The 57671-nt window shown below is 54.8% G+C and carries 36 protein-coding genes, 1 other RNA gene and 1 pseudogene (2 of these 38 only partly in view); 25 read left to right on the top strand and 13 right to left on the bottom strand.

Annotation, left to right across the window (positions count from 1 at the left end; genetic code table 11):
- Positions 1–2886, top strand: partial view of a PSD1 and planctomycete cytochrome C domain-containing protein gene (locus ACR3ZL_RS03955; protein WP_486173223.1) — the 3' portion only. It extends 297 nt beyond the left edge of the window; 2886 of the gene's 3183 nt are visible here — the last part of the coding sequence; the start codon falls outside the window, past its left edge; it ends in the stop codon at positions 2884–2886.
- Between the two features lie 9 nt (positions 2887–2895).
- Positions 2896–4401, top strand: coding sequence for a DUF1501 domain-containing protein (locus ACR3ZL_RS03950; protein ID WP_473649193.1), 1506 nt, complete (start codon positions 2896–2898; stop codon positions 4399–4401).
- Between the two features lie 138 nt (positions 4402–4539).
- Here ACR3ZL_RS03950 and ACR3ZL_RS03945 read toward each other — a convergent pair whose 3' ends face one another.
- The 3 genes from ACR3ZL_RS03945 to ACR3ZL_RS03935 form a co-directional block, all read right to left on the bottom strand.
- Positions 4540–5739 carry a L,D-transpeptidase family protein gene (locus tag ACR3ZL_RS03945; RefSeq protein ID WP_473653406.1) on the bottom strand — a complete coding sequence of 400 codons (1200 nt, stop codon included), beginning with the start codon at positions 5737–5739 and terminating at the stop codon, positions 4540–4542.
- Positions 5740–6085: 346 nt separating this feature from the next.
- Positions 6086–7540, bottom strand: a complete 1455-nt coding sequence (locus tag ACR3ZL_RS03940) for a sulfatase-like hydrolase/transferase (RefSeq protein WP_473649194.1) — start codon at positions 7538–7540, stop codon at positions 6086–6088.
- The gene (locus ACR3ZL_RS03935; RefSeq protein ID WP_486173222.1) at positions 7537–9057 is read right to left on the bottom strand and encodes a sulfatase; all 1521 of its coding nucleotides are present in this window, start codon (positions 9055–9057) and stop codon (positions 7537–7539) included. The genes ACR3ZL_RS03940 and ACR3ZL_RS03935 overlap by 4 nt, the downstream gene beginning before the upstream one ends.
- A 597-nt stretch (positions 9058–9654) precedes the next feature.
- Between ACR3ZL_RS03935 and ACR3ZL_RS03930 the strand changes: the two genes are divergently transcribed.
- From ACR3ZL_RS03930 to ACR3ZL_RS03920, 3 genes are all read left to right on the top strand, one after another.
- Entirely contained in the window at positions 9655–10188 is a 534-nt protein-coding gene (locus tag ACR3ZL_RS03930) for a sigma-70 family RNA polymerase sigma factor (protein ID WP_473649197.1), read from the top strand.
- Complete coding sequence (locus ACR3ZL_RS03925) at positions 10185–11774, top strand: FecR family protein (protein WP_486173221.1); 1590 nt, start codon at positions 10185–10187, stop codon at positions 11772–11774. Before ACR3ZL_RS03930 ends, ACR3ZL_RS03925 begins: the two co-directional genes overlap by 4 nt.
- Positions 11775–12078: 304 nt before the next feature.
- On the top strand, positions 12079–13443 hold the full coding sequence (locus tag ACR3ZL_RS03920; protein WP_473649200.1) for a hypothetical protein: 1365 nt from the start codon (positions 12079–12081) through the stop codon (positions 13441–13443).
- A 19-nt stretch (positions 13444–13462) separates the two neighbouring features.
- Here ACR3ZL_RS03920 and ACR3ZL_RS03915 read toward each other — a convergent pair whose 3' ends face one another.
- Positions 13463–17059: an ATP-binding protein gene (locus ACR3ZL_RS03915; protein WP_473649201.1), complete on the bottom strand. Its 3597-nt coding sequence runs from the start codon at positions 17057–17059 to the stop codon at positions 13463–13465.
- Between the two features lie 263 nt (positions 17060–17322).
- On the opposite strand from ACR3ZL_RS03915, the gene ACR3ZL_RS03910 reads away from it, so the two are divergent.
- From ACR3ZL_RS03910 to panB, 7 genes are all read left to right on the top strand, one after another.
- Positions 17323–18693 (top strand): PQQ-binding-like beta-propeller repeat protein, encoded by a 1371-nt coding sequence (locus ACR3ZL_RS03910; RefSeq protein WP_473649202.1) that lies wholly within the window; start codon positions 17323–17325, stop codon positions 18691–18693.
- 172 nt (positions 18694–18865) lie between these two features.
- Entirely contained in the window at positions 18866–20464 is a 1599-nt protein-coding gene (locus ACR3ZL_RS03905; RefSeq protein ID WP_486173220.1) for a sulfatase family protein, read from the top strand.
- A gap of 412 nt (positions 20465–20876) precedes the next feature.
- Positions 20877–21785: a ThuA domain-containing protein gene (locus ACR3ZL_RS03900; RefSeq protein ID WP_473649204.1), complete on the top strand. Its 909-nt coding sequence runs from the start codon at positions 20877–20879 to the stop codon at positions 21783–21785.
- 1 nt (position 21786) lies between these two features.
- On the top strand, positions 21787–23031 hold the full coding sequence (locus ACR3ZL_RS03895) for an SGNH/GDSL hydrolase family protein (protein ID WP_473649205.1): 1245 nt from the start codon (positions 21787–21789) through the stop codon (positions 23029–23031).
- 131 nt (positions 23032–23162) lie between these two features.
- Positions 23163–26591 carry a PVC-type heme-binding CxxCH protein gene (locus ACR3ZL_RS03890; protein ID WP_473649206.1) on the top strand — a complete coding sequence of 1143 codons (3429 nt, stop codon included), beginning with the start codon at positions 23163–23165 and terminating at the stop codon, positions 26589–26591.
- A 99-nt stretch (positions 26592–26690) separates the two neighbouring features.
- The gene (locus ACR3ZL_RS03885; RefSeq protein WP_473649207.1) at positions 26691–27287 is read left to right on the top strand and encodes a hypothetical protein; all 597 of its coding nucleotides are present in this window, start codon (positions 26691–26693) and stop codon (positions 27285–27287) included.
- A 259-nt stretch (positions 27288–27546) separates the two neighbouring features.
- Complete coding sequence (gene panB / locus ACR3ZL_RS03880) at positions 27547–28359, top strand: 3-methyl-2-oxobutanoate hydroxymethyltransferase (protein WP_473649208.1); 813 nt, start codon at positions 27547–27549, stop codon at positions 28357–28359.
- Positions 28360–28365: 6 nt separating this feature from the next.
- Here the strand turns inward: panB and ACR3ZL_RS03875 are convergent, their stop codons facing one another.
- Both ACR3ZL_RS03875 and rnpB read right to left on the bottom strand, forming a co-directional pair.
- Positions 28366–29421, bottom strand: a complete 1056-nt coding sequence (locus ACR3ZL_RS03875) for a ThiF family adenylyltransferase (RefSeq protein WP_486173219.1) — start codon at positions 29419–29421, stop codon at positions 28366–28368.
- A 139-nt stretch (positions 29422–29560) separates the two neighbouring features.
- Positions 29561–29976, bottom strand: an RNA gene (gene rnpB, locus ACR3ZL_RS03870) — RNase P RNA component class A.
- 376 nt (positions 29977–30352) lie between these two features.
- Between rnpB and pyk the strand changes: the two genes are divergently transcribed.
- Positions 30353–31837, top strand: a complete 1485-nt coding sequence (gene pyk / locus ACR3ZL_RS03865) for a pyruvate kinase (protein ID WP_473649210.1) — start codon at positions 30353–30355, stop codon at positions 31835–31837.
- A gap of 80 nt (positions 31838–31917) precedes the next feature.
- Here the strand turns inward: pyk and ACR3ZL_RS03860 are convergent, their stop codons facing one another.
- Positions 31918–33177 carry an ATP-grasp domain-containing protein gene (locus ACR3ZL_RS03860; protein ID WP_473649211.1) on the bottom strand — a complete coding sequence of 420 codons (1260 nt, stop codon included), beginning with the start codon at positions 33175–33177 and terminating at the stop codon, positions 31918–31920.
- Between the two features lie 164 nt (positions 33178–33341).
- On the opposite strand from ACR3ZL_RS03860, the gene fae reads away from it, so the two are divergent.
- Together fae and ACR3ZL_RS03850 are read left to right on the top strand one after the other, a co-directional pair.
- Positions 33342–33839 carry a formaldehyde-activating enzyme gene (gene fae / locus ACR3ZL_RS03855; RefSeq protein WP_473649212.1) on the top strand — a complete coding sequence of 166 codons (498 nt, stop codon included), beginning with the start codon at positions 33342–33344 and terminating at the stop codon, positions 33837–33839.
- 288 nt (positions 33840–34127) lie between these two features.
- The gene (locus ACR3ZL_RS03850) at positions 34128–35009 is read left to right on the top strand and encodes an NADP-dependent methylenetetrahydromethanopterin/methylenetetrahydrofolate dehydrogenase (protein ID WP_473649213.1); all 882 of its coding nucleotides are present in this window, start codon (positions 34128–34130) and stop codon (positions 35007–35009) included.
- Between the two features lie 15 nt (positions 35010–35024).
- On the opposite strand, the gene larC is transcribed toward ACR3ZL_RS03850, so the two are convergent.
- On the bottom strand, positions 35025–36233 hold the full coding sequence (gene larC, locus ACR3ZL_RS03845; RefSeq protein WP_473649214.1) for a nickel pincer cofactor biosynthesis protein LarC: 1209 nt from the start codon (positions 36231–36233) through the stop codon (positions 35025–35027).
- Positions 36234–36518: 285 nt separating this feature from the next.
- On the opposite strand from larC, the gene ACR3ZL_RS03840 reads away from it, so the two are divergent.
- Both ACR3ZL_RS03840 and ACR3ZL_RS03835 read left to right on the top strand, forming a co-directional pair.
- The gene (locus ACR3ZL_RS03840) at positions 36519–37571 is read left to right on the top strand and encodes a potassium channel protein (RefSeq protein WP_473649215.1); all 1053 of its coding nucleotides are present in this window, start codon (positions 36519–36521) and stop codon (positions 37569–37571) included.
- Positions 37572–37772: 201 nt separating this feature from the next.
- Complete coding sequence (locus tag ACR3ZL_RS03835) at positions 37773–39491, top strand: hypothetical protein (RefSeq protein WP_486173218.1); 1719 nt, start codon at positions 37773–37775, stop codon at positions 39489–39491.
- Positions 39492–39620: 129 nt separating this feature from the next.
- On the opposite strand, the gene ACR3ZL_RS03830 is transcribed toward ACR3ZL_RS03835, so the two are convergent.
- Complete coding sequence (locus ACR3ZL_RS03830) at positions 39621–41333, bottom strand: alpha-keto acid decarboxylase family protein (RefSeq protein WP_473649217.1); 1713 nt, start codon at positions 41331–41333, stop codon at positions 39621–39623.
- 65 nt (positions 41334–41398) lie between these two features.
- On the opposite strand from ACR3ZL_RS03830, the gene ACR3ZL_RS03825 reads away from it, so the two are divergent.
- Positions 41399–42859 carry a hypothetical protein gene (locus tag ACR3ZL_RS03825; RefSeq protein ID WP_473649218.1) on the top strand — a complete coding sequence of 487 codons (1461 nt, stop codon included), beginning with the start codon at positions 41399–41401 and terminating at the stop codon, positions 42857–42859.
- On the opposite strand, the gene ACR3ZL_RS03820 is transcribed toward ACR3ZL_RS03825, so the two are convergent.
- Positions 42856–44406, bottom strand: a complete 1551-nt coding sequence (locus ACR3ZL_RS03820) for an FMN-binding glutamate synthase family protein (protein WP_486173217.1) — start codon at positions 44404–44406, stop codon at positions 42856–42858. The genes ACR3ZL_RS03825 and ACR3ZL_RS03820 overlap by 4 nt on opposite strands.
- A gap of 39 nt (positions 44407–44445) precedes the next feature.
- Entirely contained in the window at positions 44446–44637 is a 192-nt protein-coding gene (locus ACR3ZL_RS03815) for a hypothetical protein (protein WP_473649221.1), read from the bottom strand.
- Positions 44638–44669: 32 nt separating this feature from the next.
- Between ACR3ZL_RS03815 and dapB the strand changes: the two genes are divergently transcribed.
- From dapB to ACR3ZL_RS03790, 5 genes are all read left to right on the top strand, one after another.
- The gene (dapB, locus tag ACR3ZL_RS03810; RefSeq protein WP_473653407.1) at positions 44670–45497 is read left to right on the top strand and encodes a 4-hydroxy-tetrahydrodipicolinate reductase; all 828 of its coding nucleotides are present in this window, start codon (positions 44670–44672) and stop codon (positions 45495–45497) included.
- Entirely contained in the window at positions 45494–46369 is an 876-nt protein-coding gene (locus ACR3ZL_RS03805; protein ID WP_473649222.1) for a 1,4-dihydroxy-6-naphtoate synthase, read from the top strand. The genes dapB and ACR3ZL_RS03805 overlap by 4 nt, the downstream gene beginning before the upstream one ends.
- A gap of 138 nt (positions 46370–46507) precedes the next feature.
- Positions 46508–50098 (top strand): protein kinase domain-containing protein, encoded by a 3591-nt coding sequence (locus ACR3ZL_RS03800; RefSeq protein WP_486173216.1) that lies wholly within the window; start codon positions 46508–46510, stop codon positions 50096–50098.
- 87 nt (positions 50099–50185) lie between these two features.
- Entirely contained in the window at positions 50186–50578 is a 393-nt protein-coding gene (locus tag ACR3ZL_RS03795) for a hypothetical protein (RefSeq protein ID WP_473649224.1), read from the top strand.
- A 171-nt stretch (positions 50579–50749) separates the two neighbouring features.
- Positions 50750–51703, top strand: a complete 954-nt coding sequence (locus ACR3ZL_RS03790) for an RluA family pseudouridine synthase (RefSeq protein ID WP_473649225.1) — start codon at positions 50750–50752, stop codon at positions 51701–51703.
- Between the two features lie 58 nt (positions 51704–51761).
- Here ACR3ZL_RS03790 and ACR3ZL_RS03785 read toward each other — a convergent pair.
- A pseudogene (locus ACR3ZL_RS03785) lies at positions 51762–54599 on the bottom strand (hypothetical protein); the annotation flags it as partial.
- A gap of 316 nt (positions 54600–54915) precedes the next feature.
- Here ACR3ZL_RS03785 and ACR3ZL_RS03780 point away from each other — a divergent pair.
- Entirely contained in the window at positions 54916–56715 is a 1800-nt protein-coding gene (locus tag ACR3ZL_RS03780; RefSeq protein WP_473649226.1) for an ABC-F family ATP-binding cassette domain-containing protein, read from the top strand.
- 112 nt (positions 56716–56827) lie between these two features.
- Positions 56828–57535: a 6-phosphogluconolactonase gene (gene pgl / locus ACR3ZL_RS03775; RefSeq protein WP_473649227.1), complete on the top strand. Its 708-nt coding sequence runs from the start codon at positions 56828–56830 to the stop codon at positions 57533–57535.
- A gap of 50 nt (positions 57536–57585) precedes the next feature.
- On the opposite strand, the gene ACR3ZL_RS03770 is transcribed toward pgl, so the two are convergent.
- Positions 57586–57671: the end of a DUF4112 domain-containing protein gene (locus ACR3ZL_RS03770; RefSeq protein WP_473649228.1), read on the bottom strand. It continues 421 nt past the right edge of the window; the window shows 86 of its 507 coding nt (coding positions 422–507); the start codon falls outside the window, past its right edge; the stop codon is at positions 57586–57588.

Genomic DNA, 57671 nt, shown 5'->3' with positions numbered 1-57671 from the left:
GAACTGATCACGCGAATTCGAAGCACGGACGAGTCCGACATGATGCCGCCACCGGACAGCAACCGATCGCTGACCGACGAAGAAAAGCGAATTCTAGAACGGTGGGTCGCCCAAGGAGCTGCCTATGAAGGACACTGGGCATTCCAACGTCCCAATCCAATCGACGTTCCCTCGGAAGTACTGTCAAATTCGGACTGGTCACCCGAAACGGTCGAACGCTGGACCAAGAATCCAATCGATGCATTCATCGCTAGGAAACTTGTTGATCACCAATTGGCTCCTTCTCCGCCAGCGGAACCAGCGACCCGACTTCGCCGCGTCGCACTGACGCTGACCGGACGACTTCCCAGCGAGGACATCCAACGTCGGTTCTTGGCCAACCCTACCGATATCGCGTTCGCCGAAGCGGTGGACGAATTGATGTCAACGATGCATTACGCCGAACGACAAACGCTGCTTTGGCTGGACGCTGCTCGCTACGCTGACACCGATGGATATCAAAACGATTCCGGACGTACGAACTGGCCTTGGCGGGACTGGGTGATCCAAGCCTTCCACAACAACATGCCGTTCGACCAATTCACGATTCAACAACTTGCCGGTGACATGCTCCCGGACGCCACCGACAGCCAGCGTCTCGCGACCGCATTCAATCGCAATCACCGCCAAAACGCAGAAGGCGGCGCGTTGGCCGACGAGTTTTTTGTCGAGAATGTAATCGATCGCGTTGAAACGACTGGCACCGTTTGGCTAGGGTTAACCTTGGGTTGCACCCGCTGCCACGACCACAAGTATGACCCGATTTCGCAGCGTGAGTTCTATCAGTTCTACGGCTACTTCAACAACATCGGCGAACGCGGCATAGGCAAAGGTGTTGACGCGAAACCAACGCTTCAATCGGTCTCGCCGATGATCGAAATTGAAACCGGCGTCTTAGATAAAATCGCCCAGGTGGAACAGGCCGAACGAGCGTTCAAAGCTGCCGAAAAAGACATCGAACAACGTATGAACCAGTGGGTTGAAACAACCCGACAAGAACTTCAAGCGGCCACCGAACTCCATTGGCAACCAGCAACAATTCGCGATGCCGCATTAAACCGTGACGAACTCAAAGGTGAAGGGCAACTCAATTTGGACGACGACGGAACGGTTGTGTTCAGGGGCAAAAAAGCCACCAACGTCACCTATGTCGTCACGCTCGACGGAAACCTATCTGGCATGTCTGCCATCCGGCTCAACGCAATGCCAGCGGAGCATTTCGGAAAGCCCCAAAAACTCGCCCCCAGCACGAATGGAAACTTCGTACTGACGGATTGCCAAATCCGGGTAGGTGACCTGATCGTGCCGACCGCCGGTATATCCGCCACCTACGAACAGGACGGCTATCCTGCCGCAAATGTCATCGATTCCAATCCAAAATCCGGATGGGCTGTCGCGGGCACCGACGCGAATGAGGGAATCGCTGCCGCCACGCTGAGGTTTGAAAAGCCGATCGAAATGAACGACGATGAGTCGGTCACGGTGACCCTTCAGTTCCGTAGCCCGTTCGCAAATCATGTGATTGGTAAGTTAGGGATCCAGTGGTCCAACACACCAATCCATTTGCAATCGAAGCCTGACTCCTTAAACGATCAAATCGAGGCCTTGGTTAGAAAGCCAACGAAGAAGTGGTCCAACCGCGATCGAAACAAAGTGCGATCGCATTACCGCAAGATTGACGAACCAATTAAGCAAGCTCAACTCGCACTGAATACTGCGAATCGCGAATTGATATCGCTTGCCGGACCACGGGTTTCCGTAATGGTGATGAACGAAAGAGAGGGAACGCCACAACCGGCTTACCTGCTTGATCGTGGACAATACGACCAGCCCGTCAAAGACGATCCATTGCCGCGTGGTGTTCCCGCTGCGTTACTAGCGTCACCCGACGCTCCCCAACCGAGCGACCGCCTGGAACTGGCTCGCTGGATCGCCTCCGCCGACAATCCACTGACTGCCCGTGTGACCGTCAATCGAATTTGGCAGTCGCATTTCGGAGTCGGACTGGTCAAGACATCCGAGGACTTCGGACTGCAAGGCGAAATGCCAAGCCATCCGGAATTGCTGGATTGGCTGGCGGTTCGATTTGTCGATTCCGGATGGGATGTTCAAGCAATGCATCGATTGATCGTAACCAGCGCTGCGTTTGGACAAACCTCCAAACAGAACGATCAACTCCAAGAAGTGGATCCGTCCAATCGATTGGTATGCCGTGGACCACGCTACCGTGCCGACGGTTTTGTGATTCGCGACATTGCGTTACAAGTCGCTGGAATCGCCAATGATAAAGTCGGTGGCCCATCGGTCAAACCTTATCAACCTAGCGGTTTGTGGGAGAGCGTGGCGGCAAATGCTGGCACACGTTACACACCGGACAAAGGCGATAACCTCTATCGCAAAAGTATGTACTCGTACTGGAAACGAGCGGTCAATCCGCCTCGCCAAACGATCTTCGACGCCAGTGGCCGCGAGGTTTGTAACGTGCGTGTCCGTCGCACCAACACACCGCTTCAAGCACTGGTTTTGATGAACGATCCCACATTCATCGAAGCCGCTCGCAATCTAGCCGAGCGGGTGCTGAAGCTAGGTACATCCCAAGACGAGCAACTCGAACAGATGGCCCACCTTGCCATCGCTAAAAAGCCTGTACCTAGCACGCTAAAAATCATGGCAAACAGCTTGGAATACTACCGTCAGTATTACGCCGATGATCCGGATGCGGCGAAAGCTCTCCTCGCGATTGGCGACTCCAAGCCGGCCGCTGATATCGCCCCAGACCATCTCGCCGCGATGACCGCGGTCGCACACTTAATCCTGAACACCGACGAATTTGTAACTGTTGAATAAAGGGACGCTATGAAATCTCTAGACCTTGCCAACGAGCATCGCATGATGCTGACGCGTCGCCACTTTTTCGGTCGGTCCGCTTCAGGAGTCGGCGTTGCGGCACTCGCATCGATGATGGACCAATCCGCGATGGCGGAACCCGCCGCTTCCTCCCTGACGCCCGGAATCGGCGATACTGACTTCCCAGCCCCCAGCGGGGTCATGAAGCAGTATCACAAACCGCCGAAGGCTAAACGGGTCATTTATCTGTTTCAAAGCGGTGCACCGTCGCAACAAGAAATGTTTGACTACAAGCCAGCGCTGCAACAATACGAGGGCAAGGAACTCAGTGACTTCGTTGAGATGAATCAACGCGTCACGGGCATGACCGCCGGCCAAAAGTCGTTCCCTATTGCGGGTTCGCGATACAAATTTGCCAAGCATGGTGAATGCGGGATGGAACTAGGAAGTGACTTGATCCCCAAGATCTCCACACTGGCCGATGACATGTGCTTGATTCGATCGATGCACACCGAGGCAATCAACCACGACCCCGCGATGACATTCTTCCAGAGCGGCCATCAGTTGCCTGGCCGTCCCAGCGTCGGCTCATGGTTGCACTACGGGCTGGGAACGCTCAACGAGAACCTGCCAACCTTCATTTCGATGGTGTCGCGAGGAACCGGGCGTCCGAATTGCCAACCGCTGTACGACCGATTATGGGGCAGCGGATTCCTTCCATCAACCTACGCGGGCGTCAAATTGATGAGCGTGGGCGATCCAGTGCTCTACTTAAGCAACCCCGACGGCTTTGACTCGAAAGCCCGCCGGCGGATGCTCGATGATCTACAACAACTCAACCAAAACAAGCTCGAAGAGTTCGGTGACCCTGAAATTCACTCGCGGATTCAGCAATACGAACTGGCCTATCGAATGCAAACATCGGTGCCAGATCTGATTGACTTTTCCGACGAACCGCAACACGTGCTGGACGCCTACGGACCCGATGTCAAGAAACGCGGGACCTACGCCTACAATTGTTTGCTTGCCCGGCGTTTGGCTGAGCGGGACGTACGATTCATCCAGCTATTCCACATGGGATGGGACCAACACTTCACGCTTCCCAAGCAACTACCCGGCCAGTGTCGCGATGTCGATCAAGCCACTACCGCGTTGGTCAACGATCTGAAGCAACGCGGCCTGATGGACGACACGCTCGTTGTGTGGGGTGGCGAGTTTGGCCGCACGTCCTATTGCCAGGGAACGCTGAATGCTGAAACCTACGGACGCGACCACCACCCACGATGCTTCTCTTTGTGGATGGCCGGTGCTGGCGTCAAACCCGGTATGACTTACGGGGCAACTGATGAGGTTTGTTACAACATCACCGAGAATCCGGTCCACGTTCACGACCTGCATGCAACGATGCTTCACCTATTGGGCATCGATCACGAACGGCTGACGTACCGTTTCCAAGGACGCTATTTCCGACTGACCGATGTGCACGGCCACGTTATCAAAGACATCCTCACTTAAGCGATCCCAACGGGACGGCAGCATTGCCGTTACCTCGAGGCGACGGCTAACTAGGAACCGAAGCTGGATAACCGACTCGCCTAAACGCTCGCGTCGCGTTTAGTACCAACTTCCGATAGCGAATTCAGGCAACCTGATCTAGCGAATCGTGACCGAAGAGCCTTCCGACAGGATGCCGAAGACGTCACGAGAGTAGTTGCCCGCAATGCTAATACAACCTTGATCGGTTGGCTGGTTCGCACTGGGGCTACCATGCAAGCTAAGTCCGCCACCGAGATCGATCCACATTGAACCGTATGGATTCCTCGCGTTGCCCGGCGGGACCGGATTGCCAGACATATCGTAATAGGTCTTTGCGGAATTCTTTTCCTGGATCGTGTAGGCACCTGCTCGCGGAACTGGGTCACTACCCACACCCACGGGGAAACGGCCTGCGTACAGATCACCCAAAAACAACGTTAGCTCTTGGTTGGCCAGATCAACGTCCGCACGAAACGGACCGCGAAGCACCTTCAAATCAGTCCCCGGCAAGACGGTCACGGGATCCGAGACGCCGTTGATGTTAGCAAGCAATTGCCAAGGCACGTCATACTTTTGGGCGATGTCCATTAGCGTTTCGTTCGGGCCGACACGATGAGGCGACTCCAGCAAGTGTTCTGGCGAGTAGATCACTTCTCGGGCCAACGGGTCCAAGCGAATCAAAAGTTGCTCACGCTGCTCGCTGGTCAGGTTCGGAGTTTCGTAAAACAGGCTCAACGTCGCCAGAGCTTCGCGGCGACGGTCCGATTGATACTGACGGTCAGCGGTCGAGATCGCATTCGCCAAACCGGCCGCAGCAACTTCGCTCGAACTGCGGATCGATGCAGACGAATTCGTTTGTTGGCTTGAAAGACCGGCAGTAGCAGGATCGGGGAGTTCGAACTGCGAGCCGGTCGATTGATAGTTTTGATTTGGATCGGGAGTGACCGTTGCTCCGCTGGTCATGCCTACGTCCGGCAAACGAGATGCTTGGCCAGCAAATCGTGCCGAGTCTTGATCGCTCATTTGGAACGTATGAGACGGGTCGTTGGCCATCGCGTTGCCCTCGCTGGACTGCACGTCGGCGAAGGTCTGGTCAACGGCGGCGAAGTTCACATCGCCTGAATTTTCCAGTGCGGCCATGGGATCCACCAGGGCGGTTTCCGCTTCGGAACCCATATCAACCGCGACGCTTTGCAGGCTTTCAGGGACACCGGAATCAATTCCGAAGTCAGCGAAATCGTCTGGGAAATCATCGACACCGGATTCAACCAACATCGACTGCACGCTAGGTGGCAACGGATCCGGTGGTGTCGTCATCGACACATACGCTCCGTAGATCACGGTCATCAGTAGGACAACAATGGCGGCTGTCTTGAGCGTTTGCACAGCGGTCTCTCCCTGCCGGTGGCGATCCGGAACCCTGGCTCTCACGACGGTTGCCGCGAATAGTGTCCCGAATCGTTGTGCTTTTCTTGATAATAAGTAGTGATCCCATCCTGGAACTCACCTTCGAACGTCCTGCATAGCTGATTTTCGCTCCAAAACGCCAGTGCAATTCTGGAATTTACCATCTAAACAGCACATGACAGCATCGTCGCAATTGAGCTCCCCCCACGACCAGCGGATCGCCCCAAGACAGCTCAACGGCAACAATATTGGCCCGCTAATAACGGTAGTCTGCACCATCTCGACTGCGTTGGCAGCTCGCTTCAATCTCCTCCAGTTTCTGACTCAAAACGGCTGCTCGCTCAGGAAATTCCTTGGACAAATCGTTTTCTTCGTAGGGATCCTTGCTGAGATCAAACAGATAACGCTTGGCACTTTTCTTGGCTTCCTGCAACAACTTCCAGTTGCCCGAAATAATCGCCTTCCCATCGGTTCCCTGATAAAGACGGCGGTATCCAAAGAACAACTCGCGATCGAGTTCGTTCGTCTCACCGGTCAAAAGCGGCATCAAATTGACTCCGTCGATAGGAAGCGACTTCTTGATGCCCGATTCAACGGCACAAGCATTCGCGATCGTCGGCAGAAAATCCACCGTCGAGCAGCGTTCACTGCTGGACGTGCCCGCCGGGATCGTCCCAGGCCATTCGACACAAGCGGGAACCAACACGCCGCCTTCGTACATCGTGTGCTTGTGGCCGCGGAAAGGTCCTGGTGAAGCAACTCCCTTTTTCGCCAAACCGTCCGATGGGCCGTTGTCGCTACAAAAGAATACGATCGTGTTCTTTTCCAGTCCCAGCTCACGAAGCTTGGCTCGAAGACGACCAATTTGTTCGTCCATCGCGGTGATGCAGCCGTAGTAGTTTTGGTGTGCTTGTCCAAACTTTGAATAGCGTTTCTTGTATTCCTCACCAGCGACCACCGGTTCATGTGGCGTATGGAACCACACGGTCGCCAAGAATGGTTCGTCCCGGTTCTCTTCGATAAACGGAATCACGCGATCCATGATGACACGGCTATCGTCACCGGCCATGTTCTCAGTCACCTCGACGCCGTTTTCGACATAGGGAGCGCCGCCTTTCCATGGCTCACCGGCTCCGTTCCCCCAACTATCCCAGCTTTCCGGCGTAACGGTGGGATCCCAGGTGGGAACCGCGCTGGTCGTGGCGAAGTGATAGTCATATCCGTGGTGCGAAGGTGGCGAAAAGAAACCGCGAGTCCCCACTTCATCTGGCTTGACCCAGCCCACATGCCATTTGCCAAAGAAGCCGGTTTGGTAATCACGTTTCTTCAGCAGTTCTGGAATCGTCTTTTCGCCAACCCGCATCCCGCCCGTGTGAGCGGCTAGGATTCCGAAACGGAACGGATAACGCCCCGTCAAACAACTGCCTCGAGTCGGCGAGCAAAGCGGCGCAGCGGCATAAAAGCGATCCAGCCGCATTCCACCGGCCGCCATCGCATCCAGGTTCGGCGTATGGATGTCATCGTTCCCGTTGAAGCCGACATCGCCCCAACCTTGATCGTCGCTCATCAACATGATCACGTTGGGACGTGACACTTCTTCAGCCGGCGCGGCGGCACTTGATACCGATGTGCCGGCACCAACCCAAACGGCAGCCCCGATCAGTAGCCCGGCCAGGATGCCAACTCGTATGTTTGTTGTGTGATACTTCATTTAATTACTTCACCTGCGGTCAGGGTGTCGATCCATTTAGCGTGTTGTACTTTGACTTCATGTAACTCAGGATGACCGGCAAGGTTCGTCCATTCGTTTGGATCCTTGGAATGGTCATAGAGTTCTTCGGAACCGTCGCGGTACCGAATGTACCGCCATCGGTCGGAGCGCACGGTGTGGTTACCGGCCTTCGTTGATGTTAGCGCCGGCCGATTCCAATCCCCTTGAGGATCAATCAATAGATGCCGAAAACTTTCACCTTCAAGTTGATCAGGAGCTTCGAGATCACATAATTCGGCGAGGGTTGGAAAGATATCAATCAACCCTACGGTTCGATCACATACTCCGCCATCGGTCGTCAATCCAGGCACTCGCACAGCTAAAAAACTACGCGTGGATTCTTCCCACGGCATCCATTTTCGCCAATGGCCCTTTTCGCCTAAGTGCCATCCGTGATCAGACCACAACACAACAATCGTGTCGTTCTGGTAACGGCTGGTTTTCAAGTGCGAAAGCACCTGGCCGATGCAGTCATCCGTCAAGGCAACACAGGCGTGATAGGCATGCACCAATTCTCGGCGATAGGTGGGACTGTACAAATCGACTGCCTTGTCGGCGATGATCTCGCTGCGATCAAGAACCCAACGACGCCCGATTTCCGGAACATCGTCTAAGTCATTCTCGAGCACCTTGGGCATCGTCAACTTGTCACGATCGAATAAATCGAAGTACCGCTTAGGAGCCGTCATAGGCGTGTGCGGTTTGTAGAACCCCAGGGCCAAGAAAAAGGGCTGATCGTAATCTTGGTCGAGTTGCTGCTTCGCCCAAGTGGCAATTTGTTCGTCGGGCATTTCTCCGCGTTCGATGTCCAGAGCCGCCCAGGCCAATGAGTCCTGGACGCGGTCGCCAAAGCGTTCGGTAAACTGCCGCCCATTGGGAGGCTCCGGCCCCCAGCGAAGTGTCTTCGGCCCCACCTCATCCCAATAAGCCTTCTTACCATGGTCGTTGTGATAGATCTTACCCATGCACATCGTCCGGTATCCGTTTTCACGAAACCAAAGCGGCATCTGCTGGGCCGATCGATAAACCGGCCCGGCATGTTTCAAGCTGTTGGCGTAAATCCCTGTGGTCGAGGCGTACATGCCGGTCATGACCGATACTCGCGAAGCATTGCACAAAGCAACCTGACAGTGTGCATTGCGAAAGAGCACGCTCTGGCTAGCAAACGCGTCCAAGTTGGGAGTCTTCGCATCTGGGTTCCCTCCCAGGCACCCCACCCAATCGTTCAAATCATCGACCGCGATGAACAACACGTTGGGCTGCGTTTTGACGGCCCCGTTGGTTGGCTGGGACTCGACCGCAGACTCATTTGCAACGGCAGGCTCGATCGCACAGGAATGCGAGCCCCACACGCCAAGCCCCAACATTACGAATGCGAAACTGGCGATGCACCGCAATCGACCGCGTACTGAATCAACCGTATAGCGACCATCTGAAACGTGGGAATCGTGGCACATGAATTTCGAAACTCGCTTGAAAAGGACCTAAGGAAAGAAATTTGTGCCGAACTGGGGACACGGTGATCAACCAGAGCACGCGGTTACAGTGATGCACACCGGAACCAGCGGACGCCGTATGCCCGTGCTAAAGAGAAAAGGGCCTCCCTCTGCCAGCTTTGGACAGAAAAAGACTAATGGTTGCGAAAAATGAGCAAAGTAGGCGGATCAATTCAAACCAATATCCAGAATCCTGTCCAATTCGCCGCCGTAGTGCCCTAGTACTGTGCTCGCCGCCCTTCCAACACGGATTACGGCCGAGTGATTGATTCGCCCAGAATGAAAGATGAGGTTGAGTACCGAACGGCTCGTCTCATTTTGCTAGCCTTTTAGCAATAGGACACAAGCAATTCGAGTTTGACCGATCTGGATTTTGGGCTTGGTCGTAGTAGACGAGGTCACAAGTCCCGTGGCTTTCCCAACAGACTCTCAACCTCGTCGGCTGCCCGACAATTTGATTTTATTGGAGCACTAGGCCGGTTTTCGGACCTAGCTGCAACACACCTTTCCCGTTCTTGTCCCCATTGCGAATTTCCGCCGTCGCTGCCTGGCCGCCCCATGTCACTGGATTCCGAACACTCCGAATTTGCCCGCCTGATCGCACAGCACCAACGAGCCGTTCAGGGTTACATCCTTGCCAACGTCCCAAGTTGGTCCGATGCCGATGAAATTTGGCAGGAAGCTAGCGTGAGGCTTTGGCTTGAATTTGACAAATTTGAGCCTGGGTCGAATTTCGCCGCATGGGCGATTCGCGTCGCCCACTTTGAAATTTTGACATGGCGCAAAAAGGTCAGCCGTAGCCGACTGGTCTTTGGCAACGACCTGGTTGAATGTCTAGAAAAAGAGCAAGCTAGTTTCGCGTCCCAGCAATCGCAGGAACATCTCAGTGCGCTCGACCAGTGCCTTGAAAATTGCCCTGAGCGGCAACGCGACTTGCTATCGCGATTCTATGAACCGGGCCGTCAAATCGAACAAGTTGCCGAAGCGATGCACTGCAGTGTCGACGCCGTCTACAAATCAGCGCAGCGTATTCGGAAAGCATTACGCCAATGTATCGAACAACGACTTCAACACGCGGGGGTGATCTCATGATGAACCACTCACAACGATTCGATCTCATTCACACACTGGTCACCAAACAGCTTGAAGGCTCCGCGACCGAAGCCGAACAACGACAGTTGCAAGATGCAATTACCAACGATAGCGAAAGCCGTCGAGAGTACATTCGCTACATGCAAGAAGTCGCACATATCTCTTCGCGATTGGTTCACCACCAAACTTCCGACGTGTTGCCGAAATCTCATATTCTAGAAGTTTGCGATCCGATGGACGCAGCGCCGACCGTGCCGTTCAAACAGCCGTCGCAAGTTCCGGCACATACCTCGCCGGTTTCGCCCCTGCCTGCGATAGGCTCACGTCCCCCACGAACGCTCGGCCGGATGATCGCTGGATCTGCGATCGCCGCTGCGATTCTGTTGACTCTGTCACTTTCAGTGTGGAATGCGATTCGCCAAAACCAAGGCTTACGCAACTCTGCCATCGTTGCAAACCTTACCCCCAACCGCAGCCCCGCTCGAAAGAATTCAAAATACGGCGACAATGTGGCGACGCTGGTCCAAAGCACCAACGTGACCTGGGATAGCCAACATAAAACGGTGAATGAACTCAGTCGCATTGCCATTGGCCAGAAACTTTGCATCCACCAAGGAACATTGAAACTGGTGTTTGACTCGGGTGTCGAAGCACTAGTCTTGGCTCCTTGCTTGATAGAAATTCAAGAGCGGGATCGAGTCTATTGCAGCTATGGGCGTATCACCGCCAAAGCCGCCAACGGCGGAAAAGGATTCGTGATTGACACTCCCGTTGCCCGTGTTACTGATCTTGGCACCGAATTCGGTATCGCGATTAGCGACTCCGGTGAAACGGAAGTAGCCGTATTCGAAGGCGAAGTGGACGTGGAACTAGGATCGGCCAGTCAGCGTGGCAACCAAAGCTCGGACGCAAAACGCGAACACTTGATTCAGGGACAAGCCACACTGGTTGGCAGCGATGGATTGTCTCGCCGCGTCTTTTCGATCGATAACCAACGACTTCCCGGCGTCCGCGATTTGGCACCACTGCATCGCAATAGCCCCGTTATCGCGGCGGTGCGTGACAACCTTAGCGACCAACTTCCTGAGAGTCGCATGTTCTACCGAATTATCCAAGCTGGGCTTCGCGAAGACAGCCAAGCTTTCGTTGACCGCGATCACCAATGGAATGGCTTAACCGAAGCAGGTATGCCAGCGGAACTGATCGGCGCGGACTACGTCATGCCCTTCAACGACGACAAATTCGCCGAAGACCTGCAAGTCCACGTCGAGATCTCACAGCCATCAACGGTCTACGTCTTCTTTAGCGACAATGCGACGGTACCTCCGTGGCTGTCGGAGAGCTTCGAGGACTCCGGATTGGACATTGGCCTTGATGAAGCGGCCAACCGGTATAAGCCCAAAATTAAACTTGCCGTAGGTGCCGCCCGCAGTATCGACAACACGTTTTCAATTTGGAAACGCGATGTTGACGAGCCACAAGAGATCCAACTGGGTTCCTTTGAACGGCCCGTGGACGTGCAACTTGGCTACAACATGTACGGCATTGCAGCAGTCGCAAAACCCAGCCTTGGTAAATCAAAGTAGGCACGAGAAGTTCGTGTCATCATCGCTACACATCGTCGAATATCTCTGTTTGCGTTCTCCGCTCGTCTCGTCGGTATTCCACCCAAAACCCAAACCTAAGTCACGATATAGCCGCCTCGCATATTCGACTTCTTAAATCGATCGACAGTTCAAATGCACTGACGATGGGATGTTGAACCGAGGGTGATTTGAAGTGCGACTAGCTCTCCACTCCGGTCATGACGGCGGCCGACTTCTTGAACCACTCGTCTGAAAAACGATGCGTCACAGCAACAAGACCGCCCTGCGGAAACACGGTACAACCATGAAATATTCCCCGTTGCCTCTATTCGCAATTTGGTTCGCGATCTCCATCCCGGCAATTGCCGGCGATAATCCAATTTCGGTCAAGGCAAAGCCAAAGCCGCACCAACCGTGGCGTGAGCACGCGACCCGCACAGTAGCATCCTTGGACGGCTATCAAACGAACTCGATTCCGCATAACAAGTACGGAAGTCGGCTGGACCATCGCGAAAAACCGACCGGTTTTTTCTACACGACCAAGATCGCCGATCGTTGGTGGCTGATTGATCCGGAAGGCTACCGCCACATCAATCGCGGCGTCGTTTCGGTCGGCATCGGTACTGGGCCCGCCCAGAAAGCTGCGTTCGATCGCGACTTTGGCAGCGAACATCAGTGGGCCGAACAAACCGTCGACCTTTTGCGTTCGCATGGATTCAGCGGAACGGGATCATGGACGCATGATGCTCCCATCCAACGAGCCAGTGATGGCATCAGCTACTGCGTCAACTGGAACTTCATGACGACGTTTAGCAAAGGCCGGACCCGCCGAGGTTCAGGACACGTGGACTATCCGGAAGACTGTATTCTTGTTTTTGAACCCGGATGGCAGAAGTTTTGCGAAACACATGCTCGCCAAAAACTTACCCAATACCGTAACGATCCCAATCTTCTGGGCCACTTTTTTGACAATGAACTGCCCCTGAAGCCGGATATGATTTCGCGTTTCTTAAAACTCAAAAAGAGTAGCCACGGTCACCAAGCGGCAATTTCTTTTTTGCAAAAACGACACGGCGCAAACGCTTCTGAAAAAGACCTTACCCAAACAGACCGAGATGACTTCGACGACCTCGTGATGGAAAAATACGTTGGCACCGTCGCCCGAGCTATCCGGCAGGTGGATCCCAACCACATGTTGCTTGGTCCGCGACTCTATTCACGGAATACTTCGTATCACGTAATTGGTAAACACGTGGATGCGTTTTGCTACAACCTGTACGGCGTATGGTCGCCCGGACAAAAGGCAAGCACATTGGCAAATGCGATCGGTAAACCGTTAATCGTGACGGAATATTACGCCAAAGGAATGGATGCCCCGGGGCTAACGAATCAAAGTGGAGCTGGGTGGTGTGTCCCAACCCAGGCCGATCGGGGATTGTTCTACCAGAACTTCTGTCTCGATTTGATCGAATCCAAAATCTGCGTCGGCTGGCACTGGTTCAAGTATCAAGACAACGACCCTACCGACACCACCAAAGACCCATCGAACCTCAATTCGAATAAGGGGATTCTGAATAACCGATACGAACCGTATTCGCCTTTGCTGGACCGGATGAAGGAACTCAACACGCAAGTGTATTCACTAGCCGACTATTTCGATCATCGATAGCCGAGAGCTCACATCTTCCTTAGGATCGAATCGTCTTGACCCAGTCACGGGCAAGGGTTTGAAGGTCACGCAATTGCTTAACTTCGACCGGCACGGCATCACCTTGGGCCAACCAACCTGTTTTGACCTGCTGGACCCAGTCGGCGTCATCGGTGTTCTTTTCAACTTCACGAGCCAAATTGATTTCGTCCTCCGCAGCCACATATCGCAAGCACGATTTCAATGTATGAGCCGCCGTCTTCAGCGCTTTTTGGTCGCCATTTTTTCCTGCACGTTCTAGACGTCTTACCAAGTCGGGAACCTCGATCACAATCGCTTCGCACACCGACTTCATTGTTGACTCATCGCCGCCACACAACTTGGTCAAACGCGAACGCCAATCGCCGCTATCGACACTTTTTGAATCGGCCTCCGGAGCCGCTTCGGAGACCATATCGGAACGGGACTCGGTTGTTGAAGCTGAACCCGGCTTTGATTCCGTTTGCGGACTCTCGTTGAGCTGAACTTCTGTGGGTGCGTCAGAAACTTGGGCATTGGAATTACCCACATCACCTTGTGCCGAGATCACAATTTCAGAAGACACCGGCTTGCCGCTTCGATCCGCAGCAACAACTCGTTGCATTTCCTGCAACAACAAGTCCAATTCGATAGGTTTGGTAATGTAGCCGACCATCCCCGCATCCCGGCACATCTGGCGATGTTGGTCGGTCACGTGAGCGGTCAAAGCGATCACCGGCGGCATGGACCGTTTGTGTTGCGTTGCCCGTTTTCTGATCTCGGTGGTCACTTCGGTACCGTCCATCGTCGGCATCTGCAAATCCATCAAGATGCAATCGAACGTGGATGCAGGGATCGTTGAGGAATCATCGGGGAAATACGTCAGTGCCGTTTCGCCGCCTTCAGCCACGCTGACCAGATGCCCGGCCGACACTAATTGATCGTGAATGACCAGACGATTCGTGGGGCTGTCATCAACGACCAACACGCGGTATTGCGCACCGCCTTGATCCGTTTGCGATGAAGTTTGCGAACCGTTGCGCCGAGACGCCAAGGTAAAGCTTCGAGGCGGATTGAGTGACGACGGAGAATCATGGCGAAGCGAATGAGCTTTTTCCCCTGCCCGAGTTAGTGCTGCCGAGGAGATTGACTTACTCACGCCGGGGACACCGCGGCTTCCGCGAGCTGAGAAAAGTCCACGACCGGTCTGCTGAACCGCTTCACCAGCGAGCCAACGCCGTAACTCGTCGGGATGGACCGGTTCGATCGTGACCGCGTCTTCTTTCTTGGCTCGCCGAGGTGCCGCTTCACTGGCACGCATTAACCACAACACTCGATCGTCGGACTTGCGAGCCCGGATACGGAAGGCCGCGTCTGCGGTCGCATCGGTCAAAATCCACCACACGGCCGACTTCGGCTGCCCGCCTTCGAGATCCGACGGTTTGTACACTCGACACTTCTGATCGACAATTGTCTCAGCCAAATCAGTTTCGATGGTGGCGTTCCCGACCGACACCACAATGCATTGCGATCGAGCTTCGGCAGACGCCTCAGCAGCGGGCGTTGGATTCCCTGCAACGTCTTTGGCAAGTGGCAATTGGAATTGAACGTGAAAGCGACTGCCCTTGTCTACTTCACTTTCTAAGGTAATGCCGCCACCCATCCGCTGCGCCAACCCTCGAGCGATCGCCAGTCCGAGTCCGGTGCCTCCGAACCGCTTATTAGTGCCCCGATCAGCCTGCTCAAACGCATCAAAAATACGACCTTGATTCTCCGGTGCGATTCCGATTCCGGTGTCTGCGATGGTGAGCTGAAACATTGTTTGCTCGGGACTCATCTTTTTCGGCTGCGGGTCGACCACCGTCATCCTTAGACTGACTTGTCCCGAAGCGGTGAACTTGATCGCATTCCCAGCCAGATTAACGATGATTTGACGAATGCGTTTCGCATCGGCAACCACCCATCGCGGTACACGAGGATCAATCGACAAACTCAACCGGACGGGTTTGTCGGCTGCGCGAATAGCGAGGCACCCGAACGCGTCACCCACGATCGTATGCAGATCGATCGGTACGGGATCGATCGCAACCCGGCCTGCGTCAATGGCCGAAAAGTCAAGAATGTCTTCAATCGCATCATGCAGCAATTCTGAGTTCTGCGAGATCAAGTTGACGTATCGTCGAGCCGGCCCCGGCAAAGTCTGACGCGACAACAATTCCGTCAGGCCACCGATTCCGCCCAACGGCGTTCGTAATTCGTGAGAAATCCCCGCCATGAACTGCGTCTTGGTGCGGTTGGCTTGTTCGGCAGCCGCTTTTGCGTCACGCATCGCTTCAAAGGCTTGCTGCTGTAGCGTCACGTCGCGAATGATAATCGCTCGCCCCTCACGCTCTTCATCTTCCAAACTTGCCGTTGGTGAAGAGTTTCCCAGCGGAATGATGTGAACAGAAACCTCACTATCAAACGTGACGCCATCGCCACGTCGCAATTGCAATTGGTGACGATCTGACAACGGAAGTGTTCCCCAGCTCAAATCTTCTTCCACGTCGTTTGGATCGGTCACATCGTCGCCAGTCCAACTACTCGTTTCCGGGTGCAAGTTACGGTGAACGGGCATCACCAGATTGTCCATCGGCCGGCCTAACAATCGCCCACCACCAGATTGCAGCATCCCCATCGCGGCTGGGTTGGCTTCCATGATGATGCCGTTTTCATCGACCAGCAAAACCGCGTCACCGGCTGCATCGAACAACGCACGCTTACGAGCCTCGCTATGACGCAGCGCCATTTCATTCCGGTGTTTTTCAGTGATATCCCAAAAGATCACCTGCACCCCAATGCAGCGACCATGTTGGTCGTATTCGGGAGCTTTAAACACCTGCACAAAGCCTGGACGACCGTCCGAACCGGGATGTTCTTCTACTTTGTCAACATTACGCCCCGTCGCGATCACACTCAGATCGTCCGCGCGATACCGAGCGGCCATCGCAGGTGCGTACAAATCCGCATCGGTACTACCGATCACATCGATCGGATGCAAACCAAGCTCTTTGCAAAACGGATCGTTCGCATAAGTAAACACCCCCGCTGCATTTTTGCGGGCGACCTGCAGATGCATGCGATCCATAATCGACTGGAACGTCGTTTCGCTCTGATCGAGTCGATGTTGAGTGGCTTGTCGACGAGCCACCTCGTCCCGCAGGGCATGGTTCACTCGCTCAATTTCTCGCGATCGACGACGCACATTCTGTTGAAGAAAATGCTGATGCTCCAATCGCATCCGTAAACGTCGACGCAGGTAAATGTGAAAGTACCCAGCGGCCACCAGTCCCAAAACGGTCCAAACTCGTACCGGATCAAGCGGAGTGACACCGAACGGCTGAGTCACGACGTGCCAGGCCCCGGCGATCGAAACCGCAGCAGCTTGGGCGATCGTAACTTTGGTGATGAACCGGCGGTGCAGCGAACGCCAAGCCAGCGGCAACATCACCAAATGCAGCACACAAAGCCCCCACCATGGAGGCGCCGCCATGTCGGCAACCATCAACGCTGCGAAAGTGGCGATCCACCAATGCCGAGGGCGGATTCCGGCGAGGACATCGTTGCTGGGGTCGACCATAACTAAACTTTTCCGGTGATGGGGCCCATACGGTTGTCGTCATTCTCGTTGACCAAATTCGCGTGCGATCAAACTCACGAATGGTCACTCATACCGAATGATTGTTACGAGGGGGCGAAGCTTACCGTCATTGTCGTACAATCTGGTCTGGCTCGCGACCGGAGGCGTTTATTCCTGTTACTTCGACTTGCCGCGTCAATGATTCCGGCGCGTGTATTTTAGCCACGATCCCAATCCACCATTTTTCCTCCGACCTAAATTTCATGAATAACGCCAGTCTGTTACCTCGCTTTACTGGGTTGATGGCCGCACTTTGGCTGTGCAGTCCATTGCAGGCTCAATCAAATGATTGGCCTCGCTTTCTAAATCACGATTTCAGCGGAAGCGTGGATGTGGAGGCCGGACAACCCAAGCCATCCACGCTTTCGTGGAGCCAACCGCCGGAAGTCGCATGGACGTTGGAACTGGGCGACGGCTATGGGCTCGGCGTGATTCGCGATGACGCCTATTTTCATTTCGATAGTCTCAACGGAAGCGAGCGTCTACGAAAGATCTCGCTAGACGACGGTAAAGTCCTTTGGGCGAAAGACGATGAAGTGAGCTACCGCGATTTGTATGGATACGAACCGGGACCACGTTGCAGCCCGACAAGCGATGGTGACGAGATATTCACATTGGGCGTCGCCGGAACACTGACCGCCCGATCGATTCAGGATGGACGCCAACTTTGGCAGGTGCAAACTAATGACACCTACACCGTGGTACAGAACTTCTTTGGCGTCGGCTCCTCCCCGCTGGTTCTCGATGATCTGGTGCTTGTGATGGTCGGTGGCAGCCCTCCAGCGGACCAAGCCATCGCACCGGGACGACTCGATCGTGTTTCGCCAAACGGATCGTTAATGGTCGCATTTGATCGTCAAACAGGCAAAGAGCGATGGCGATGTGGCGACGACTTGGCCAGCTACAGCAGTCCGCGAACGATCACCCTCAACGACCAGGTCTATGTGCTGCTGCTGGCACGTGACCACTTGCACGTGATTGATCCACGCAAGGGAAAATCGATCGGACAATTACGATATCGCGCCGACATTTTAGAAAGCGTCAACGCGATGACTCCAGTTGTCCACGGCAACCAAGTCTTGATCAGCGACTGCTATGACTCCGGTGCAACTCTATTGGAGATCGAAGTTCATAATGGCGAGGCGAAATTTCGCGATGTGTGGCGTGACCCCGCTGGCAACCGTCGCGCTCAATCGCTGCGTTCACACATGTCGACGCCAATTCTGGACGGCGGCTATCTCTATGGTTGCAGTGGACGCAACGCGCCGGACAGTGATTTTCGCTGTATTGAACTTTCAACTGGCGAAGTCCAGTGGACAGACCTGTCACGACGACGATCGACCGCCACTCGCTTCGGCGACGTGTTGCTTGTCCTGAAAGAAACCGGACCGCTGCACATCGTACGGTGCACGCCCGAAAAATACGACGAACTCGGCGTATGGAAACTTGACGAAGGGACCACCAATCGGGGTGGGCTACAGTATCCCTGCTGGGCGGCACCCATTCTATCGGGCCGCAAAATGATGGTACGGGGCGACAAGTCACTCGTCTGTCTGCTGATCCCCAATCACTAATTGAGAGCCTACATTTCGCCCTGTGTTCCTGGGTGAATTTGCAAGGCGAATTTGCGGGGCGAATTCGTAACCGACCGGCGGAAGTTGTTCAGCCACCGTCACGGGTAAGATTCCTTTAGCTAAACTAGATTTCGCTGAATTGCCAAAACCAATGAACCCTCACGAGCCCAAGATGACCAAGATTGGCACCCCGACCTTTCCGCCCGCTTACATGAAACGATCATCCAGCATTCGCTGGCACGAAGTTTTGCGCGGCGTGATTCTGACTGCTGGTTTGATAAGCATGGCGTTTGCCAACGGAGCGTTAGCCAGTGACGATCCAGGACCGCCCAATGTCATTATTGTCTTGGCTGATGACCTGGGCTTAGGCGATATCTCGCCGACGAATTTGGATTGCAAAATCCAGACCCCCAATCTGCAGCGTCTCGCTGATGAAGGACTGACATTTCTTGATGCCCATACGCCCAGTTCCGTTTGCACACCGACCCGCTACGGACTGCTAACGGGACGATACAACTGGCGATCCCGTTTAGCCCGTGGTGTGCTGAGTGGAACTAGCACGCACTTGATTCCAGCGGACCGACCTACGCTTGGGCATCTGATGCAATCGGCGGGTTACCACACCGCGATGATTGGGAAGTGGCACCTGGGATGGGACTGGCATAAGAACGGAAAGGAGATCGACTTTTCAAAGCCCGTTAAAAACGGCCCCGACATCAATGGCTTCGACCAATACTATGGCCATTGCGGTTCGCTCGACATGCCTCCCTACGTCTGGGTCGACACCGGGATGCCAACATCAGTTCCCGAGCGGAAAGAAGGCGTTACAAAAAAGCAAGATCCTTACGGCTGGTATCGCAACGGACCGATCAGCGATGACTTCGAGATTGACCAAGTCCTGCCACATCTATTCAGCAAATCAATCACGTATGTCAACGAGCGTGCCGAACCATCTAAGAATGGCAAACCGTTCTTCCTTTATCTGCCACTGCCAGCGCCTCACACTCCGATCGTTCCCGTGCCACCGTTCAAGGACGCCAGTGGAATCAATCCCTATGCCGACTTTGTCCAACAAGTGGACCACCATGTCGGCGAGTTAATGGCCGCTATTAAGAATGCCGGCATTGACGACAACACGCTCGTATTCTTCACCAGTGATAACGGTTGTTCACCGGAAGCGAACTTCAGCGTTCTGGCCGAACATGACCACGATCCTAGCGCGGGCTATCGCGGACACAAAGCGGATATTTTCGAAGGTGGGCACCGTGTTCCATTGCTTGCACGCTGGCCACGCAAGATTGCGGCCGGAAATCGAACGAATGCTCTTGCTTGTCTAACGGACATCTACACCACGTTGCAATCCATCGTCGACCAGCCTCGCAAAGCATCCGGTGGCGAAGATGGATTCGACTTGTCGCCCCTGTTTCAGGATCCAGCTGCTGGCCCCCGGGAATCTCTCATTAGCCACAGCATTTCAGGACGATTCGCGATGCGTCGTGGGCCTTGGAAATTGTGTTTGAGCCCAGGCAGCGGAGGCTGGAGTGCTCCCCGAGACGTCGTCGCACAAAAGCAGGGCATGCCATCGATGCAGCTCTTTCATCTTGGTGACGACCCGGCCGAAAAACGCAACCTTGCCGATCAACATCCCGAGCAGGTCGAACTGCTACTGACTCTGCTTGAACAACAAATTGCCGAAGGACGCAGTACGCCAGGCCCTCAATTGAGCAATGATCGCAAGGTCAAGTTTGAGGTCACTGCAAACGCAAAATGATGGACAAATCATCGTCACGGTCAAATTTTGAATACGTGAGATTTGACCGGCTCGCACTTGTTTCCATTTAAAGACGATGAGCCCAGTGTCATACGCAAGACAGCAATGCGGGTGATCTGGGCTCATCCGGGGCACACCGTCTCGACCTGCTTCGCGTCGTCGGCCGCGACGCTTCGAGATGACGCATTTCGATATCTTGGTGACGCACATCCCCATCGGTCTGCCATGCGTTTCACCTACACTATGGCCCCACCTGCACCGCTACGATCCCGCTAAGTGGCAATCCAAATCATCGCCCCGATGATTTCGCTGCTTTCCAGGTTTAGCGTAGACGGCGATCGCTATGCCAACACACGTGTTTGGCTAGACCGCCTTCGGCTTCAACCAATCCTTCTGAATCGGCCGGAAACCCATGGACCTACTTCGACAATCGCGGTCGCTACGACGCTCAATCGCGACGCCCATCTTGGCAATCGTGTTCTGTGCAATCGCTGGCAATCTTGCTATCGCGGCCGATGAAACTAAACCACATGCCGTGATCGTGGTGGGCACTCTGCATTATTCGCCCGAACTGACCATGCCGGTGTTCGCTGAAGAACTGGAGCGATTCGGATTTCGCACTACTATCGTGATTGGTGAAGGGGACCCCGAACGCAAAACCGAAAAGGTGTTGCCCGGGATCGAAGCTCTTGCAGATGCCGACTTGGCGATCTTTTTCATGCGTTTCTTGAAACTGGGCGACAAAGAATGGCAGCCCATTGAAGACTACTTGAAGTCCGGAAAGCCAGTCATCGGCTTGCGAACGGCGAGCCATAGTTTTAAGTATCCCCAAGGGCATCCGCGATTTACATGGAACGACGATTTTGGACGTCGTGCAATGGGCACCCCCTACATCGTGCATCAATCCGGCGAAACTCAAGTGGATGTAATCGAATCGGCACTTTCACATCCGATCATGTCCAACGTCACCAAATCCAATTGGGTATCGCCAGGAACGCTTTACTTGACACGCCTAGAAGACGGTTGTGTTCCTCTGTTAACCGGGTCCGGTCGTGGGCGTGAACGGGTGATCAAGAAATCATTTGGCGTAGTGAACGTCAAGAAACTTGAAAACGACATCGTCTCTTGGGCATGGGAAAACGAATGGGGCGGCAAGGTGTTTGGCACATCGCTGGGGCATCCTGGCGACTTCGGTGAAGAATCTTTTGTACGCATGCTCGTTAACGCATCGCACTGGGTTGTTGACCGACCGGTGCCGGATACCGATGCCAAAATCTCGACTTGGAACATCCAACGGGTTGATAAGAAGCCCAAAAAGTAACATGAAAAACATCTACCAAATTGCGGTTCTTGTCTGCTCACTTTTTGTGTCACTCGACACATTCGCCGAGTCGCCCATCCGTCCCGGCGATCGAATCGCCATCATTGGCAATACCTTTGCCGATCAATTGCGAGTTCACGGATACCTGGAAACGTTGCTTTTGCAACATCCCCAAGATGCTCCTGTTTCGATACGCAATTTGGGCTGGGGCGGCGACATGCTTGCGGCGCGTGATCGGCCAACCAATTTCCCTTCCGAAGAAAGCACGCTCAGCGACCATCAAACGGATGTCATCATCGCGTGCTTCGGCATGGGTGAGTCTTTTGACGGCGAACGAGCGATTGATCGGTTTAAGCAAAACCTGTCGTCATTAATCGCGTCTCATGCCGGCAAGAAGTACAACGGGAAGTCCGACGTCCGAATGATCCTAGTATCCCCAATCGCTTGCGAAGATCTCGGAAACCTGACCCCGCAACAAGAACTTCGCAATCAGGATCTGGCCGCATACACCAAAGCGATGCGTGAAGTCGCCGACAGTGCCGGGATTCCATTTGTTGACCTGTTCGAATCGTCGCTCTATTTAATGAACGAGTCGGCCGGTCCTAACCTGACTCACAACGGAATCCACTTAACCCCGTTTGGCTACTGGGCGATGAGCCACTCATTTGCAAGCCAATTGCTAACGGGAGAAGACCATCAAGCTCACCAGCCTTGGTTGTTGAAAATCGATGCGACAGACACGTCAAGTGAATCCACCGGAGTCAAAATCACGAACTTACAAGTGGAATCCTCACAGTTGATCTTTGATGTCACCGAAACCTCCCCACCGCGTTTGCCGCCACCGACGGACCAAACGCTACCGCCTCAATTGGATTTCCAACGTGACAAATTGATGGTCAAAAACCTCAACCCAGGCACCTTCCAACTAGACGTTGATGGCCAAACGGTTGTAACCGCAAACGCCAGTGCCTGGGCTGAAGGAATCGCGATCGACCACTCACCCGCTCATATTGAACTTGAAGCGTATCGTGCGAAGGTGAACGACAAAAACCTGCAATTCGTCTATAGCTGGAAAGCACTCAACCAAGTCCACATTGTCGGCGAACGCCAACGTTCGCCCAGTGGCAAAGCGTTGCCAGGCGAGGTGATCGCGTTCAATGAATTAGCCAACCAACGCGACGCCGAACTTCGTCGCCCCAGACCGCTGAAAACACGGCGGTGGCGATTAACGCCAATCGACAAGTGACTTCACGCCCTCGCATAAGTGACGCTTTTCACTCTTCGGCATCCGCCGAAAGTAAGCGAGGTGTCCTTTTTCGCCCAAACAGCAATCGCCCCCAAGCGAATTCCAGCCGAATCCTAATTGCCCCGCCTCCAATGCTAGATTCACGCCCCACCCAACGCCCCGTTTTGCATATCGCCTGCATCCTTACTTGCTTGGCACTACTTGCACCGGCATCTCTTTCAATCGGCCAAGACGCTCAAGGCATCAAGACCGTCAACTTGAGAGGCGCGAACTTGGATCTGATGAACAATCACGATCCCAGCTCGGAACTTGAGAACTTCGAATTGTTGCCGGGGTATCAAGTCAATCTGTTCGCATCGGATCCAATGTTGGCCAATCCCGTTCATATGCAATGGGATTCCCGCGGTCGATTATGGGTTGCCTGTTCGTGGGCGTACCCGCAACTAAAGCCGGGCGAAAAAGCCAATGACAAAATCATCATTTTGGAAGATACCGATGACGATGGTGCAGCGGACAAATCGACCGTGTTTGCCGATGGATTGTATCTACCCACCGGTATCGAACTCGCAAACGGCGGTTGCTATGTCGCCCAGTCCCCGGACGTATTTTTTCTAAAAGACACTGATGGCGATGATGTCGCCGACGTCAAAGAACTCGTGCTGACCGGATTCGGAATTGAAGACAGTCACCATTCAATCAGTGCATGGCGACGAGGCCCTGGAGGCTGGATCTATTTCCAAGAAGGCATTTTCTTGCACTCGCAGGTCGAAACCCAGCACGGCGTTATTCGCAACTTCAATGGCGGAGTCTATCAACTCAATCCACGAACCCAAGAACTACGAATGTTCTGTCGCGGAACGGGCGGCAATCCATGGGGACATGTCTTCGATCGTTGGGGACAATCATTCATGGTCAATAACCCCAAGATCATGTACTTGTCACCCGCCTCAGGAAACAGCGATGAAGCGGTACAAATCCGCGAGCTAATCAAAACGGACAAACAATGTGGCGGCGACCTCGCTACAGGAACCCACGTTGCCGAAGACCTTCGAGGACAGTTATTGACCGGTCGTTTCAAGAGCCGCATGGTGGTGCGTTACGAATTCATCGAAAACGGTGCTGGCTTCTCGTGCAACGTGTTACCGCCGCTAATGACTTCGAAGCATCCCAACTTCCGCCCGGTTGATGTGAAGGTCGGGCCTCGTGGTGCGATTTATGTGGCCGATTGGTACAACTCGATCATCAACCACGCCAATCACGATTTCCGCGATCCAAGACGCGATCACGAGCACGGTCGCATTTGGCGCATCACGCACAAGGAACGCCCGCTGACGGACAAACCCGCACTTGTCGGTCGTTCTATCGAAACGCTGGTTGATCAACTGCAAAGCCCCGAAACCTGGATACGACATCAAGCCCGTAAGGAATTGAGCGAGCGAGACGCTGACCAAGTTCTGGCGGCCGCCGAAAAATGGGTCGACGGACTCGACGCAACCGATCCGGACCACGACCACCATCTCGTCGAAGCCATGTGGGCATGCCAAAACGTGGAACGCGTGAGCGAGAAGATTCTTACCCGCGTACTGAACGCCAAGGACGGTCATGCCCGTTCGGCGGGAGCACGTATCATTCGTTATTGGCATGATGAACTATCAAACCCAATTGACATGGTCGCCCAAGTCGCCAATGACCCATTCCCACGCACCAGGATGGAAGCTGTCCTTTCGGCAGGGTTCATTCCCCAAAAAGAAGCGTTGACGGCGGCTCTCATATCGCTCGACCACCCTGGCGATCCGATCTTAGACCAAGCTCTACCGCAAACATTGGCGGCCTTGGAAAGTTACTGGCGTCCGGCACTCGAAGCGGACACGATGTCCTTCGCCGATCCCTCGCATCGCGAATACGTCGAAAGTGGTGCTGGGGTCGGCCTGAACAGGCGAATCGCCAAGCTACTCGCTAAGGATGCGCCAACCAACAAAGAGCTTATTGGAATTCGAACACAGCTAATCCGCGTTGGAACGGACAACGACGTACAAAGCGTATTGAGTGCGATCACCAGGGGAAACAAAAATCTTTCTGAACCAACCACGATCGCGATGCTGGAAACACTCGAACAACTGGCCGGTTCCAAGTGGCCTAAAAGCCTTCAACGCCGGATGCGTGCAATGGTTGGTTTACTGAACCACACGAATCAAAACATCGCTGTCTTGGCAGCTCGTAACCTGGGTGAATGGAAAGTCGCTGGCAAGAACGAACTCGCCATGTTGAACGATCCATCACGCGATCCTGACCTGCGTCAAACCCTTGCTATTTCACTCGCCAAGACCAGCCCAAAGTACGCCGGATCGCTGGAGAAAATTGCAGTCGAAGGAGACGCCAAAGTTCGTTCCGCCGCGATCATCGGTCTCGCATACACGAAGCTGAATCGCAGCGTCGAAATCGCAAGCGAGTTGTTCTCGCGAGATTCGCAAGACATCGACCCGGTGCCGATTGTCAGAGCGATTTTGAAACAAAAAAACGGTGCGACCTTGCTTACCCAATCGCTGCAAAGAACTGAAATCCATCCGACCGTTTCGGCTAAGGTAGCTACATACCATCGCATGTCCGGGAAGCTTCCCAGCGAGCTTGCGGAACTCTTTCAATCGACAAACACGCAAGCTTCCTTGAGTGCCCAGCTATTAGCCGAAGACCAGAATCAACTCACCGAAGATGTTGTCAACTTAGGCGACGCCGCACGAGGCGAAATGATCTTCCGCCGCAAGTCACTTTCGTGCATCAATTGCCATGCGATAGGACCGGCGGGCCCTGTGATCGGCCCTAATCTGGTAGCCGTAGGCTCGGCATCGAAACCGGGCTACTTGGTCGAATCCATTTTGAAACCCAACGCCGCGATTGCCGAACACTACGAAAACCGAATGTTCCTGCTCGCGGACGGTTCGATTCAAACCGGAATCGTGACTTTCCAGAACGAAGACGAATACGTCGTCCGAGACGCTGCCGACGGCGGCAAAGAAGTCCGCATTGATGTCGAGGAGATCGAATTCGAACGCCCCCAACCGTCAGCAATGCCTGCGGGACTGGCTGACCAACTGAACAACCGGGATGAATTCCTTGACCTCGCCAAGTTCATGACCGTTCTGGGCACACCCGGCGATTTCGCCAACGACGAAAGTCCCGTCATTCGAAAGTGGCGACTTGCAGCGGCGGCGTCTGACGATGAAATCCCTAGCGATGATGTCACCTGGACTCCGCAGTACAGCAAGGTGAATGGTGAACTACCAGCGGTCGACTTGCCAGCCGCGTCGACCGTATTCGCCCGAGGCGACTTCAACGTGCAGGTCGCTGGCCGATTGCGATTGGACATCAACGACACGTCCGGATTGTTGCTTTGGATCGATGGCAATCAAGTTGATGATTTGACCGCACCGGTAACCCTTGCGACTGGAAGCCATTCGTTAGCGTTCGCCATCGACACGAAAACTCGCCAAAGCAGCGGGCTTCGTGTTGAGTTAAAAGCCGCCGACAATCAGGTCAAATTCCAACCTGAAGGCGGCCAGTGATGGATCGCGTGTTAATCGCCTAGCCTGCAATGATCAACATCGTTTCTAAGCAAACCGCTCCTTCAACGGTGATGCCTTCCCCCATCCGGCTAACAATTGATGCGACTTAAATTTGGCCTACTGTCATTGCTTGGCCTGGTTACCGTTTCGGCAGGTTCGATGTTCGTTTGGAAGGCGACAGTTGGACGCGACCCGATTCGCCGAACCAATGTCTACCGATGGCATGATGGCTCAATTGGCATTACTGATCGAACATACAATGGTGCCTTCGAATATCATGATGTCGTCTGGGGACTTGGTTCATGTCTTTACCTAGAGACTGGCGCGTTTGACACGCGTACGTTCGATGGAGCCGGATACTACCGCATCAGCTTTCAGTTTCCCCACAAGGTTCAAGTTGGCCAAACCTATCGTTTTTCTCCTGTTCCAAACGACCGCCCCGCCGTCACTGTTTCCGAGCACCATAACTTCTCCGCGTTGCGTACGGGTGAGTTCACTGCATTCCAATACGGCAACCCGTTGATGGACTGGATGACGGATCAGGACCCTCTATCTACAGCGGAGGTCACGATCGATCGGATGCAAAGCGATCAAGTCGTGGTGACGGTGAAGATGCACGCTGTTTTTTCGGAAATGGTCGATTTGAAGTTGGACCGAACATTCACGGCGATCCGAATCGCTTCTGACGGTGGATAGTGATATCGCTGAATCGGGTGTAGATGGTTTCGGCTTACTTGAAAAGTGAAGTTGCCTGCGGAGACGTCCGAGGAAAGCGAGTTTCGCCTTGGGGGAGGACGTTCTGGGAAGAGCGTCTCATTACAACATCTTGGACGATGCGAAAATCAGGCTAGACGCGGTGGGTTCGTTTGAGCCGTTGATCCGCTATGCTTGCCAACGTTGGTAACGTTAAGCCGTAATCGACGGACCACTCCATCACCTACCTAGCAAGTCCCCCATGAGCGATTCTTCGAAGACAAACGTCAAACGAATCACCATTCGCACTCTCCAGCGGATGCGCAACAACGAAGACGCGATCACCATGTTGACCGCGTACGATTTCCCCACCGCTGAACTGCTTGATCGTGCAGGGATCGACATTCTGTTGGTGGGTGATTCTCTGGGGATGGTGGTGCAAGGTCATGAGACCACACTGTCCGTCACGATGGACCAAATTATCTACCACGCCGAAATGGTCGGTCGTGCCGCCAAGCGTGCCTTGGTGGTTGTGGACTTGCCATTTCCTGAAGGTCAACTGGAGATCAATCGCAGCATCGAAGCCGGAGCCCGCGTCCTGCAAGAAACCCAGTGTTCGGCGGTCAAGCTTGAAGGCGGCGCAGAACAAGCGGGGCGAATCGCGGCCATGGTGACCGCGGGCATTCCCGTGATGGCGCACGTGGGTCTCCGCCCGCAAAACATCCATGTTGAAGGTGGCTACCGAGTCCAGCGTGACATCGAACAATTGGTGACGGATGCCAAGGCAGCCGAAGACGCCGGCGCATTCACTGTCTTGATCGAGTGCGTTTCCACTGAGGCCGCCGAGGCGATCACCGAAGCGGTGAAGGTTCCCACCATCGGGATCGGTGCTGGAGCCAAAGTATCCGGGCAAGTGCTGGTTACCCATGACATTCTGGGGATGACGTCAGGCTACACGCCGAAGTTCACACGCAACTTTGCTGAGGTCGGCAAAGCGATTGAACAAGCCGCATCGGACTACATCACGGAAGTCAAGAAAGGCAGTTTTCCCAGCTCACAAGAGAGCTTTAAGTAGTTCAACTCACGACCCGACATAGCGGTCATACAATGATCGGGCGTGTGGAATATCACGTACGCCGCTGATCACTGCTCGCCCATCGCGGAATAACGTGATCGATTGATCGTCACTTAAAAGCAACCGAACAAAAAAGCGGGTCTGCTGAACTGGCGCGACCTTTTCCCAAGCCGTTGCGATCTTTCCAAAATCAATCGCAAACTCAATATCACCGGCATGAGGAGCGTGAATTTGAACGGCGTCACGGCCACACAGGGATGCTGCATCCTGACCTTGGTCGGTTGCCGGGTGCAGGTAATCGTATTGCTGTTTTTGACAAGCAACACATCCTGATCGGCCCGACTCAGGAATCGTGATCGCATGAGATTGATTTCGCCACAGATCGAATGATTGCACCTGCTGGCAAACCGCATCGCGATTGCCGGACAACCACTTCAACGCTTCGGCCGCTTGTAAGCTTGCGATTAAGTGGGTCGCCGGTCCAATGACCCCAGCCGTGTCGCAGGTTTCCGTTTCGCCGGGCCCCGGAGCATTGGGCAATAAGCACCGAAAGCAAGGAGCAAAACCCGGGAACAACCGCACTTGGCCCGAGGCGCCGACGCATCCGCCGTGCACCCAAGGGACTTGATTTTCGAGCGACCAGTCGTTCAGCAGCAATCGAACCGGGAAGTTGTCCGTGGCGTCGATGACGAGGTCACAACCCTGCAGTTGCTGTGAAATGTTGGCGGGTGTGATATCGACGACGTGTTCACGAATGTTGATCGATGAATTGATTGCTCGTAAATGGATGGCCGCCGCTTCCGCCTTCGCCGACGCTGCGACCGCATCAGCTTCGACGTACAAACTCTGCCGCTGTAGGTTGCTCCACTCAACCAAGTCGCGATCGATCAAAGTGATTTCGCCTACACCAGCGCGGGCCAACAATTCAGCAGCCACCGACCCGAGCGCTCCACATCCCAGCACAGCTACACGGGATCGCTGAATCTGATTCTGGCCATCTTCGCCAATCCGCGCGAACTGGGACTGGCGAAGGTAGCGGTCTTGTTGTGAGGAAATGCTCATGAGCGTTTACCCAGAGGTCTGCACGCGGCCGGAACGAAATTCTGCCAGAACGAAAATCTGCCGGACCAGAATTTCTGCCCGAAGAGTATTTCTGATCGGCGGCCAATAGTTGGGGACTGCAGGGGATGAAAAGGAATGCCGAATGAGTGGGTTTGTAAGCCGGGTTTTGTAACGCCTATCCCGAGCAAGCTCGAAACAAACGCCAGTGACCATTTATCTGTGCACGACGATTGCTCGCCGTCTCAATCGCGACCTACCCGGATGTCATAGCGAAGCGGGCAGCTTCATGCATCCTGTTTGGTCTAGCTCCGGATGGGGTTTACCAAGCCGAACGAGTCACCCCGTTCGCTGGTGCGCTCTTACCGCACCGTTTCACCCTTACCACGCATTGATTCAAGGAATCAACCGTTCGGCGGTCTACTCTCTGCTGCACTTTCCCTAACCTCACGGCCGGTCGACGTTATCGACCATCCCGCCCTGCGGAGCCCGGACTTTCCTCCAGTGATGGACCTCGGACAAGCCGCGGCCACCACCAGCGATCACCCCACCCACTGATTCGGCAACCCACAAGCATCGTCATATCCCGACAATGGGGCAAGCGGTCTAATAGGATCGGCCGACCATCAACCGCACCCCACGCCGATGTTTTCCGACGATCGACGACACCGCCGTCATCTGCTGGGACGTCAGCCCCCTAATCGGCAGCGAATTCTTCATCATCAACCTGAAATCCCTCCAATGGATGCCACTCAGCAGGCAACTATGGAGCGATCACCGGGCTTGCATCGCGTTCATGTTGTTTTATCCAACCTAGGATCGGCGGTGACTTCCTTCCGAGTTAGTCGATGACTAGAACCGGTATAGGGTTAACAATCCAATCCGGCCTGTATCTCTCGCCTGGACTTAATTCACGTCTTTGGGGAAGTCTCTTTTGTCACAAACACCCGCTGCTTCAGTCGCGAGTTCTACGCTCGATCAATCAGTACCGGCCTCACAAGCGATGTCGGCTTATCGACATACAAAAATCATCGCGACCCTGGGCCCAGCCACCGACTCAAAAGAAAAACTGACCGAATTGATTCAGGCGGGCGTGGATGTCGTGCGTTTGAACATGGCCCACGGTACCGGCCAATGGGTGCGTGAAATCGTCGCTCGCGTTCGTGAGGTCTCCAACGAAATTGATCGACACGTCGGCGTGATGATCGACGTCAAAGGGCCCGAAATTCGGACCGGTCCCGTTGATAAACCGTTCGTCCTAGCCGTTGGCGATATCTTGCGTCTGTGTGTGGACGAATCCGAGTTGACCGACGAAGTCGCTTCGGTCACCGTCAACTATCCGGACTTACCACGAGACGTGGAGGTCGGCTCGACGGTGCTAATTGACAGCGGCTTGATGCGTCTGCAGATCCTTAGCAAGACAGAGAGCCGGATCGATTGCAAGGTCATGACACCAGGATCGATTGGATCCCGGCGGCACATCAATCTGCCGGGCGTTGAGATCAGCTTGCCAGCTTTGACAGAGAAAGACAAACTCGATTTGCAAGCCGGCGTCGAAGCAGGTATCGACTTCGTCGCGTTGTCTTTTGTACGCCAGGCCAGCGATGTCGACACACTGCGAGCCTATTTAGATGAACTCGGGTCACCCGCCCGCATCATTGCGAAGATCGAAGAACAAGCGGGTGTTCGCAACATGACGGCCATTGTTCGCGCCGCCGACGCGATCATGGTAGCGCGGGGAGACCTCGGAATTGAAATTGATTTCCACCGCCTACCGCTCGTGCAAACGGAACTGGTGCTTGCTTGCCAAGCGGAAGGCAAACCGGTCATCATCGCAACCCACTTGCTGGAATCGATGATCGACCAGCCCATCCCAACACGGGCTGAAATTTCCGACGTGTGCAACGCGGTACGCGAGCAAGCTGACGCGGTCATGCTTTCGGGTGAAACCACAACCGGTTCCTATCCGATTGAATCCGTCGAAACGCTCAAGAGCATCCTGCTAAGCATCGAGCCTTCGGTGAGCAGCCAGTTGAACCAGAGAATCAAGCTTCATGAACCGAAAGCGAAAATGCTTCGTTCTTCGGCTATCCTAGCTCAGGATCTCGGTCAATCGGGAATCGTTGTCTTCACGCGAAGTGGCTTTCTCGCCTACGTTCTGGGTGCATTACGCCCCCGTGGCGTCCCCATCTTTGCATTCACCGACGTCGAATCCACCTTCCGACAGTTGTTGTTGCCTTGGGGCGTGGAACCGTTCCTGATGGAATTTTCGGATGATCCGGAGGTCACGATCAAGGACGCTTTGGAGCGATTGCGAAACAACAAATGGTGCCCATCGGGCGTTTGGCTGGGAGTGATCACAAACGCTTTGGCTGACGACAAGATCATCGACACCTTGCAACTTCGCCAAGTCCCGTAGGCTTCGTTGCGTTAGCGTCTTGGTTGCAGCAGCCGCTAATCGGTTGCTGTTTTATCGCATCGAGAGCAATCAATTGGAGTTCAGCTACCGGTGTGGCTTCGAACCGCGGTTCGCAACTGTCGATAGCGAGACCGCATCGATAGAGCAGTGATCTTGGTCGCTGCTGCCGTTCCTGCTTGAGCACGCAGCAATAGGGTCGCTATCGGTTCGCCGGCTTGAATCCGCGTTCCGTCACGAGGAACATCTGCCAACTCGATGTGGTCCCAGCGTTCGATTGGCTTGGAAAAATAGCCCGAGTGATCGGCGTACACAATTCGCTTGATCAACGTGTCAGGACTGTTCCGCCAAGGGCCCCGGCGTGGGTTGCCTTCGAGTGCATTGAGATGCATCTGAATCAGCGATTGCCCCGCTGAAAAAACACCGGACTGGATCGCCGCTCGCTCAATCACCTCACATGAACCACTCGGACGTGCATTCACTTCCAGCAGCCACCAGCGACCGCCTGGATCTCGGATAAAATCCAAGTTAAAGAGTCCGCGGATGTTTTCCGACTCAGCGACAAGGCTAGCCAGACGATGCAACCGTTCGAAAGGCAGATCTGTCCTGGACTGACTGGCTGTTTCATCAGTGACGCAAGCAAGTGGTCCAGCAGAACCGGCGTAGACAAAAGGCCGATCGCCGAGACGTTGGTGAAGACTGCGGCAAACGCCCAAGATTTCGATGCCATCGACACCCGCGAGTGCTACGACCCCGAATCGACGCCCGGAGACATATCGCTGGACGATGCAATCCGCAGCGAGCGTTTGCGATTGGGCACCTAGCATTTTCGCATCGAAAAATCGTACTCCCAGCCCGCCTGTCGTTCCAAGCCGTTTGACCAGCCATCGTCCCCCGTTGATCAGCTTCGACAGGAGACTTCCATTGATCTCCCTGCCCGGGAAGGTTTCGGGAAATTCGAAACCGCTTTGCTGACAATACTGCTGCAGGTGACGCCAAGTCGGATCCATTGCCAGTGAATAATCTGCATCCGGTGCGGACTCGGATCCCCCCGATCCCCCGGACAACATACTGAGCCCCCCCACGGGGATGACTCGAGAATTTGTTTGGCGTGCAAACAAGCCGATTTGTTGCGCAATCGTGGTTTCGCCGGAATCCCGTGGCACGTTCAAACGCCGATATTGATCACACGCGGCCTGGGTATCGGTATCACCAAACAGATCGATACCCGACACCACATAGTTCGCGCGTTGCGCTGATTGGGCCGCCCAACGGACCGAGGCGCCCGCCACCAAAACGCGATTGAGCCCGTGAATCGTTTGCTGACAGGCCGGATTTGACAACGAGCCGCTCGACAGGTTGGCGGAATTGTTCGACTTTGTTACTGTTTCGCGTTGCAAGACCCACCCATCACTCTCGGTATCAACCTAGTGTGGGGCAAGGACATCGGGTTCCCCACCGGTCGTTTTCAATTGACCCTATCACTCTTCCCTTGAGGCATCCAGTCATGCATTTTCACGTCGGAGAAGCCCTGGTCGGCGACGGTAACGAAATCGCTCACATCGACCTAATGATCGGCAGCAAAAACGGTCCTGTCGGAACCGCTTTCGCAAACGCATTGGCAAACCAAAGCGAAGGCCACACCAATCTGTTGGCCGTATTGGAACCTAACGTCGCTGTGAAGCCATCGACCGTCATGATCACGAAAGTGACGATCAAAGGCATGAAGCAAGCCGTCCAAATGTTCGGTCCTGCACAAGCCGCCGTCGCACAAGCAGTCGCCGACGCAGTTAGCGAAGGCATCATTCCAAAGGATCTTTGCGAAGACCTCGTTTGCGTTTGTGGCGTGTTCATTCACCCCGCCGCCGAAGACGACGAAAAGATCTACAAGTACAACTACGAAGCGACCAAAGAATCGCTGAAGAGTGCGATGGCTGGTAAGCCAAGCGTTGACGACATGCTTGCCAAGAAGGACTCCGCAGCTCACCCATTCAAGGGCTTCTAATTCGAAGTCTTGAACTTTGAGTTCAGTCGAATGATTTCTTCAGCATATATTCAAGTCGTTTCGAAAACATGCTGAACTGAAAACCAACGAAGCTTCGGAGAACTCTCCGGAGCTTTTTTCGTTTACCACGTGCTTCGGCTACTTCGATCCGAGGGTTCGTCGCAGTGGGCGAGAAAATGAGTCCCACCGAACAGCCTAAGAAGAACGGACTCGTTGCCTCGTCCACTACCTGCAATTGAAACTTGTTGAAGCTTTAATCCGTCTGTCGTTTTTGGGAAACCGATCGCCATGCCCGCCAAAATCCTACTTCAGCTTGATGTCGACACTCACCCCAGCTCATTTGATGGTGTGGTCGCCGTTGATGCTGGGGTCGATCATCTGTTTCAGTATGGAAACGTTGAGCCATCGTATGTGGAAAGTTTGATCCATGGCGCGATCTTCACGCGGGGTGGCGAGGACCTGAAGAGCACCGCCGTGTTCATTGGCGGTAGCGATGTCAATCAAGCCGAACAGTTGTTTGATGCGGTAAAGAAGGCTTTCTTTGGCCCGGTCCGCGTGTCGGTCATGCTGGACGCTTCAGGATGCAACACCACCGCCGCGGCAGCAGTCGCGACAGCATCGAAACATGTTCAGCTCGAAGGAGCCACTGCTGTTGTTCTTGGTGGCACCGGCCCGGTGGGCCGCCGAGTGGGTCAGATGCTCGCACGTCAGGGATCGCAGGTCATCGTCACGAGTCGATCGCTCAAACGAGCCGAATCGGCCTGCAACGATATCACGACAAAGGTTCCTGATGCGAAGCTTGAGGCGGCAGCTCCTGAAGACGACGAGGCTAAGGTTGCGTTGTTGCAACGGGCACAAATCATCATCGCTTGTGGAGCAGCGGGAGTGGAATTGATGTCGGAAGAAGAGCTAGGCAAGCTCGGTCAACTCTCCGTTGCGATTGATCTCAACGCAGTGCCACCAGCGGGAATTGGCGGGATCGAAGCTTTCGATAAAGCCAAGCCACTCCATCCTGATGCGGATACATCGCCAGTCGTCTATGGACCTATCGGCGTCGGCGGCCTGAAGATGCGAACTCATAAAGCCGCTATCACCAAACTCTTTCAGTCCAACACCGAGGTCATCGATGCTAACGAAGTCTACGACTTAACGATTCAACAAATGAAGTAAAGTAGAGCGAAAGCTTCACTCGCTTCGCCAAGCGACCATCGCCTGTTCGCGGACTTCCGACGTGGTGACCTTCGCCGCCGACGCCAATCGTTTGGCCTCATCGTCTTCAATCGTGAATCGTTCGTTGCCATTCGGCAGTGTGACGACCTTACCACGCGCGTTGCCGTATTGAGTCTTTACCGTGACCCCCCGACGGATCAACTTGGTGCGATCGAGCACCTGACGCCGGATGCCAATCGTCGACGTGTTTTCGAACAAGAGATTCTGCATCGCGGTCACCTTCGAGCCGCCACATAGGACCGACAGGACACTCGCCAGCCGCCCTTTTTTCATCACACATGGTGTTTGCCAAACATCCAAGGCACCGGCCGCGAACAACCGTTCGGCCACGTCGGCTAATTCTTCCGCCGTTGCATCATCGATGTTGGTTTCCAAGAGCGTAACGCGGTCAACCTCGAACTGCCCCGGAAGTTCGGTGTCGGCTTGCAGTTCCCCCATCGTGACCCGTAACACGTTCGCTTGCCCTGGCAGATCTCGCGAACCCGCACCGTATCCGACTCGATAGGCGATCATGGCCGGCGCGGGGCCAAACGGTCGAACCGAGGGAAATAGCTGGGTGAGCGTCTTGATGATCGCGGCACCGGTCGGCGTCGTCAGTTCGGATTCGATCGCGCATTCGGCAACCGGAACGCCAATTAGGATTTCGGCAGTGGCAGGGGCCGGGATTCCGACGCGCCCATGATCGATCGTAATCGAGCCTGTACCAGTGGGCACCGGCGTGGACGTTACACTTTGCACACCGAGGGCATCGATTGCGATAGCCACACCGACGATATCCGCGATCGAATCCACCGCACCGACTTCATGGAAGTGCACTTTCTGCAAATCACATCCATGCACACGGGCTTCCGCTTTTCCAACACACAAAAACATCGCTTTGGCGAGTTTTTTTGCAGAATCGGTGATCGCATCGGCCGCATCGATCATGGCATCAATATGATGCAAATGCCGGTGAGCTTTTTGTTCGGGATGTTCAACCAAAATGAACTTCGAGCGGAAGCCACATTTCTTAACATCATCGACGACGAGCTTCAAATCAGCAACATTAAGCGAATCCAAACCCCGCCGAATGAGGTCGACATCCACCCCCAAATCAATAAGAGATGCCAGGGTCATGTCGCCGCTGATGCCGCTGAGGCAATCAAAATGAAGATGTGTTTTCATGGTCAATAGTACAACAGAGGGCATCGCCGATACCAAGGCCCAGCGATCTAAGAAATTCAGAGTACAGCTTCACTCGGACGTTGCTGCGAGCGAAGCCGAGTTAGCTTACTCGGACACCGTCGCTTGCGCGAGCATGACAACATCCTTGTGCATCACATCACGAATTGGCATGCCACAATCCTTTGGTATCGCACGATTTCCTGGCATCGCATTAGCCGGAGTCACTTCAGGCTGGCGAGTCACTAGTGGAGCATCGCTTCATTGAGTTTCCGCCATCTTCATCCAATGCACGCCCGAATCGCGCACGCCACCGCTCCGTTGATGTTCGCCGCTGCGGTCACGTTCCTGGTTTGCCAGGCGATTTTGATCGTGCTGTGGGTAGACGTTCCGTCCCTGCGTGAAAAAGCCCTCGGTACACCTGAAATCGGCGTAGTTCAGACCGATGCTACCGATGCGACTAAGACGGAAACTGGACTAGCGGTGGACCGCGTGATCGGGCCGCTAACGCATTCCCAGTTGATGCTTGAACGGACCGCGGTTGGGCTGATGTACGTGATCTGGCCACTGGTCATTTTGGAATCCATCTATCACTGGATCATCCGGCCGAAGTCTTGGTCCATGCGATGGTTCCACGTCTACGGCGTTTTGTTTTGCGTGTGTCCGTCGCTACGAATGTGCGCTCGCAGTGTGGAAATGAATGGACGTTTATGGCTGCCCGGTCTGAAATGGCAACGCCCCAATCGGCGATTACGGCGACGGTTGGAACAACATTTCAGCATCCCGATGATTGGCATCGCGTTGTTGATTCTGCCAGTGCTTACCGTTGAGTTTTTACTGAAAGAACAGGTCGCTCGATACAGTTGGCTTCGGTTTGCGTTGCACGTAGGAACCGGCGTGATTTGGTTCGCGTTCGCGGGCGAATTCATCTTGATGGTTTCCATCGCGGAAAAGAAGTTCGACTATATCCGCCGCAACTGGGTGGACTTGGCCATCATCATCTTGCCGTTCTTTTCCTTCCTGCGGTCGTTGCAGGCGGTGCGGGGTTCGCGGTTAGCTCGACTGGCAAAAATCCCGCAGCTATCCAAGCTGGTGCGTGCCTACCGGTTACGGGGAACCGTTTTGAAAGCATTTCGAGCTCTCGTCTTGCTGGACGTGTCAGCTCGTCTGTTTCGATCCACTCCTGAAAAACAGATTACTCGATTGCGAACCGAATTAACGACCATTCAGCGAGAAGCGAGGCTGATTCGGCTGATGATTGTCCGTTTAGAACGAGAAATCGAGCAAAACAACGGTGCGGACATGCTCGAAATCGAGCCGGAAGAAGATTCATCGGAATAAGTGATTTTCTTGAAACCAATCTTACCGAGCCGGGGTAAACACGTGTAGATAAGCCTCCCAACGAAGGTGTCCGGCGATAGGTGGCGTTTCGCGATTGGCTAATCGCCAATCGATACGGAAACAGGCGAAATCCTGTACCGAACTGAACTCGCACGTCCCCGTGACACCTCTGATTTGTTCAACCAATAAAGGATGTAACCTGTGAGACGTTTGTTTTCTCGTTCCAAGACTCTTCGTACGGCCACGCTGGCATTTGCTTTTTTAAGCAGTTTTGCGATGACCAACGGGGCCTTGGTCGCCCAAGCTCAAGAACAACTCGCCCCCATCCAACAAGGCAGCCAGACCACTGAACCGGTCGTCGTTGTCACACTTGGCAGCCTGAATCAGTTGGTTCAGGACATCAATTACCTGACCGATGCGATTGGCATGCCCCAATTTGGTGGCACGTTCGAGATCATGTCGGGCATGTTTGCACAGGGCATCGACAAGAACCAACCCGTTGGCGTTTTGGTGCCACTGGTTGACGGGGTGCCTGAACCGATCGCGATGTTGCCGACCGCTAACGTGCGAGCGATCTTAAAGCAACTCGAAGCCCAAACCGGTCCCGTCGATGAACTCGACGACGGCACTTTGGTCATCAACGTTGGTGCTAACGTGGTCTTCATCCGCCAAGTAGGCAACTGGGCCGTCCTGGCTCGTAACCGAAACGTTCTAGATAAAGCACCGGCCGATCCATCGTCGCTGATTTCGGCCATGGGCACGGACTACGATCTGGGCATTCGGTTGGACATGCAACAGGTTCCTGAGTCCGTTCGCAACGCGATGATCACGCAATTGCGTCAAGGTTTCGACCAAGCGATGAGTCGTCAAAACGGCAAAGATGCCGATTCAGCTCGCCAATACGCCGAACAATCCATGGACCAACTCGAACAGGTCATCAGCCAAACCGATGATCTGATGATCGGCCTGGACATTGATTCCGCCAACCGCCAAATCGTGCTGGATGCATCCTTCACGGCCATCCCTGGTACCAAGCTGGCATCGATCTACGAAGGCCAAAAGCCAATCCCATCGGCTTACTCGATGGTCATCCGCGACGACGCCGCAGCATACTTCCATGCTGCTGCATCGGTCGGTCCCGAAACGATCGAACAAGCTCGTGGCAGCATCCAAAACGCAGTCAAGATGGCTGGCAGTGCGTTGGGCCAAGTAGACGAACTTAGCGAAAACGAAGTCGCGGATATCACCGACATGATCCAACGGGTCACCGACTTGACCTTGAAGTCCTACGAAGAAGGCAAATTTGACGCCGGTGCGGTTCTATTGACCGATGCGAATCAATTGCAATTCGCGTTGGGATCCTTCATCGCTGACGGCAACGAAGCCGCTACGATCGTCAAGGACATCGCCCGCAAACTAGAAGGACGCGGCGACGCTCCACGCTTTGAGTTCGACCGGGACACCTACAAGGGCGTCGTTTTGCACTTGGTCGAAAAGGATATCCCAGCCAAGGCTGACGAACTTCGCAAGATCTTTGGCGATACCGTTCGTTTGCACATCGGCACCGGCGAAAAAGCCGTTTACGTCGGACTCGGCGACTCCAGCGTTCCATTGATGATGGAAATGATCGATGGTGCATCCGGACAACCGCAATCCAGCGGCGACCTATTGGGTCAATTCGAAGTCAACATGTTGCCAATCCTTCAGTTCGCTCAATCGATCGAATCGAATGATGCCATCATCTCGATGTTGGATTCGCTATCACGAGCTTCCGATCGCGGAACGCTTCGCATGATTAGCAAAGCGGTCGACAACGGCCAAAGCACTCGCATCGTGATCAGCGACGGCGTGATCCGCTCCATCGGTGCTGCCGTTCGAGAAACGCAACGCAAGAAGGCGATGGAAAACTTCCCTCGCTAAAAGAACGCAATCCTTACGATTGACATTCGCATCAAGCCTTCCGGAGCCAACGCTCGGGAAGGCTTGTTTGCGTTAACGACACAACGATATCGGGACGGATCCACTCGCCGAACATCACCTTAGCAAGTGTTAGCCGACATGCTTTGCAAGCCCTTCGGCTAACTTCTTGAGGGTATCACTGGCATTGTCTTCTTCTAGCTTGGCATGAATCAAATGCAACTTGTCAGGTGAACCCCACGCACTCTTCAGTGCCGCTTTGAACTGTTCGGGAGTTTCCGCCACAACGCCTTGTGGTGCACCGAAGATGGCGGGGAAATCGGCATACGCCCATGGCTGGATCTCGTTGTAGTCCCAGCGGTCGTTTTGAAGATACCGTTCGGTTCCGTAACCATGATTGTCCAATACAATCACGATCGGAGCATGACCGTTACGCACTAAGCTACTCAGTTCTTGGCCGGTCATTTGGAAGGCGCCGTCGCCCACCAGAACAACCACGCGATGATCGGGCATAGCCGTTGCAGCGCCTAATGCCGCCGGCACACTAAACCCCATCGATGTGTAATAAGCCGGCCCCAAGAATTCACCGCGGTCATGAATGGTGAGCTCCGTCGAAGCGAACAACGCGTCGCCGACGTCCGCGATCACGATGGTATCTTCATTGATCCAGCGATTCAGTTCACGCATCATTTCACTGGTTCGCAATCCTTCAACGGGTCCCGATGAAAGTTCGGCCGAGGCATTCGGATCATTGCTAGCTGCGTGTTCTTGTTCGACGGCACACTGCGGCCTTAGTGAATCCGGTATGGGACGGGAGGCCTTGATGTTTAGCTGCCCATCGAGTCGTTCCAGATACTCGCGAAAGTCCACTAGGTGGTAATGATGGTGCGAGATCCGAAAGGTCTCGCTGGTCGCGTGAATGCAAACCCGCGGATCCAACTTCGCGGTGAACGCGCCCAAGTTGACGTCACTCAAGATGGTGCCCAACAGCAAGATGCAGTCGCTGTCCTCTACAAAACGCGTGACCTCCGCGTCCCCCAAGGCTCCCTCGTACAAACCTACAAATAGCGGGTGCCGTTCGCTGATCACGCTTTTGCCCAAGATCGTTGCCGCGATGGGAATTTGACATCGCGAAGCAAGTTCAAGCAGACGGTCTTGCACGCCAAAACGATGCAGTTCGACTCCGGCGACGATGATCGGACGCTCCGCGTTTTCTAAACGGCGAACCGTTTCCTGGACCGCTTCGGCGAGCGCCGCTTCGTCAGGTTCAGGATGCTGAACGCGATAGGCGTGCGCCGACGGTGGAACCACGTGCACCAAGTCGCGGGGCAACTCGATGTATACCGGTCGCTTGAAACGGTCACACGCATCCAAAACACGATCGATTTCAGCGAACGCAATCAGAGGATCAGCTAATTCAGTGGACGCGATCGTGAATTTTTCAAAGACGTCCAACTGGGTACGAAAGTCACGAACCATATGGTGCAGCAACGCCCCGCTCGTTCGTTCATTCAGTCCAGGAGCCCCCGAGATGACCACAACCGGAGACTTTTCGGCATAAGCCCCAGCGACTGAATTGCAGACGCTCAATCCACCGACGCAATAAGTCACACACAATGCGCCCATCCCGCGAAGTCTTGCATAGGCATCCGCGGCAAAACCGGCGTTGTCTTCCCGAGTGCAACCAACGACCTGAATCGGGCTCTTTTCTAGCTCGCTGTAAAATGCCAGCACATAATCGCCCGGGATGCCGAACACGTCTTCAACACCATAGTCCTGCAAGCGTTTGATCAGGTACTGGCCGATCGAAACTCCCTCGCCAGTCAAAACCGGTGGATGGGTCATCGTTGTCTCCTCTGAAAGAAAAGGACAGGTGCTCCCGCGTTGTGATCGCGACACGCTATCCTCTATTGTCTGCTGTCGACATCGGGAAAGCAAATTCAGACGACGGCATCCACCTCGATCGCTGCAACCCCGATCGCATTCACCTCCACAGCGTCCAGCTCCAAGACCACATGCGGCCCTCACTCGTACCCCTCCTGATTTGCTGTTTGCTGGTGTGGACTGGCTTGCTGGTTGTGTGCGGCATCACCGGTCGAATTCAGCCTCATCTGGTATCCGATACTCCCAGCTACCAAAATTATTCCTTCGCGACCGCCGAAGATCTCTGTACTCAAATTCGCACACCCGGATACCCCGCGATCCTGCGTACTGGATCGCTTTTCTTTGGCGACAAGGAACGAACCCTTCAAGCCATTGTGGTTATGCAAATTGGATTGCATGCCATCGCAGTTTGCCTGTGGTATTTCGAACTCATTCAGTGGGGTGTCTCGAAACGTGTCGCTGCGGTTGGATGCGTGGCACTTGCGGTGACCAACACGTTCTGGGATCACGTCAGCACCATCGCGACGGATGCTCCGGCGATGTCGCTAAGTGTGATCATGGTGGCATTGGTCGCAAAGAGCTGGCGACTGGGCAATCGACCCTGGCGTGCATTCGCGATCGGCGTCCTGGCAGCGTTCGTGATCGCTATCCGGCCAGCTTACCTGTTCCTAATCCCATGGCTGTTTTTGGCGATGTTGGTTCGGCCTTCTGAAGCCGCGTTCGTGCGTTTAGGCAAGCGATTCGTCGACGCGATTCTGGTGGTAGTACTGCCTACATGTGTGGTACTCGGCTGGTGTGCTTTTCGAGGTGCCGTTGTCAATGATTTTGGTCCGCTGCCGTTTGGTCATCAAAACATGGCGGCAGTGACAACCCAGTTACTCGATGCGGACGAATTATCGGCGTTACCTGGAACAAGCGGTGAACTGGGTCAGGCGATTGCCAAGGCTCGTCGTGAACTTTACGGAATTGAAGCGCGTGCCGACGCTACAATGACCATCGACAGCCGATGGGATGACATGACTTATCGAGTCGTCATTCCGGCTACTGAAGAGACGATCTCGGGCGACATCGTCGATCAACACCAAGCTCTCACCAAACTGGACCGTGACATCGTCCTTGCGTATCCGTTGCGATATCTGAAGTGGTGCATTTTGGCGTTCCGGCGTGGCGTGTGGGGATCGTTTGCAAACTTCGCCATGCATCCGGTCTATTTCCCGTGCCTGATCGGATTCGCCGGATGGGTAATGTACCGGGCGACTCGTCACAGCGCCCCCCAGGTCGTGAACTGGTCACCGCTGAAGCCACTCTTCCTGATCGCGGTTAGCTACGCCGTCATGAAGATTGGCTTCGTTGCTTTGACGAGTCCACCGGTGGGCCGATTTTCCGATGCGGCGATGGTATTCGTCCCAATGAGCATCACCGCGCTGATCGTGACCCTGGCTAGTTCGCAAGACAATCAAGCGGCCGACGGATCGGACCGGACCTAAGTCACCAGTTCCGGTTCGGAAGTGTCTGTCGATCGGGTTTCCTTCAACCCGGTATCGTCTCGGGTGTAACCCAGCACATCGTGCAACCGCGAAAACTTGTTAACGCCGGTACTGAATTCAATTTCCCGACCAGTGAACTGGCACGGATGCTGATATCCGCACGCATACGAAAGTGCCAACAACTCTTTGCGGAAACTTTGAATAAACCTCGCCATCCGCTTCGATTTGTCTTCGACGTTAAGGCCAGCTTGCAGCCAGCGATTTTGGGTTGCAATGCCAGCGGGACAGTGCCCGGTGTGACACTTCAGGGCCTGGATGCATCCGATCGCCATCATTGATTCGCGAGCGATCTGGATTGCATCACACCCCATCGCAAAGGCGACGACCGCACGATCAGGAAAGCCCAATTTCCCGCTTCCAATCCAGACGATGTCCCGCGAAATGCCTTCGTCTTGGAAGATCTGGTAAACACGGGCGAACCCGATTTTGAATGGCAACGAAACGTGGTCGGCAAACGCAAGCGGTGCCGCACCGGTGCCGCCCTCGCCACCATCGATCGTAATGAAATCGGCACCTTCGCCGCGTTGTCGCATCCGGGTGGCCAGCTTACGCCAAAACCCGGTTGCCCCAACGGCGCTCTTGATTCCCACAGGAAGCCCCGTTCGTTCGGCCAATCGCTCGATCCAATCGATCAACTCATCGACCGTATCAAACTCCGAGTGCGCGTTCGGAGAGATGCAATCAATGCCGAGCGGAATGTCGCGTGTCGCCGCGATCTCGGCGGTCACTTTGACCCCCGGCAAAATCCCGCCCTTGCCTGGCTTGGCTCCTTGGGACAACTTGATTTCGATGCATCGGATGTGGTTATTCTCTTCCACCCGCCGAGCAACCACGTCCATCGAGAATCGACCATCGCCGTTGCGGGCTCCAAAATAGCCGGTACCGATTTGCCACATCAAATCCGCACCTCGACAATGGTATTTGCTGACGCCGCCTTCACCGGTGTTGTGAAAACATCCCGCAGCCATAGCCCCCAAGTTCATCGCCTCGACCGCATTGGCACTAAGCGAACCGAAGGACATCGCTGAGATATTGACGACCGATTGCGGTTGATACGGTCGGCGGCGTTGGCGGACCGTTCCCATCGTTTTCAGACAGGGAATGTAGGTCTTGTCCTTATGGGCGTATTCCGCTTTGTGTTCTGGGAACGGAAACGCGGCATGTTTGATAATCGGATAACCGATGCTGTAGAGTTGTTCGGTGGTGCCGAAGCCGAAGTTGTTGTTCTGCCCTTTCGAAGACGCATAGATCCAACTGCGTTCGTCGCGGTTGAACGGCATTTCCTCCTTGTCGTTGGCAACCCAGTACTGACGCATTTCGGGGCCGATCATTTCCAGCCAATATCGAATGTTGCCGATGATTGGAAAGTTGTGTTTGATCGCATGCTTCTTTTGAATGAACACATCATAGATAAAGACAAGCACACCCAGTGCGGCGATCACACCGAACGCCGCCAAGATCCAGTGGTTCGCGAGCACAGTAAGCATGGAATCAATCTCGAAGCAGGAACGATCGCTGACTTCCGTCTATCTTAGCACTGCGTCGTCAACCGATGGGGCGAACGAGCGTTCGCCAGGTAAAGTCGCACCACCGTCATGAGTCGACGCAAACACCCCCAAAGTGTCCATCACGCGGCTTTCGATTGGGTTCAACTTGTCATCGGTAGGCAATGGGCGAACGGCGGGGAAGTCGGTAAACTCTGGGCATGAATAACCCAATTAAACTTGCCGTTCACGGCGCGGCCGGCCGCATGGGCCAACGCGTTGTCGCTCTCGCCACCGCTCCGGTTGAAATCACCAATCCCAACGAGTCGGGCAACTCGCCACGATTCGATGTTATCGCCGCAATCGATCACCCCGACCATCCTAGGATTGGGCAGGACGCGGGATTGGTCGCTGGGGTCGGCGAACTGAAAACGCCGCTGACCTCGTGCTGGCCGGAAATCGCGGACGTCGTTATCGACTTCTCGCTACCCGAAGCAATCGAAGGCTGTGTGCATGCATGTGTCACCAAAAAGCTTCCGTTGGTTGTTGCGACGACCGGGCTGAGTGAAGCCCAAAAAGATCAATTGAAGGAAGCCGCTAAGACCATCCCGATTGTGTGGGCCCCCAGCATGTCGTTGGCGGTGAACCTTTCGATGCGGGTCGCCGCACAAATTACATCGGCACTGAAAGACGTCGCCGGCGGCGTGGACATCGAGATTCTGGAACGACACCACCGTTTCAAAGCCGATGCCCCCAGTGGAACAGCATTGAAGTTTGGTGAACTGATTGCCGACGCAATGGACGGTGAAGTGAACCACGTCCACGGGCGTGAAGGACATACCGGACAACGCACGCGGAATGAAATCGGTTACCACGCCATTCGCGTCGGTGATAACCCTGGCGAACACACGATTGTTTTCGGGATGCTCGGCGAACGAATCGAACTGAACGTCGCGGCGAGTAATCGTGATTGCTACGCATCGGGCGCGTTGGCCGCTGCACGCTGGTTATGTGGTGCTGACGACGGTCAAACCAAACCGGTTGGCATGTACAACATGTTCGACGTACTCGGCATGAGCGACGAAGCCGAATGAGCGTTGGCCCATCGACTGTAACCGTCGGGGCTGGCAAGCGAATTCACTTGGGCATTTCTACATGTCCCAATGACACGTTCGCCTTCGCCGCACTCTTGGAAGACCGGGTCGATACGCTCGGCTTCGAATTCGTCATCGACTTGTTGGACATTGATGAACTGAACCAAGGTCTTGCCGGTGGGCGATTCGATGTTTTGAAGGCTAGCTTTCATGCGGCCTTATATCACACCACTGAAACCGTTGTCTTGCCGGTCGGTTCAGCGATCGGATTTGGAGTCGGCCCGTTGCTATTGGCATCCAAGCCAAATAGCCGCCCCGAGTCCGCCGATCAACTTGCGTTGTGCCCTGGCGAACACACGACCGCCAAGCTGCTTTGGGATCTCTTTCATGCCGACACCGCCCGCGTCGAGCATGTTGTCTTTTCGCAAATCATGCCGCGTTTGGCCGACGGCACCGCTGATTTCGGCGTTTGCATCCACGAAGGCCGGTTCACGTACGAGCAATCCGGCCTGTACTGCGTCGAAGATCTAGGTGAACGCTGGGAAGCAACGACCCAGTGCCCCTTGCCGCTGGGGGGGCTGCTGATGCGAACCCAGCATTCCAATGCCACGATCAGGCAAGTATCCAATGTGATCACCAAGTCACTTGCCGTAGCCAGACAGACCCCCGAATCGGCTTTGCCAGCGATGCGTCGCTATGCCCAATCAATGGACGATGCCGTGCTGATGAAACACGTTGAACTGTACGTGAACACCTGGACAGAATCCTTAGAGGGCGCCGGAGCCGAATCACTAAAAAAGTTGTCCGAACTGGCGAAAAATGCTGGTAAGGTTGGTGACAATACGCCTGATCTACGCATTTTAGAGATATAGGCAGCGTGCCCGGATCAACGGGCACATTCCAGCAACGGACACTTACCCGTAATTTTGTTGCCAGAATTTCAGGCAAGAACTAGTCTGGAGCCTAAATGGATTGCCTTTTCTTCTCTTTTCTTCCCGATGCACGGCCGCATGGACCCCTCTTCTTCCATCCGACCTGAAGGATCGACGGTGCACCGCGCCGCTTCGACCGGTGGCGGCATGCCTGATGACTCACGGGAAGAGCCGCCGAAAGAGCCCTTAGCTGAGCCATCGTTTTCACAGCCTCAGCACGAGCTTGAAGGTGCTGAAACGGTCATTCGTCAAGGTTTCTTTGATGACATGATGTCCGGTGGTTCATCGCGAAACATCGATGCTCGCGACACCGCCGGTTCAAACAGCGACGGCCGAGGCTCCAGCCGTTCCCACACCGGATCCCGCTCCGGTGCAGCAGGCTCGGGCGATCGGGCAGCCGACCTGGCGATGCACCAAACTCCGGCTTCGCTGACCCGCGACCTCCAGGGCGAACGCCTCAATCATTTCGAGTTGCTCGAACAGATTGGCGGCGGCGGAATGGGCGCGGTCTTCCGAGCTCGCGATGAACGACTTGGCCGTATCGTGGCCGTGAAGGTTGTTCCGTTTGCGGCCGGTGACCCCGACCTACAACGACGCTTTCGAAACGAAGCCCAAAGCGCCGCCAAGCTCGACCATCCGCTGATCGCGCGAGTCTTCGAAGTCGGCAACGATGGTCCCTGGTACTACATTGTCTTCGAATACATCGATGGCAGCAACATTCGCGACATCGTGACCCAAGACGGTCCGCTGTCGCTCGACGACGCCGTTTACTACACGTGCCAAGTTGCCGAAGCGATTGGACACGCTTCGCGCCGAGGCATCGTGCACCGCGACATCAAGCCATCCAATGTCGTTGTGACGGATGACAGTTCGATCAAGTTGGTCGACATGGGTCTCGCAAGATCAGAGAACTTCGACACCAGCGAAGACTTAACCGCCAGCGGCGTGACACTGGGAACGTTCGATTACATTTCACCCGAACAAGCCCACGATCCTCGCCTAGCGGACATCCGCAGCGACCTTTACTCCCTGGGCTGCACGTTCTACTTCATGCTGACGGGGTCACCACCGTTCCCCGGTGGCACGATGCTGCAAAAGCTATTGAACCATGGCAACGCAGCAATCCCAGACATTCGCGATCACCGCGCCGGCACCAGCGAAGATCTCAACGCGATCCTGCAAAAGATGCTGGCCAAGCAGCCCGATCAACGATACCAGGACTCCCACGTCTTGATCGCTGACTTGCGTGAACTGGCACTTCGAGAAGACCTTCCGCGAAGCCGCGGCGTCAACGCGGTCATGATCGAAAACGATCGAGTGCTTTTCCCCTTGGCACGCAAACACCTGCCTTGGATTGTCGCCGCGTCTCTATTGCTTTTCAGCGTCATCGGCTTAGAAATTTTCGCGTGGCCTAAACGCGAAGACTTCCGCTCCAAGCTGACAGCCATTCCTAGCACTGCGATGGAATCGCTGCCTGTGTCGTCGCCAAAGAATCCATCGTTGCCAGGATCCAACCAATCAACTTCGCCGGCGGCCACCAAAGACGGCGCAACACTTCGGTTTCCCCCTCAATCCGACACACCCCAAGACTGGCTTTTCGGCCCCAATTCAGCCAACCCAACGGACGACTTCAGCACCTCGTCCCAAAACCCAGAGCTACTTAACAACATACGAACAGGCAATCGCAATGCGAGCGATTTGCCAACATCCACCGTGCCTTTGGATTCCAACAATCCAAGACTTCCCGGTGGCACATCCACTTCCACGACACCGAATCTGGGCAATCCGAACTTGGGGAACATGGGACTAGGAAACTCTGGCGTCGGTAGCGCTGGCACTGGAGCAGGCGGCCCCGGCGTGGATAGCGCCGGTGTGGGCGGACCGATCTTGTTGCCGGGCGGCCTCACTACTGGCACTGCACCGACGGGTCCCGCTGGTTCTTTACCGTCGGAACCTTCCGCTCGCAGCGGTTCCTCTAGCGGAGCCATTGCTTCTGATCCGCCCGCCTTGATCGCGCTTCCAGAAACACCAAATCTCGGGTCGAATACTGCGTCAAGTTCGCCCTCCGGTGACACAGTAGGTGGTGATCGCCGGCCGGCCAATGCTCCACGGCGACTGCCCAGTGACCCACCGAGCCTAGGCGGATTCCCATTTCCAATCGATTCAACTACCGGCCGAACCGGCACCAGCTCATCACCTGGAATCCTGCCGCCGGCGCCTAGCATACTTCCCGGCAACCGAACTGCTCCGGACGACAACAGCGGCAGCGCAGTTGCAGCAATGCTCCGCGGCGATGCTGATCCTCTGCCATCAACAGACACCCTGTCCCCGCGAAACACCGGGGCAGGATCCTCCGCCTTGCCCACACCGAAACTTAACGAAGCGAACGGGAGCACCGTCTTCTTACCGGCGGGCATCGACCCTCGATTGATCCGCGTCCTGTCAACGGAATCTCTGCGTGATCCCGCGACCCAACGGCAAGCTCAAAGCAACCAGGTCGCGTTGGTGACCACCCTGCAAGATGCAGTTGAACTGGCAAGACGCACCGAACTGGAACGCATCGAGATCGACACTCCCGTTCTCTACAGCTATCCGGTTGTGATCGACCAAGACGACCTGGTCATCACGTCGTCGGTTCCCGGCGGAACAGCAATCATCTTTCGCTCAAGCGAAAAGTCGGACATGCAACGCAGCGATATGCTCAAGATCGGGTCCAACCGAATCGAGTTAGTGGACCTGCACTGTTATTGGTCCGTGCCGGTCACTGAAACCGACGGTGGTTCACTCATTTCACTGGCCGCCAACCGTCAAGTTCTACTGACCGACTGCTCGATTACGATCGACAACCCATCACGCCGCGACGAGATCTTTGCGTTCAATGTCACAACCGAACCCTCGCGAAACGTGCGTGCCATAGGCTCGTTCAACGACACCAGCAGTTTTGGCGAAGCCACGTTGAACGCCGCTAGTTCCGAAAGCGATCCTTTGCCTTTGGTTTCGATTGAGCTCTACAACGTCGTGGTTCGTGGACAGATATCAATGTTACGAATGGACGTGGCCGCGGAGCTGCAACTGCTTTGGGAAAACGGTCTCTTGGCGGTTTCAGGGCGAATGCTGGAAACCGGCGGTTCGATCAAACGCCAACAACCCAAGTCAGGATCGATCCGCCTATCATTACAGCGGCTAACCTCTTACACACCGCAAGGCTTGATACGGATGCGTCTGGGTGGCTCTGCCGCTTACCCAGTGGAAATCGAGCGACGGGCTGAAGAAAGCGTCTTCGTCGTCGATCCAGGAATCCCGCATGTTGAAATCACGGGCACCTTGCCTCAAGAACGGGAAAGCAATTGGCTACGCATCCGAGGCGCCTCCAATGCTTATGAAACGGACACCACGCTGAGCGACCCCCTATTGGTGGTCCGGGATGAATTCGGACAAACCCGAACGGTCACCATGAACGATTTGGTAACAGATGAACCCACCTGGGCCGACGACCGTACGCCCCGCTGGGTGGTCCGTTGGTCCGATCCGTTGCCGGAATCCATTCCAACGAGTCAAATGATTCCGGCTGATTTCCGTCAAGATGGTTCATTGTTTGCTGGATTCCAAGAAAGAAACTTGCCGAAAATGCCCATGCAGCGAATATTTGACATTCCCCCCTCTGAGTGACTTTAATAGGGCACTCGGAAAAATCGTACGAAAACGTTCCGAATCCTCGCCTAGTTACCCACCCCGACCTCCACTTAGGAAAACTCGATGAAACGTATGGCTCTCGTGATGGGCATTCTTGCCTGCATGGCAACTCCTTCGTTCGCAATTAGCGAATTTGGCAAGCAATTCAAAGCTCAGATTTTGGAGTCCGATGCCTCGGAGGACTATAAAAAATCGGTAAAGAAAGCCGGCTGCTACGTTTGCCATGTCAAAGGTAAGAAAAAAGACGAAGCACGGAACGAATACGGCGAAGCCGTAAACAAGTTCCTCAAAGGTGAGGATTTCCCGAAAGACTACATCAAGGCCAGCCCCGAAGAAGCCAAGGCTAAGATCCTTGAAGGATTCAAGAAGGCCAACGAACTGAAGAGCAAAGACGGCCAAACCTTCGGCGACAAGATCAAGAAGGAAGAACTTCCAGCCACCGACGCTGGACTCTAATCGCGAACTTACGTTCGTTTAGATGAATCAACCCGAAGGGCCTCACCGCTCTTCGGGTTTTTTCGTACACCGAGACCATCCAATGCCGAATCCTAACTGCCCCAACCACAGTCACCGGAAAATCTACCGCTTCGATGCAATTCGCACTGCGTTTCGATTGCTGAAGTCGTCATGACCGCCCCCACGTCGAATCGCACCATCCATCTGGCGGAACTACCCGGTTGCCAGCCGTACACCCACCATCGCGTGATGCGAGTTAGGCAGGCGTTCGACCAATTCACTTTGATTGAATTCTTAAGTCACTATCACCCACCGACACAACGAACGGCCTGGGAACGCTGGATCGATAACGCCGAGATCACCTTGGATGGCCAGCGTGTTTCAGCGAATCAAGTTGTCATAGCCGGTCAACGATTCAAACAAACCACCCCTAATGTCGTCGAACCACCAGTGGCCCGTCGCATTAACATCTTGCACGAAGACGAGTGGCTCGTCGTCGTCGACAAACCTGCGCCCATGGCCGTCCATCCAAGCGGTCGCTTCAATCGCAATACATTGACGGAATTGCTGAAGCCGTACTTCCCCGGCGAAACGCTGCGGGTAGCCCACCGGCTCGACGCCAATACCCAAGGCGTGATGGTGCTATGCCGAACTCGCCAGGCGGCGGCGTTGGTTCAGCCGCAATTCGAACAACGATTGGTGACGAAGCATTACATCGCCCAGGTAGCGAGAACTCCAAAGTGGCAACAACACGCATGCCACCTTGCGATCGGTAAAGCCGCCGAAAACGGTGGCGTGTCGGATACCAAAGGTGCTCGAATCAGCGACCCAGCCGGACAACCCGCACACACCGATTTCGAAGTCATTGAACGTCTGGAAAACGGTGAAGCACTGATCCAAGCATCGCCCATTACCGGCCGGACCAATCAAATCCGAGTCCACCTGTGGGCACTCGGCCATCCGATTATCGGCGACCCGCTGTACTTGCCCGACGGCCGATTGGGATCACAACAAACCTTAAGCGTGGATGATCCGTGCATGAGGCTACGTGCTCAACGACTGACGATTCGCCACCCTCGCGATGGCGAACCCGTCACTTACGAAAGCCGTGCGACGTTTTCGTGATGCCTTCGGCGGCGATCGAATCGATCAACGACCGGTCATTGATCTAGGCCGCCTTTTATTCAGGCAGCCCTTCAAACGCGGCCGTGATCAAATCAGCTTGTTCTAACTTGTGTGCGGCCATGCTTCCCGTACTCGGGCTAGCCGACTCAGCACGAGTTGCTTTGCTCAAGCGGAACTGTTCATTCAGCTCATCACCGAACTTCAGCTTCATGTAAGGCCAAGCACCCATGTTGGCTGGCTCGTCTTGCACCCAGCGAATCTCAGTTCCATTGGGCAATCCTTCCAGCGTCGCCATCAGCTCGTCCAAAGCCAGCGGATAGAGCTGCTCAACACGCATGATCGGCACGTTCTCGATCCCGAGATCCTGACGATGCTTCAGCAGGTCGTAATAGATCTTGCCTGTACAGAACAACAAACGCCGCGCATTTTCGAGCGGCACTTTGCGATCCGGCAAGATCTTTTGGAAGCTACCTCCGGCAACAATCTCAAGCGGACTGGTCACTTCGGCGTGTCGCAACAAGCTTTTCGGCGTCAACGCAATCAGCGGCTTACGCCACTTCCGAATCACCTGTCGCCGCAGCATGTGGAACAGCTGAGCCGGCGTCGTTGGTTGGCAGATCTGAATATTGTCTTCGGCAGCCATCGCCAAGAAGCGTTCCACCCGAGCACTGCAGTGCTCCGGCCCCTGACCTTCAAAACCGTGAGGCAACAACATCGTCAAACCAGACAAGCGATCCCACTTGTCTTCCGCACTGGCGATGAATTGATCGACGATCACTTGGGCCACGTTCCAGAAGTCACCGAACTGGGCCTCCCACACGCAAAGCCCATTAGGACAATCCAGGGAATACCCATACTCGAAGCCCAACACACCCGCTTCACTGAGCGGGCTGTTGTAAAGTTCCAAACGAGCTTGGCCTTCACCCAAGTTTTGCAACGGCGTGTAGGTCTCGCCATTCTTAACGTCGTGAAGTACCGCATGCCGGTGACTGAACGTCCCCCGCTGGCAATCTTGCCCGGTCATCCGAATCGGATGTCCTTCGTCCAACAACGATGCAAACGCTGCGGCTTCGGCGGCTGCCCAATCCAGCGGCCGTTTGCCCTCGGCCATTTCACGACGCTGGGCCATCGGTCGCTTCAGCTTCTTGTGTTGCGAGAACCCTTCGGGCAATCGAGTCAGCGAATCGAGCAACTCGCTGAGTTTCTCGACCTCGACGGTCGTGTCGGTGACTTCGGTTGGTTCTTTCCCGCCGAAATACTCCAACCAATTTGCGGCCAGTGTTTGCGTATCCGGAACGAAGGCTTCGTTCTTACTGGCTTCGAACTCCGTCTCCAGCTTCGCGGTCCGCTCTTTACTGATCTGCTCGGCTTCCTCTTCGGTAATCTTGCCCAACTTGAGCAGTCGATTGAGGTATTGTTGGCGAACACCGGGGCGACGATCAATTTCAGCGTACATTTTCGGCTGGGTGAATCGCGGCTCGTCCCCTTCGTTGTGCCCCCATCGGCGATAAGCGTAGAGGTCAATGACCACGTCACGCTGGAATTCCTTACGGAAGTCCATCGCCAAAGAAACAACTTGAGCCACCGCCTCGGGATCTTCCCCGTTGACGTGGAAAATCGGAATCTGCAGCATCTTCGCCACGTCGGTCGCGTAGGTCGTGCTGCGACCTTCTTGTGGTTCCGTGGTGAATCCGACCTGGTTGTTGATCACCACATGCAGCGTGCCGCCGGTTCGATAACCGGGCAATTCGCTTAGGTTCAATGTTTCCTGGACGATCCCTTCACCCGCGAATGCCGCGTCTCCGTGAATCAGGATTGTCATCACTTCTTTCCGAGCGGCGTCTTCTCGGTTGTCCTGCTTGCATCGCGTTCGTCCCTGCGCGACCGTGTTCACAAATTCCAAGTGACTTGGATTAAAACACAACGAGATGTGCAGCGTGTCGCCCGACGCGGTCAACCAATCGCTGCTGTAGCCAAGGTGATAACGCACATCACCGCCGCCACGGCTCAACTCGGGCGTTGGGTCGTCAAACGACCAAAAGATGTTCATCGCCCGCTTTTTCAGAATGTTCGCCATCACATTCAAACGACCGCGGTGAGCCATGCCCATCACGACCTCTTGAACTTTGTGCTGGCCCGCTTTCTCCAACGCCAAATCCAACAGCGGGATCAAACTTTCGGCACCCTCGAGCGAGAACGTCTTGGCACCGACGAATTTGCGCCGCACGAATTCTTCGAAGATACTCGCGTCAGCCAGCCGCGTATAAAGCCGGCGTTGTCGTTCGTGTGACAGATCCAGACGGTTTTCCGTCGTTTCCATCCGTCGCTGTAGCCAATCGCGGATATTGCGATTGTCGATGTGCATGAACTGGGCACCGATCGAGCGACAATAAGTTTGTTGCAGCTTTTTCAGAATTACATCGAGCGTGCTGCCGGATACGTTTTCCAGAATGCTGCTGTCGAACGGGCGAGCCAAATCCTGATCGCTCAGCCCATGACTTTGCGGCGACAGTTCAGGACACGCGTGCTCGAACAGTCCCAACGGGTCCAAATTCGCGATCAGGTGACCACGGACACGGTATTCTCGCACCAGTTGATCGATCCGGTCCTGAATCCGCGCCAACCAAAGAGCTTGGTCAACGTTTTGGTCACCGGTACTGCCCACGGGCAGAGGTCCAGAAGCTGTGCCGTTTCCTTTGGCAGCACCTGCACCGCCACCTACTGGGCCTGAACCGCCCACTGGACCGGACGAGCGGGTACGAGACGACCCTGCGGTCACCCCCGCATTGCCCGCAGCGGTGGTCTGAATTGGCGCGCACAGCCCCCACCAGGAACTGTTCGAAATACTGTCGCCAAGTTTCCGATACGCTCGACGGATCTCGCACATATTGCACATACAGATCGTCGATATAATCCAACGAGTAACTATTCATGAGCGTGGCAGCGGTCCGACCGGCAAATGCCGACAGCTGAAGAGGTCAATGGAGTGCCGCGGGAACGTATGCGAGCATGGAGACGATTACTTTAAGGAACAGGGAGCTAGGTGGGTAGACAAGACTGGGTGAACTTTTTCGGCTTTCTCGTTACCCTCTGTGTTCATCACGTGGCGGCGCGTGTTCACCACCTGAATACGCACTCAGGGACGGCTTTCGTTCCCTCAATTCACCGCTTGCTTTACAAAAAAACTCGTTTCCAGAAATAAAACCGGAATCATGGCCGTATTGATTCAGCTCCGCGATGCTCACAAGAGCTTCGGCGACCAAATCCTCCTCGACGGAGCCGATGTGAGCCTGGTCGATGACGTCAAAGTTGGATTTGTCGGCCGCAACGGTGCCGGCAAGTCGACTCTGCTACGCGTCCTACTCGGCGAAGAAGAAGTCGAAAAAGGCGAAGTGATCCACCACCCGTCACTTCGAATCGGCTATCTGCGGCAACATGATCCATTCCAAGAGGGTGAATCTGCCCTCGATTTCCTGATGCGAGACAGCGGTGCGCCGGATTGGCGATGCGGCCAAGTCGCTGGCCAGTTCGAATTGAAGGGGGAATACCTCGAAGGCCCCGTGAAGGCTCTGTCGGGCGGTTGGCAAACTCGGGTCAAGCTGGCGGCATTGCTGCTGCACGACCCCAATTTGCTGATGCTGGACGAACCGACCAACTTCCTGGATTTGCGGACCCAAATTTTGCTGGAACACTTCCTGCGTGATTTTGGCAAAGCCGCCCTGATCGTCAGTCACGATCGTGCCTTCCTAAAAGCCACCTGCAGCCAAACGCTCGAATTGGCCAAGGGGCAACTGACCATGTTCCCAGGTCGGATCAACGAATTCATTGAGTTTCGCGAAGAACGCCGCGAACACGATCGCCGCGTCAACGCAACCGTCATCGCCAAACAGAAACAGCTCAAACAGTTCATCGACAAGAACCGCGCCAACGCATCCACCGCCAGCCAAGCCCGCAGTAAAGCGAAGCAACTCGAAAAGCTGCAAACTGTTGAACTGGAAACGGACGAACCCACCGTCAACATTCGCGCCCCGCGGGTCAAGCCTCGCCAAGGCACCGCGGTTCGTTGCGAAGGCATGTCGATCGGCTACCCCGCGACCTCCGATGGCAAGCCCGAACACATTGTCGCCACCGATATCTCGCTGGAGATCGAACACGGCCAACGCGCCGCGATCGTCGGTGACAACGGACAAGGTAAGACGACCATGCTGCGAACTTTGGTCCACTCACTCGAGCCCATGGCGGGCAACATGAAGTGGGGCCATGGGATCGAACTAGGCACCTATGCCCAACACGTCTACACCAGCCTCGATGAACGGCAAACGATTCTCGAACACCTCGAGATGGCATCCGACCCGGACACCACTCGGCAAGACGTCTTGGCGATGGCGGGTGCATTGCTGTTCCGCGACGAAGCCATCCAAAAGAAAGTCAAAGTGCTTAGCGGTGGCGAACGAGCACGCGTGTGCATGGCCAGCCTCTTGCTGGGTACCGCCAACGTGTTGGTCTTAGACGAACCGGGTAACCACCTCGACGTTGAAACCGTCGACGCGTTAGCCGAAGCGTTGCGGCTTTACAAAGGCACCGTGATCTTCACCAGCCACGATCGACACTTTATGGCCCGCGTGGCCACCAACGTGATCGAAGTCCGTGACGGACGAGTTCGAAATTACTTCGGTAGCTACGACAGCTATTGCGAAGCGGTTGAAAAAGAAGTCGATGATGGCGAACGCATTCGCAACGCAGCCGCTGGAACGCCCAGCGGAAAAGCACCCGCAAAAGCTTCCGGGGGTGATGGACGCAAACAACATCGCGACCAACGCAAAACCGGCAAAGAACTTCGAACGCTCGAACGCAAGATTGCCAAACTGGACGAAGAAAAGCGTGAAGTGAACGCGAAATTGCTAACCGAAACCAATCCCGACGAAGCGGTTCGATTGCATGACCAAGTCAAAGCGATCGAAGTCGAACTCAGTGAAACGGAAGAACGCTGGCTTGAACTCAGCGATTTCTAGATAGCGGTTTTCAAATAATGATCCCGAAGCGGTGACACCTCTCAAGCCATTCACCGCCACTGATCCCACCTGTCGTGTTTGCATCTCACACTTTCCTTAAAACGCCTCGACCATGAAACCTTCCGACCTGCACACATTCGCTTCCCTAGACGAACTCTCCACCACCGTCGCCGACGCCTTTTGCGACTTGGCTTCCGAAGCGATCTCTGAACGCGGCATCTTCCGCGTCTCGCTTTCCGGAGGATCCACACCAAAGCGACTTTACGAATTGCTGGCCAAACGCGATCTCGACTGGGATCATATCTACTGGTTCTGGGGCGACGAACGTAACGTGCCGCATGACCACGAGGATTCAAATTACCGCATGGTGTGCGAAGCTTTGCTCAACCATTTGCCTGAAAACCACGTCCACGCGCACCCGGTTCCTGTCGATCCAAACGACCCCGCCGAAACCGCACGGCAATACGAAGCCGTTCTTCGCGACGCGTTCGCCGGACAGCCAACGCCGCAATGGGACCTCTCTCTGCTAGGCATGGGCGATGACGCGCATACCGCTTCGCTGTTCCCCCAAACCAAGGCAATTCACGAGCAACAACGATGGTTTGTCGAAAACTTCGTCGACAAATTTGACGCCTATCGGTACACGCTAACCGCACCGGCCATCAATTCGTCCCGCCAGAAATGGTTCTTGATCGGCGGTGCCAATAAGCAAGATGCACTCGACCAAGTTTGGAACCATGACCGACAAGTCGAAACGATCCCGTCCCAACTGATTGAGTCACCAACTTGGTACATCAGTCAAGAAGCGATGCCCGCCTAACCTGGCTATGACTGTTTTGCTGCCTGGCTGATCGCTGGATCCGTCCGTCATCAAAAGATGAGCTGCCAAATTTCACGTAGCAACCAAGCGATCAGCAAAAACAAACCTGCAAACACGGCGATAATGACCGCCAAAA

The sequence above is a fragment of the Rhodopirellula sp. J20-39 genome (assembly GCF_057365095.1).
This window is presented reverse-complemented; position numbering and strand designations above follow the sequence as displayed.

Excerpts from the sequence above, each read along its gene's own strand:
- ACR3ZL_RS03950 (WP_473649193.1), top strand. The coding sequence starts at position 2,896 with ATGAAATCTCTAGACCTTGCCAACGAGCATCGCATGATGCTGACGCGT.
- ACR3ZL_RS03945 (WP_473653406.1), bottom strand. The coding sequence starts at position 5,739 with ATGACGACACCACCGGATCCGTTGCCACCTAGCGTGCAGTCGATGTTG.
- ACR3ZL_RS03940 (WP_473649194.1), bottom strand. The coding sequence starts at position 7,540 with ATGAAGTATCACACAACAAACATACGAGTTGGCATCCTGGCCGGGCTA.
- ACR3ZL_RS03935 (WP_486173222.1), bottom strand. The coding sequence starts at position 9,057 with ATGTGCCACGATTCCCACGTTTCAGATGGTCGCTATACGGTTGATTCA.
- ACR3ZL_RS03930 (WP_473649197.1), top strand. The coding sequence starts at position 9,655 with ATGTCACTGGATTCCGAACACTCCGAATTTGCCCGCCTGATCGCACAG.
- ACR3ZL_RS03925 (WP_486173221.1), top strand. The coding sequence starts at position 10,185 with ATGATGAACCACTCACAACGATTCGATCTCATTCACACACTGGTCACC.
- ACR3ZL_RS03920 (WP_473649200.1), top strand. The coding sequence starts at position 12,079 with ATGAAATATTCCCCGTTGCCTCTATTCGCAATTTGGTTCGCGATCTCC.
- ACR3ZL_RS03915 (WP_473649201.1), bottom strand. The coding sequence starts at position 17,059 with ATGGTCGACCCCAGCAACGATGTCCTCGCCGGAATCCGCCCTCGGCAT.
- ACR3ZL_RS03910 (WP_473649202.1), top strand. The coding sequence starts at position 17,323 with ATGAATAACGCCAGTCTGTTACCTCGCTTTACTGGGTTGATGGCCGCA.
- ACR3ZL_RS03905 (WP_486173220.1), top strand. The coding sequence starts at position 18,866 with ATGACCAAGATTGGCACCCCGACCTTTCCGCCCGCTTACATGAAACGA.
- ACR3ZL_RS03900 (WP_473649204.1), top strand. The coding sequence starts at position 20,877 with ATGGACCTACTTCGACAATCGCGGTCGCTACGACGCTCAATCGCGACG.
- ACR3ZL_RS03895 (WP_473649205.1), top strand. The coding sequence starts at position 21,787 with ATGAAAAACATCTACCAAATTGCGGTTCTTGTCTGCTCACTTTTTGTG.
- ACR3ZL_RS03890 (WP_473649206.1), top strand. The coding sequence starts at position 23,163 with ATGCTAGATTCACGCCCCACCCAACGCCCCGTTTTGCATATCGCCTGC.
- ACR3ZL_RS03885 (WP_473649207.1), top strand. The coding sequence starts at position 26,691 with ATGCGACTTAAATTTGGCCTACTGTCATTGCTTGGCCTGGTTACCGTT.
- panB (WP_473649208.1), top strand. The coding sequence starts at position 27,547 with ATGAGCGATTCTTCGAAGACAAACGTCAAACGAATCACCATTCGCACT.
- ACR3ZL_RS03875 (WP_486173219.1), bottom strand. The coding sequence starts at position 29,421 with ATGAGCATTTCCTCACAACAAGACCGCTACCTTCGCCAGTCCCAGTTC.
- fae (WP_473649212.1), top strand. The coding sequence starts at position 33,342 with ATGCATTTTCACGTCGGAGAAGCCCTGGTCGGCGACGGTAACGAAATC.
- ACR3ZL_RS03850 (WP_473649213.1), top strand. The coding sequence starts at position 34,128 with ATGCCCGCCAAAATCCTACTTCAGCTTGATGTCGACACTCACCCCAGC.
- larC (WP_473649214.1), bottom strand. The coding sequence starts at position 36,233 with ATGAAAACACATCTTCATTTTGATTGCCTCAGCGGCATCAGCGGCGAC.
- ACR3ZL_RS03840 (WP_473649215.1), top strand. The coding sequence starts at position 36,519 with ATGCACGCCCGAATCGCGCACGCCACCGCTCCGTTGATGTTCGCCGCT.
- ACR3ZL_RS03830 (WP_473649217.1), bottom strand. The coding sequence starts at position 41,333 with ATGACCCATCCACCGGTTTTGACTGGCGAGGGAGTTTCGATCGGCCAG.
- ACR3ZL_RS03820 (WP_486173217.1), bottom strand. The coding sequence starts at position 44,406 with ATGCTTACTGTGCTCGCGAACCACTGGATCTTGGCGGCGTTCGGTGTG.
- dapB (WP_473653407.1), top strand. The coding sequence starts at position 44,670 with ATGGGCCAACGCGTTGTCGCTCTCGCCACCGCTCCGGTTGAAATCACC.
- ACR3ZL_RS03805 (WP_473649222.1), top strand. The coding sequence starts at position 45,494 with ATGAGCGTTGGCCCATCGACTGTAACCGTCGGGGCTGGCAAGCGAATT.
- ACR3ZL_RS03800 (WP_486173216.1), top strand. The coding sequence starts at position 46,508 with ATGGACCCCTCTTCTTCCATCCGACCTGAAGGATCGACGGTGCACCGC.
- ACR3ZL_RS03795 (WP_473649224.1), top strand. The coding sequence starts at position 50,186 with ATGAAACGTATGGCTCTCGTGATGGGCATTCTTGCCTGCATGGCAACT.
- ACR3ZL_RS03790 (WP_473649225.1), top strand. The coding sequence starts at position 50,750 with ATGACCGCCCCCACGTCGAATCGCACCATCCATCTGGCGGAACTACCC.
- ACR3ZL_RS03780 (WP_473649226.1), top strand. The coding sequence starts at position 54,916 with ATGGCCGTATTGATTCAGCTCCGCGATGCTCACAAGAGCTTCGGCGAC.
- pgl (WP_473649227.1), top strand. The coding sequence starts at position 56,828 with ATGAAACCTTCCGACCTGCACACATTCGCTTCCCTAGACGAACTCTCC.